The sequence below is a fragment of the Fibrobacter sp. UWT2 genome, from assembly GCF_900142545.1.
Taxonomy (GTDB): Bacteria; Fibrobacterota; Fibrobacteria; order Fibrobacterales; family Fibrobacteraceae; genus Fibrobacter.
Genome location: NZ_FRBF01000017.1, coordinates 1 through 57,671, shown reverse-complemented (window position 1 = coordinate 57,671; position 57,671 = coordinate 1). Strand labels below are relative to the sequence as shown.

General features: G+C 48.8%; 43 protein-coding genes (1 of these 43 running past the window's edge). 17 read left to right on the top strand and 26 right to left on the bottom strand.

Translation table 11 applies throughout. The annotated features are described in order from the left end of the window. Both BUA40_RS11450 and BUA40_RS11445 read right to left on the bottom strand, forming a co-directional pair. On the bottom strand, positions 1 to 5,848 hold the 5' portion of the coding sequence (locus tag BUA40_RS11450; RefSeq protein WP_072800992.1) for a glycoside hydrolase family 9 protein. It extends 605 nt beyond the left edge of the window; the window shows 5,848 of its 6,453 coding nt (coding positions 1-5,848); the start codon lies at positions 5,846 to 5,848; its stop codon lies off the left edge, out of view. A gap of 290 nt (positions 5,849 to 6,138) precedes the next feature. Then, positions 6,139 to 6,819 carry a hypothetical protein gene (locus tag BUA40_RS11445; protein ID WP_072800991.1) on the bottom strand — a complete coding sequence of 227 codons (681 nt, stop codon included), beginning with the start codon at positions 6,817 to 6,819 and terminating at the stop codon, positions 6,139 to 6,141. A 293-nt stretch (positions 6,820 to 7,112) separates the two neighbouring features. On the opposite strand from BUA40_RS11445, the gene BUA40_RS11440 reads away from it, so the two are divergent. Next, positions 7,113 to 8,750 carry a fumarate hydratase gene (locus BUA40_RS11440; RefSeq protein WP_072800990.1) on the top strand — a complete coding sequence of 546 codons (1,638 nt, stop codon included), beginning with the start codon at positions 7,113 to 7,115 and terminating at the stop codon, positions 8,748 to 8,750. 221 nt (positions 8,751 to 8,971) lie between these two features. Here the strand turns inward: BUA40_RS11440 and BUA40_RS11435 are convergent, their stop codons facing one another. Then, positions 8,972 to 10,702, bottom strand: a complete 1,731-nt coding sequence (locus tag BUA40_RS11435; RefSeq protein WP_072800989.1) for an arabinofuranosidase catalytic domain-containing protein — start codon at positions 10,700 to 10,702, stop codon at positions 8,972 to 8,974. Between the two features lie 149 nt (positions 10,703 to 10,851). Here BUA40_RS11435 and BUA40_RS11430 point away from each other — a divergent pair, with 149 nt between their 5' ends. After that, complete coding sequence (locus BUA40_RS11430) at positions 10,852 to 11,697, top strand: DUF4423 domain-containing protein (RefSeq protein ID WP_072801002.1); 846 nt, start codon at positions 10,852 to 10,854, stop codon at positions 11,695 to 11,697. 3 nt (positions 11,698 to 11,700) lie between these two features. Then, positions 11,701 to 12,912: a hypothetical protein gene (locus BUA40_RS11425; protein WP_072800988.1), complete on the top strand. Its 1,212-nt coding sequence runs from the start codon at positions 11,701 to 11,703 to the stop codon at positions 12,910 to 12,912. Between the two features lie 49 nt (positions 12,913 to 12,961). Here the strand turns inward: BUA40_RS11425 and rnc are convergent, their stop codons facing one another. The 8 genes from rnc to BUA40_RS11385 all read right to left on the bottom strand — a co-directional run bounded on the left by rnc (position 12,962) and on the right by BUA40_RS11385 (position 19,272). Next, a complete protein-coding gene (rnc, locus tag BUA40_RS11420) occupies positions 12,962 to 13,780 on the bottom strand; it encodes a ribonuclease III (protein WP_072800987.1) in 819 nt (272 codons plus the stop codon). Positions 13,781 to 13,960: 180 nt separating this feature from the next. Then, complete coding sequence (acpP, locus tag BUA40_RS11415; protein WP_072800986.1) at positions 13,961 to 14,200, bottom strand: acyl carrier protein; 240 nt, start codon at positions 14,198 to 14,200, stop codon at positions 13,961 to 13,963. Positions 14,201 to 14,251: 51 nt separating this feature from the next. Then, positions 14,252 to 14,992: a 3-oxoacyl-[acyl-carrier-protein] reductase gene (gene fabG / locus BUA40_RS11410; RefSeq protein ID WP_072800985.1), complete on the bottom strand. Its 741-nt coding sequence runs from the start codon at positions 14,990 to 14,992 to the stop codon at positions 14,252 to 14,254. Positions 14,993 to 15,020: 28 nt separating this feature from the next. After that, positions 15,021 to 15,941, bottom strand: a complete 921-nt coding sequence (fabD, locus tag BUA40_RS11405) for an ACP S-malonyltransferase (protein WP_072800984.1) — start codon at positions 15,939 to 15,941, stop codon at positions 15,021 to 15,023. A 272-nt stretch (positions 15,942 to 16,213) separates the two neighbouring features. Then, positions 16,214 to 17,197 carry a phosphate acyltransferase PlsX gene (gene plsX / locus BUA40_RS11400; protein WP_072800983.1) on the bottom strand — a complete coding sequence of 328 codons (984 nt, stop codon included), beginning with the start codon at positions 17,195 to 17,197 and terminating at the stop codon, positions 16,214 to 16,216. A gap of 31 nt (positions 17,198 to 17,228) precedes the next feature. Further along, complete coding sequence (gene rpmF / locus BUA40_RS11395) at positions 17,229 to 17,417, bottom strand: 50S ribosomal protein L32 (RefSeq protein ID WP_072800982.1); 189 nt, start codon at positions 17,415 to 17,417, stop codon at positions 17,229 to 17,231. A gap of 2 nt (positions 17,418 to 17,419) precedes the next feature. Next, entirely contained in the window at positions 17,420 to 17,935 is a 516-nt protein-coding gene (locus BUA40_RS11390; RefSeq protein ID WP_072800981.1) for a YceD family protein, read from the bottom strand. A 41-nt stretch (positions 17,936 to 17,976) separates the two neighbouring features. Then, on the bottom strand, positions 17,977 to 19,272 hold the full coding sequence (locus BUA40_RS11385) for an efflux RND transporter periplasmic adaptor subunit (RefSeq protein WP_072800980.1): 1,296 nt from the start codon (positions 19,270 to 19,272) through the stop codon (positions 17,977 to 17,979). 182 nt (positions 19,273 to 19,454) lie between these two features. On the opposite strand from BUA40_RS11385, the gene BUA40_RS11380 reads away from it, so the two are divergent. Further along, positions 19,455 to 20,354 carry a cation diffusion facilitator family transporter gene (locus tag BUA40_RS11380; RefSeq protein WP_072800979.1) on the top strand — a complete coding sequence of 300 codons (900 nt, stop codon included), beginning with the start codon at positions 19,455 to 19,457 and terminating at the stop codon, positions 20,352 to 20,354. Between the two features lie 52 nt (positions 20,355 to 20,406). Here BUA40_RS11380 and BUA40_RS11375 read toward each other — a convergent pair whose 3' ends face one another. From BUA40_RS11375 to pelA, 4 genes are all read right to left on the bottom strand, one after another. After that, on the bottom strand, positions 20,407 to 21,870 hold the full coding sequence (locus BUA40_RS11375) for a M16 family metallopeptidase (RefSeq protein WP_072800978.1): 1,464 nt from the start codon (positions 21,868 to 21,870) through the stop codon (positions 20,407 to 20,409). Then, on the bottom strand, positions 21,870 to 22,805 hold the full coding sequence (locus BUA40_RS11370) for a hypothetical protein (protein ID WP_072801001.1): 936 nt from the start codon (positions 22,803 to 22,805) through the stop codon (positions 21,870 to 21,872). Before BUA40_RS11370 ends, BUA40_RS11375 begins: the two co-directional genes overlap by 1 nt. 148 nt (positions 22,806 to 22,953) lie before the next feature. Continuing rightward, entirely contained in the window at positions 22,954 to 25,074 is a 2,121-nt protein-coding gene (locus BUA40_RS11365; protein WP_072800977.1) for a pectinesterase family protein, read from the bottom strand. Position 25,075: 1 nt separating this feature from the next. Next, complete coding sequence (pelA, locus tag BUA40_RS11360) at positions 25,076 to 26,806, bottom strand: pectate lyase (RefSeq protein ID WP_083585382.1); 1,731 nt, start codon at positions 26,804 to 26,806, stop codon at positions 25,076 to 25,078. 282 nt (positions 26,807 to 27,088) lie between these two features. Here pelA and BUA40_RS11355 point away from each other — a divergent pair, with 282 nt between their 5' ends. Together BUA40_RS11355 and BUA40_RS11350 are read left to right on the top strand one after the other, a co-directional pair. After that, a complete protein-coding gene (locus tag BUA40_RS11355; protein ID WP_072800976.1) occupies positions 27,089 to 29,281 on the top strand; it encodes an NADP-dependent isocitrate dehydrogenase in 2,193 nt (730 codons plus the stop codon). Between the two features lie 133 nt (positions 29,282 to 29,414). Further along, a complete protein-coding gene (locus BUA40_RS11350; RefSeq protein WP_072800975.1) occupies positions 29,415 to 31,442 on the top strand; it encodes a glycoside hydrolase family 3 N-terminal domain-containing protein in 2,028 nt (675 codons plus the stop codon). Positions 31,443 to 31,461: 19 nt separating this feature from the next. On the opposite strand, the gene rffA is transcribed toward BUA40_RS11350, so the two are convergent. Beyond that, positions 31,462 to 32,598, bottom strand: a complete 1,137-nt coding sequence (gene rffA / locus BUA40_RS11345) for a dTDP-4-amino-4,6-dideoxygalactose transaminase (protein WP_072800974.1) — start codon at positions 32,596 to 32,598, stop codon at positions 31,462 to 31,464. An 86-nt stretch (positions 32,599 to 32,684) separates the two neighbouring features. Next, complete coding sequence (locus BUA40_RS11340; RefSeq protein ID WP_072800973.1) at positions 32,685 to 33,233, bottom strand: DUF4143 domain-containing protein; 549 nt, start codon at positions 33,231 to 33,233, stop codon at positions 32,685 to 32,687. A 290-nt stretch (positions 33,234 to 33,523) separates the two neighbouring features. On the opposite strand from BUA40_RS11340, the gene BUA40_RS14810 reads away from it, so the two are divergent. The 5 genes from BUA40_RS14810 to BUA40_RS11310 all read left to right on the top strand — a co-directional run bounded on the left by BUA40_RS14810 (position 33,524) and on the right by BUA40_RS11310 (position 40,306). Next, positions 33,524 to 35,191: a fibrobacter succinogenes major paralogous domain-containing protein gene (locus BUA40_RS14810; protein ID WP_072800972.1), complete on the top strand. Its 1,668-nt coding sequence runs from the start codon at positions 33,524 to 33,526 to the stop codon at positions 35,189 to 35,191. After that, a complete protein-coding gene (locus tag BUA40_RS11325) occupies positions 35,191 to 36,813 on the top strand; it encodes a fibrobacter succinogenes major paralogous domain-containing protein (RefSeq protein WP_083585381.1) in 1,623 nt (540 codons plus the stop codon). Before BUA40_RS14810 ends, BUA40_RS11325 begins: the two co-directional genes overlap by 1 nt. A gap of 161 nt (positions 36,814 to 36,974) precedes the next feature. Further along, a complete protein-coding gene (locus BUA40_RS11320) occupies positions 36,975 to 38,198 on the top strand; it encodes an ATP-grasp domain-containing protein (protein WP_072800969.1) in 1,224 nt (407 codons plus the stop codon). 20 nt (positions 38,199 to 38,218) lie between these two features. Then, on the top strand, positions 38,219 to 39,358 hold the full coding sequence (locus tag BUA40_RS11315; RefSeq protein ID WP_143149789.1) for a Gfo/Idh/MocA family protein: 1,140 nt from the start codon (positions 38,219 to 38,221) through the stop codon (positions 39,356 to 39,358). Next, positions 39,359 to 40,306 (top strand): glycosyltransferase family 2 protein, encoded by a 948-nt coding sequence (locus BUA40_RS11310; protein WP_072800967.1) that lies wholly within the window; start codon positions 39,359 to 39,361, stop codon positions 40,304 to 40,306. It begins immediately after the preceding gene. A 1-nt stretch (position 40,307) separates the two neighbouring features. On the opposite strand, the gene BUA40_RS11305 is transcribed toward BUA40_RS11310, so the two are convergent. From BUA40_RS11305 to BUA40_RS11295, 3 genes are all read right to left on the bottom strand, one after another. Continuing rightward, positions 40,308 to 41,432 carry an AAA family ATPase gene (locus tag BUA40_RS11305; RefSeq protein ID WP_072800966.1) on the bottom strand — a complete coding sequence of 375 codons (1,125 nt, stop codon included), beginning with the start codon at positions 41,430 to 41,432 and terminating at the stop codon, positions 40,308 to 40,310. Positions 41,433 to 41,510: 78 nt separating this feature from the next. Next, positions 41,511 to 42,728, bottom strand: a complete 1,218-nt coding sequence (locus BUA40_RS11300) for an alkaline phosphatase family protein (protein ID WP_255369295.1) — start codon at positions 42,726 to 42,728, stop codon at positions 41,511 to 41,513. Beyond that, positions 42,728 to 44,425 carry a hypothetical protein gene (locus BUA40_RS11295; protein WP_072800964.1) on the bottom strand — a complete coding sequence of 566 codons (1,698 nt, stop codon included), beginning with the start codon at positions 44,423 to 44,425 and terminating at the stop codon, positions 42,728 to 42,730. Before BUA40_RS11295 ends, BUA40_RS11300 begins: the two co-directional genes overlap by 1 nt. Before the next feature lie 25 nt (positions 44,426 to 44,450). On the opposite strand from BUA40_RS11295, the gene BUA40_RS11290 reads away from it, so the two are divergent. The 3 genes from BUA40_RS11290 to BUA40_RS11280 are packed head-to-tail and all read left to right on the top strand — an operon-like array spanning position 44,451 to position 48,326. Then, positions 44,451 to 45,299: an ABC transporter permease gene (locus BUA40_RS11290; protein ID WP_072800963.1), complete on the top strand. Its 849-nt coding sequence runs from the start codon at positions 44,451 to 44,453 to the stop codon at positions 45,297 to 45,299. Positions 45,300 to 45,354: 55 nt separating this feature from the next. Beyond that, the gene (locus BUA40_RS11285) at positions 45,355 to 47,013 is read left to right on the top strand and encodes an LTA synthase family protein (protein WP_083585380.1); all 1,659 of its coding nucleotides are present in this window, start codon (positions 45,355 to 45,357) and stop codon (positions 47,011 to 47,013) included. Between the two features lie 32 nt (positions 47,014 to 47,045). Then, positions 47,046 to 48,326: an ABC transporter ATP-binding protein gene (locus BUA40_RS11280; RefSeq protein WP_072800961.1), complete on the top strand. Its 1,281-nt coding sequence runs from the start codon at positions 47,046 to 47,048 to the stop codon at positions 48,324 to 48,326. On the opposite strand, the gene BUA40_RS11275 is transcribed toward BUA40_RS11280, so the two are convergent. After that, positions 48,310 to 49,464, bottom strand: a complete 1,155-nt coding sequence (locus BUA40_RS11275; RefSeq protein ID WP_072800959.1) for a glycosyltransferase family 2 protein — start codon at positions 49,462 to 49,464, stop codon at positions 48,310 to 48,312. The genes BUA40_RS11280 and BUA40_RS11275 overlap by 17 nt on opposite strands. Before the next feature lie 223 nt (positions 49,465 to 49,687). Between BUA40_RS11275 and BUA40_RS11270 the strand changes: the two genes are divergently transcribed. Continuing rightward, positions 49,688 to 50,449, top strand: coding sequence for an ATP-grasp fold amidoligase family protein (locus BUA40_RS11270; RefSeq protein ID WP_218588194.1), 762 nt, complete (start codon positions 49,688 to 49,690; stop codon positions 50,447 to 50,449). Here the strand turns inward: BUA40_RS11270 and BUA40_RS11265 are convergent. Next, positions 50,430 to 51,341, bottom strand: a complete 912-nt coding sequence (locus tag BUA40_RS11265) for a glycosyltransferase family protein (protein WP_072800957.1) — start codon at positions 51,339 to 51,341, stop codon at positions 50,430 to 50,432. The two genes, BUA40_RS11270 and BUA40_RS11265, sit on opposite strands and share 20 nt — an antisense overlap. 219 nt (positions 51,342 to 51,560) lie before the next feature. Between BUA40_RS11265 and BUA40_RS11260 the strand changes: the two genes are divergently transcribed. Further along, complete coding sequence (locus BUA40_RS11260; RefSeq protein WP_072800955.1) at positions 51,561 to 52,712, top strand: glycosyltransferase family 4 protein; 1,152 nt, start codon at positions 51,561 to 51,563, stop codon at positions 52,710 to 52,712. A 15-nt stretch (positions 52,713 to 52,727) separates the two neighbouring features. Then, the gene (locus BUA40_RS11255; RefSeq protein ID WP_072800952.1) at positions 52,728 to 53,591 is read left to right on the top strand and encodes a glycosyltransferase family 2 protein; all 864 of its coding nucleotides are present in this window, start codon (positions 52,728 to 52,730) and stop codon (positions 53,589 to 53,591) included. A 23-nt stretch (positions 53,592 to 53,614) separates the two neighbouring features. Here BUA40_RS11255 and BUA40_RS11250 read toward each other — a convergent pair whose 3' ends face one another. From BUA40_RS11250 to BUA40_RS11235, 4 genes are all read right to left on the bottom strand, one after another. After that, positions 53,615 to 54,751, bottom strand: a complete 1,137-nt coding sequence (locus BUA40_RS11250) for a glycosyltransferase family 4 protein (protein ID WP_072800950.1) — start codon at positions 54,749 to 54,751, stop codon at positions 53,615 to 53,617. Beyond that, positions 54,748 to 55,590: a glycosyltransferase family 2 protein gene (locus BUA40_RS11245; protein ID WP_178299627.1), complete on the bottom strand. Its 843-nt coding sequence runs from the start codon at positions 55,588 to 55,590 to the stop codon at positions 54,748 to 54,750. The genes BUA40_RS11250 and BUA40_RS11245 overlap by 4 nt, the downstream gene beginning before the upstream one ends. Positions 55,591 to 55,625: 35 nt before the next feature. Continuing rightward, the gene (locus BUA40_RS11240; RefSeq protein WP_178299625.1) at positions 55,626 to 56,657 is read right to left on the bottom strand and encodes a glycosyltransferase; all 1,032 of its coding nucleotides are present in this window, start codon (positions 56,655 to 56,657) and stop codon (positions 55,626 to 55,628) included. 153 nt (positions 56,658 to 56,810) lie between these two features. Further along, positions 56,811 to 57,335 (bottom strand): type IV pilin protein, encoded by a 525-nt coding sequence (locus BUA40_RS11235; protein ID WP_072800944.1) that lies wholly within the window; start codon positions 57,333 to 57,335, stop codon positions 56,811 to 56,813. Positions 57,336 to 57,671: the final 336 nt, after the last annotated feature.

Here is a 57,671-nt window from a genome sequence, read left to right as displayed (position 1 = left end):
TCTTGGACACAGAACCGGTCACAGGCACCCACGGAGTAGCGTAGCCGGCGTACTGGCCAAACAGATCCTTGAAGTAGCTTGCTTCCGGATCAGAAACCAGGCGCACGGAGTCCGCAATCCAAATGGCTTCGTTATACTTGTGCTTGTAGCCAAGCTTTGCCGAAGTGGAGTGCGTCATGTAAGTCAGCGAAAGACTGGGGTTCTGCTTGGGGCTAAAGAACACGCCTGCATTGGCTTCGCGCTTGCGTTCCACCACATAGGCGCCGGTAGGCACAGTATCGAGCGGTTCAGACAGCGTAAGGGTCACGTAGTCCTGAGAACCGTAAGAATCGTCGCCCACATCGAAGCCCTGCCACACCGCGGTCAAAATCACCGGCGGGCACTTGTCCACAATCGGGTAATACTTGTCAAAGAAGCCACCTTCGGGGCCAAGGCGCGGAGTCACGCGGCCGTAACCGTCGTAAGCACCGGTGGTCGAACCGTAGGCAAACGTATTTGCAGGAGTCAGCTTAATGGTAATCACCGAGAACGTATCGGCAATCGTCACAGTCGCAAGAGACGAATCGGCAGCCATCTTGGTTTCTTCGTGGGTACCATATTCAAACGTATGTTCCCATTCGGGCAACATGCTGCGGACTTCGCCCTTCAGGCCCCATTCCACCACAAAGCTGTCGAGCATGTCCTTGTCGCGGAGCTTCTTGGCAAACTTCATGTAGAGTTCGTCGGGGTAGCCGTCGCCTTCGTGGTCACGCATTTCGGCAAGAGTAACAGGTACCGGCCTCGGGGTTTCCGCCACCTTGACCGTCTTACAAATCAGAGTCGGGTCAAGCACGTTCAAGGCCTTGTCGGCCACCTGGTTGCCCTTCACCATGACCGTAGCACCTTCCTTCACGAAAGCGCCATCGGTGTTGCCGGTAATGGCAAACATCCAGCTCTTGCCGTCGTTAGTCGTAGTCGCCTTGCCCACCACGCTAATGGCGGCACCGGTGACGCCGACAATATCCAACGGCCAAGTGCTTGCGGAATTGAGAATCACCGGTTCGGTAAAGGCGATCATCACGGTATCTTCCGGATATTCGCGATTCGGATTTTCAAGAATCGTCACGCTCATTAGCTGCGGCAGAATGCCATCGGAAATTGCCATGCGACTTGCGTTGGTAGCGCCTTCGGCCTTCATGTACACCGTAGACATGCCCGCAGGAGCGGCATTTTCTTCGATACCGAGCGTTGCAGGCAAATCCACCACCACGTCGCTCTGGTCCAGTGCCGAGGCGGGATCCACCTTAAGCGTCACCGTATCGGCCATGCCGGGCAGGTACACGCGAATGCTGTCGAAGCTGTAGTCGCTTGTCAGTGCATTGCTGAATGTCACCACCAGCTTGTCGGCAATGTTGTCGCAGTCGCTATCCTGAGCCAAGACCTTCGTGGGTTCGGGGTACTTGGATTCGGCAAAGAAGCTCTGCTTAGAAACGTCTTCTTCGTCATCGGGGTCAATGTAAATCACCTGGATCGTGTCACCGGCGAAGAACGAAATCTGGGTGTTATTTCTTGCTTCCGGAGCAATGGAGGTTGCCGTAATGGCGTTCGCGCTCTTGAAGCTACCCGGATTAGAAGCGTCTTCCACCATCTTGACCTTCAAGGTATCGCTCTTCTTGTTGTTGATTACCAAGACTTCGATCGGGGCAGAAGTACCAGCCTTATCCTTGTCGTTCAGGTAAACATAGAAGCGGGTATTCGACGGATCGGCCGGAGATGCCACCGGGTTGCCAGCTTCGTCCTTAATGGTAAGGCTAGAGGCCGTGAGGTTGCCGCGAGTGAACTGCACATAGTAGGTACGGTTAATGAATGCGCAACCACCGTTTTCGGCACATTCTTCACATTCGGGGTTAGCACCGGCGAAAAGCGTCAAGTCAATCTTGTTGCTACCAATCTTCATCTTCACCGGGATATTGAGCGTCCAGAGACCGGTCGAGTCAATGGTGCCGTTGCCACTCGTCACGTTGTAGTGAGCGATGATTTCGTGGTTTTCATAATCCAGCAAGAAGATTTCGTCACCGATTCGATCGATAACCGTCTTGATTTCCTGACCATTCGCCCAAATGCGGGTAATGTAGCCCTGTTCAGAAACCTGAGCATAACCCTTTACGTACACCGTACTGCTGGTCTGGTCAATCTGCACGTAAGAATTGTTAGACACATTGAACGGAGCATCAAAGTTCACATCCATCTTGTAATGGGCACGCTTGGTCGACATTTCCTGCGCCGAGGGGCTATAACCCCAAATGAATTCATCTTTACGATAAACCACAATATAAGGATTGACAGGAATTTCACCATCGATATCGCCATAGTCCTTGTCTTCATACGGCATACCATCGTAATCGGCACCATCGTCCAGGAACTTATGCGGAGCCCAGGACCAGTCGGTCTTCTTGTCCATGTGCTTCTTAGCTGCAGAACGCAACGTTTCGCAAGTCTGGTAATTGTCATTAGAAATACCCGAAGAATAGGTCAAGTCAACACGCAAGCGTGACTGGGACTTGATAATAGACGATCCCAAAGGAACCGGGAAGTAATAGGAATACTTTCCTGTTGTTGCATCGTAAGTGTCATCCAAACGCACAGGCAATGCAGCACGCATCAAGTCGCGGAGTTCGCGGTCATTTTCGCAGGGTTTGTTGAAGCCAGCTTCATCGTAGGCCTGGCAAATATCGGAGTCAATCAAGGTGGCGCATTTTTCAACTTCTTCGGGGAGAGCCGTAAAGTACATTCGAAGCGTCAAACTATCGAATGGACGCGCCTCGTTGTTATAGATGTTCAGGTTCAGGAATTCAGTGCCACCGAAGTCATACTGATAAGCACGGACACTAAAGTCGTACCAACCCACCGGAGTCGTAAACTTGAGCATTTCTCCCGTCTTTTCGTCAACATTGGTGAACTGACCGTTACTTTCGACCATGTAGTAGTATGTCGTCTTTTCTTTAAGGCCGCCAATCTTTACGTAGTGGAACTTGGTCGGAATGCCCGACACGTCGGCATTGCTTGCCCCACTATTAAAGGCGTATTCAGAAGCGGTAGCATGCGGGACTGTATCCCAATAAATCTTGGATTCGTATTCGCCATTCGGAGTGTACCACATGATTTCGGCACTGTCTCCAAACATATTACAGACAGTCACATTCGTAATCTGGGCGCTTTCCACCGTATTGAGAGTGGTAAAGCTGAACGGAGTCTTGGTAGAATCCACCATGTACTTGATGGTCAGGTTTTCCGGCACATAGGCATTTTGGCCCACGGCGTAGAAATGGTAGGCAGTACCGGGCTGCAAGCCACGCAAGATAATTTCGTGCTGCACGCCGGCCGCATTGTCGTCCGGAACGGCAGTTTCGGTCATCGAAGCTTCGTCGATACCGTAGTAAAGGCTTGCCGTACCACGAGTCGAAAGTTTGACCACCACAATGGCAGAGTCCATGCTCACGTGACGGATTTCCACGCTCACGCCCGGGGCAATCGTGCGATCGAACTTGGCGGCAGCAAGCATACCAGAGCTCACAAGAGTAGCCGCAGCATCGATACAAGTTTCAGACTTATGGTAGTCTTCCCAGCTCTTGTTGTCGGGAACCATGGAGTTTGTAGCCCCCGGAGTCACGCCACCATAAAGGGCGCCAACAGGCGGGCGGTACTTGTAACCGGCACCCGGCTGGTTCTTGCCTTCGGGGTTAGCGGCACGATGGTGCGGGTGAGCATCGTTCTTGTCGCCAACGCCCAAAATGTAGGACACATCCCACGGGTTCACACCGAGCAAGTAGTTCAACTGATTAATACCCAGCTGGTGCATTTCATCGGATTTCCAGTCGGGGGTGCCCAAGTTCGGGAGAGCCAAATTCTGTTTTTCAATATCCTTGGCGACGTCGGCATATGCCAAAACTTCAAAGATGTTACCGGCCTGATAACGGTTGTAAATCCAGGTCTGGTCCGTCTGCATCGAGAACCAAATCGGGTCATACTTGACTTCGTTACCCTTCCAGCCGATATCCTGGATCATGTAGTTAGAAGGATCCTTGCGAGGCAAAACAATCGTCGCCGTACCGGCGCTCACGTCAGCCAGGTTGTGGATCATGCTCATGATACAGTCTTCGATGGCATTCAGGCGTTCTTCCTTTGTCAAGCCAAATTCATTAATGGCCTTGTTTTCGTCAGCAAGAATCAACTTATAAAGAGCATAGGTCGCATAGGCGTAGGCATTTGCCCAGCTGGTATTCTTGACATTCTTAAGGAAGCCCTTGTTATCTGTCACGAACCAACCACCGTCGAAGCAACCCACGCAGTTTTCCATGAACGACTGCGGAACCGTCGTGCCAAGCGTTTTGGAACGGATAGCGTCGTCACCATACTTCGAATCACCTGTGGCATACCAAAGGGCAACAGAGGCGAGTGCCAAATCATCGAAATATTCGTTGTTGCCGTTGTAGGCCGGAGAAGACCAGCCGGCAGCTTCGGTATTATTCTTATAGGTCTTGCCCTGAGCCATCGATTTTGCAAATTCATACATTTCCTTTGCAACCTTCAAACAGCTGTCAGCAAAAGCCTCATACTTAGGATCCTTATAATCGGAATAAAGCTTACCCACAAGGGCAAGGCCCGCCGCCGTTTCACCACCGATATTTGCACCGATTTCGCCAAGGCGCACGGTACGAGACATAGGACCACCACGGTCCGTCGCTGCAGCAGAACCATCAACAGGAAGCAAGTCGCTATTTTCAGGACGGCCCCACCAACCGTGGTCAGAACCGAAGTTACCCACAGAAAGAGCCATATCGTCAATCACACCCTTGGCACGGACATAGGCACGCAACACATAATCAGCGCCATGCTTTGCTTCGCGCATCATATCCGGGACACCGTCCTTATTCACCGTTTCACCGTGGTTAAAGGCATAGTGGTCTTCGTCGGCATCAGCATTGGTAGCAGCAAGAACGGCGGCAACCATAAAGGCATACATCTGAGTCTGGGATTCCTTCAAATGGTCACCGCAGTCATAGTAACCACCTTGCAAAGTTCCCGCAAGAGCGGCATTATACTGGTCGCGTACATCAGCAGCACCCGTAACTACAGCACCAGCACCATCTTTCATGTGGCTTGCGGGGTGAAACCAGGAATCACCATCACCACTACGGTTAATGCCGTAGAACTTGAGGGCAGCATCCTTCACCATGGAATACACCTTGTCACTCACAATGAAGGTACTCGAAATATCATTTCCGACCTTGATGCGCAAACGGGTATCCGTCGGAACGTTACCAGGAATGTGACCCACCTGAATAATACCGGACTGTCCCGTAATATCCACCTGGTAACGCTTCTGGTCATTCGTAGCCGCATTAGTACCGGCAATGATAGTCCAATCCGAAGAGGTCTGGAAACCGCTACTGGCTAAAGAACCTGTCACCTTCGGGTTCAGGGAATTACCGTCAATATCGACCACTTCGAACGTCGTCGCCGTACCCACGTAGTAGAATTGCTTTTCAGGGTCGCTTTCCAAGTAACCGGCCTGGTTAATACGAATCGGCGACATACGGTAGTTAATCGCATCCAAATAAGCCTGGTTCAAGGTATCGGGAATCAAGGCGTTCGGTACGTAAGAGGCAGGAGTGCGGTTCTTGGGCACCATATTGTGCTTCTTGGTCACCGTCGTGTCGTAATGATCAAAGACGGTCGTATCCCACGTAAGCGGGTAGACCGGGCGAATCAGGTCGTAGGGCGTAGGCTGCTCTTGCTCGGCGGCAAAGGCAAACGAAACAAACGCAGCTATAGTAAGCGCGGCAAACAGATTCTTTTTAACGGGCACAAAAGCCTCCTTTATAATACAGCCAACACGGGTACTGCAGATACCCGTTCCATAAATCCCAAATACACGTTTTAAAAATAGATTTATAAACCTAAAAGCGGTCACTCAAAAACCAGAAAATGTTCCCTTTTTGCTCTCAAAAAGGGCGTTTTTTTATGATTTGGGACACGCTGTTTCGTATAAAAGATTTTAGTAAGAAATATATAGAACAAGGTTTAGTTTTGTTTACAAAAAAGGTCGGTGCCCGTAGGCATCGACCTCTAAAAATCTGTGGATTTTAAACCGCTAGATTAGTCCTTGCCGGTGAAGATGATCACGAGCACGGAGGCAACAAAGGCGGCAGACACGATCAGGAATTCCCACGGGTTTTCCATGATGGTGGACTTGGCAGAACCGGCAGAGCTGTTTTCGAGAGCAGCCTGTTCTTCGGCCTTGGCCTTAGCTTCAGCTTCGGCAGCCTTCTTTTCTTCTTCGGCCTTGGCGAGAGCGGCGCTGTCAACCGGAGCTTCTTCAGCCTTGGCTTCGAGCACTTCGGTCTTGGCGGTGTCAGCCGGAGCAGCTTCGGCAGCTACGGCTTCAGCAGGAGCGGCAGCAGAGTCAGCCGGGGCAGCGGCAGCTTCGGCAGCAGGAGCAGCTTCGGCAGCCTTAGCAGTATCAGCGGCAGGTGCAGCAGCCGGAGCAGCGGCGGCGGGGGCCGGTTCAGCCTTAGCAGCTTCAGCCTTCGGGGCTTCAGCCGGCTTAGCTTCGGCAGCGGGCTTGGCAGCTTCTGCCTTGGCAGGAGCGGCAGCCGGAGCAGCGGCGGGGGCTGCGGCAGGTGCAGCAGCTTCGGCCGGCTTGGCGGCTTCAGCAGCCGGAGCAGCGGCAGCGGGCTTGGCGGCCGGTGCGGCAGCCTTAGCGTCCTTGGCAGCCGGGGCTGCAAAAACAACAGCAGAGGCAAGCATAGTTGCCAACATGAGAGTCTTGATCTTCATAGTTTCCTCTTCAGTTTAAACTTTTAACGATGTAAAAAATAGTACAAATTTCGGTTGTCTGCCAACTTTTTTATAAAAAAAGTACAAATTGTCGCCATTTTCCGTCCATTCATCGCCATTTTGAGATATTCCTCACACTGCCACGGGTAAAACCGCTCCATTCGGGCGGGATATTTAGACCAAAAGCGTCAGAAATTTTAAATTACACGCATAAAATGTCTTCCCCGCCCTCACCTCCGTGAGGCCAGACACCGGGGACGACTGCAATGACACAATCAACCCCAGATTCTACTATGGCATTCAAATACGAAGCTACCGTCCAGCACGGTGAAGATACTACCGAATACGTGAACCTCGGCAAGGAAGGCGTTTCCGTCGCCGAATTCGAAGGCAAGAAGATTCTCAAGGTTTCCAAGGAAGCCCTGACGAAGATCGCCCAGGCCGCTTTCGAAGAAGTTGAATTCTGCCTCCGTCCGGCCCACACGGCCAAGGTCGCGAAGATTCTCCAGGATCCGGAAGCTTCGGACAACGACAAGTTTGTCGCCCTCACCATGCTCAAGAACGCCTGCGTTGCCGCCAAGGGCATCCTCCCGTTCTGCCAGGACACCGGTACGGCTATTTGCGTTGCCCACAAGGGCCAGCAGGTCTGGACGGGTTTCGACGATGCCGAAGCGATTTCTGAAGGTGTCTACAACGCTTACACCACCAAGAACCTTCGCTACAGCCAGATTGCTCCCTTGACGATGTACGAAGAAAAGAACACCGGTTGCAACCTCCCGGCTCAGATTGATATCCACGCTGAAGAAGGTGCCGAAATGAAGTTCTTGTTCGTCGCTAAGGGCGGTGGCTCTGCTAACAAGACTTACTACTGGCCGATGACCAAGGCGCTCCTCAACCCGAAGTCCTTGGAAAAGTTCCTTGCTGAAAAGGTGAAAACTCTCGGTACAGCCGCTTGCCCTCCGTACCATCTCGCCATCGTGATTGGTGGTACCTCTGCCGAAATGAACACCCACATGGTGAAGCTCGCTAGCTGCGGCTACCTCGACGATATTCCGACGAGCGGTTCTGAAGGCGGCCGTATTTTCCGCGACCTTGAAATGGAAGAAAAGGTTCTCCACATTTGCCAGAAGACGGGCATTGGCGCCCAGTTCGGCGGCAAGTACCTGGTGCACGATGTTCGCGTGATCCGCGCTCCGCGTCATGCAGCAAGCTGCCCAGTTTCTATCGGCGTCAGCTGCTCTGCTGACCGTAACATCAAGGCAAAGATTGACGAAAACGGCCTCTGGCTCGAAAAGATGGAACACCATCCGGAAAACTACATCCCGGCTGGCAACGCCGTGAACCTCGCTCCGGCTGTTGAAATTGACCTCGACCGTCCGATGAAGGAAGTGCTCGCCGACCTCACCAAGTATCCGGTGAAGACTCGCCTTAGCCTCAAGGGCACGATGATTGTGGCCCGCGACATGGCACACGCGAAGATTGCCGAAATCTTCGACAAGCAGGAACGCGGCGAAGAACTCACGGACGAAGAAAAGACCGTATTGAAGGTTGTTTCTGACCACCCGATTTACTACGCCGGCCCGGCCAAGACTCCGGCAGGCATGCCCACGGGTAGCTTCGGCCCGACGACGGCTAACCGCATGGACCCGTACGTGATGCGCTTCCAGAGCAAGGGTGCTTCGATGATCATGGTCGCCAAGGGCAACCGCTCTCAGGACGTGACCGACGCCTGCAAGAAGTACGGTGGATTCTTCCTCGGCTCTATCGGCGGTCCGGCAGCCATCCTCGCTGAACAGAACATTCTGAGCAACGACATCGTGGCTTTCCCGGAACTCGGCATGGAAGCCATCCGCAAGATTACCATCAAGGACTTCCCCGCATTCATCCTCGTGGATGACAAGGGCAACAACTTCTTTGAAGGACTGATTTAAAAGATGTTGCCCTTGCGCCAAGCGGATGCGGCTCGTATTAACGAGCCGTAGAAGCGCGGAGTATTTGGCGTCGTAAGTTCTTTAATGCGATAGCCAAATACGGAGTCTCATTGGGGTAACAACTTCTTCGAAGGTCTCATTTAGTCAGATATCCACCCTTTCAATAGAAACGCCCCGCAAGCTAGAGCCTGCGGGGTGTTTTTGGGGTGTGTGGAGGTGTCTTATTTTGTCTTTACTGCTCGGACAATTTTATTGTTCGTTTTGATGACATAAATTCCGTTGGGAAGATTCATACGAACTTTATCCCATGCTCTATATATCGTCTTTTCATCTGCACGGAAAGTGATAACGCGATTTCCGAGAACGTCATATACGGTAGCCGTTTGTGGTGTTGAAGTGAAGTTGCTTTTGAATCTCGGCATTTGGGTGGTGGATTTTGCGATTGTAAATTCAATCCAGTCGAGATTGAAGTACGGCTTGTCAATCTTTATTTTTAGCACATGCGCACCTTCTGCAATTGCGGGCACGGAAACCGCAACCGTTTCAAACGTCTTCCAGTCGCCGGTATTCGGGACCATCACGGTGACGACTTTTTTCTCGTCAACGAGTACGGAGAAGAATGTGCTATCGCTTGGGGAGGCGACGCGCGCCGTGAGCGTGAGCGAGTCGTTCTTGGACGCTTTTACCGTGTAACGTAACCAGTCATCGGCATAACCCCAGCCGTAAATGATGGCGCCTTCTGCGCTGTCGAGGCCTGCGTTGTCATCGCGGTAGAGGCTGTTTTCGTTTTCGATATCGCTGTCCAGGAATCCGCGGCCGTTGCCGCCTTTATCATAGTTCTCGACTTCGATTTTTCCGGGGATGGTAAGTGTATCTTTGAACGGTTCAATTTCGACTTTTTTGAAAATGTCAATTTTGCTTCCGTAACCGGCGGCAACGATGTTTGCCTGTACCAAATCGTCAACGGAATCGGGCGGGTTTCCGATGGTCATCACACCTTCGAAGAACGTTCCTGCACCGCCGTCGCTGCCGTCACCGCCATTGCCGAGCACGATGGCGCCTTGCAGCTTGCGTGGGCTGTAGCCTCTTTTGCGCGGTCCGTCCCACATGGTGTTGAGGGTTCCTTTTTGAGCGCTGCCGCCCTTGAGCTTGAACGTTCCGTCATTCGGTCCTTTGAGCATGGCGGTCACATAGTCTGCTTCAATAGAAAGTGCGTCTGGCCACGGTGTTGTATGGGTCTTGCCCCATTGCCAACCAGCATCGTTTCCCTTGAATACGCCGTCTTCCAAGTCGGCGGCAACCCACGGACCGTTTCCTTGTCCTGGACCGCCCCAGTCCTTGTCGCTTCCGAAGTAGATGCATTCCATGGTTCCAGGGCCGTCATCGTTACCGGTTGTTTCTGCATTTCCGTAGTTGAAACAGCACAAGTCGTTGTAATGTCTGCCGTCAACGACCATGTACATGGATTCTTCTTCGTCGCCGGTGGCTACACCTTTGGTATTGTTATTGCGGTAACCGGTGGCAGACCAGGCGTCGCGATAAAAGCCATAAGCCTTGCGCCCGTTAATGTAAATGGGAGCCTTGTCCGCAATCGCCTCTTTACCGCCTTCTTTAAGCCAGTATACCACGGGCGATTTTTTCAGGTCGTTCTTGTATTCCGACTGGTCGTAAATGATCGAGATGGTACACCTGGAACCTTTGCAGAATTCGTCTTGCACCGAGGAATTGACATACCCGCCCTTTTCTTCGAGCGGAATATCTTTAGTGGCTCCATCGGCTCGACGAACCTGGTACAGGTTGCCATTATACTCCCCGAAAAGCGCGCGCGTCAAACTATGCGCCGCCACGCACGGGGTGTTTGCCTTTGCGTAAATGTCACAGGGGCCTTCTTTGGCCAAGACCATGGTGGGCGCCACAAGCGCCAGCACTGTCAAAAATGAATTGTATTTCATCCCAACATCCCTCTTTTTTACCAACCAATATCAAATTACTTCTAAAACGGGCCAAAATCACGCCTTTGGAGATTCTTCTATTGCATTTTTGTCAAAAACGATTCGCTCTTTTTTTGCTTTTCGGCCCGAGAAAAGGTTATTTTATGGGTATGCTCAACATTGACGAAATAAGCGATTACAGGGACTTGCTCAAGAATTACTATACCCAGCGCAAGCTGGATATGCCGCTGTATTCCTATAAAATGATGGGCCAAAAGCTCGGGCTCGACACGAGTCAGGTTTTCCGCGTGCTGAACAAGGAACTGCACCTGCCGAACCGCAGCATTCCCTTGGCAAAAGACTTGCTCGACCTGAAGGGCCGCAAGGGCGAACTTTTCGAAATCCTGGTGGCCGCCTCCAAGACCAAGTCCCCCGCCAAAAAGGACAAGCTTTATAAAATGGCGCTCGCCTTGCAAGATGTGGACTTGCGCAAGCTGAGTGCAAGCGAATACCTGTTCCTAAGCAAGTGGTGGATTCCCGTGGTGCGCGCCCTGATTGAAATGAACGGCGGGCATGCCGAAGTTTCGCACCTGGTCAAGCAGATTTCTCCGACGGTTTCCGAAGACCAAGTCCGCGAAGCCATAACCGTTTTGAAGGATTTAAAGCTCATTACGCCGCTTGCCTCGGAACGCTACGCCGCAACAACTGCTAACTTTACATCGGCAGGGTCAGCCACAAAGACCGCCGCCATCCGCAGCTACCAGAATCAACTTTTGGCGCTCGCGCAGAACTCCCTGATTGCAGTGGAACCTGCCCAGCGCAATATTTCTTCGCTGCTGGTGGGAGTCGATGAGGACTGCTTTGCCGACTTGAACGAAATGACTCTGGAGTTCAGGCGCCAGGTACAACGCAGAGTGGCCGAGGTCAACAAGCCTAACCGCGCTATGCAGTTTGTATTTGCGCTTTACCCGGTGGCCGACATTTCTAACGATCCACGAACCAAGAAAGAGGGGTAAAACATGAAACGACTGTTTTTGCTACTCGCGTGTTTAGCGCCCCTGGCCTTTTGGGCTTGCTCCGACAAAGAAGTCGCGGGCATTAGTACCGTTGAAACCGAAAACGCGTTCTTGATTCAGATTGTCCGTGAAGATTCTAAACCGGCGGTGGGCGTTGTCGCCCGCATGCGTTCCGTGGACTTTGTCCGCGACATCGAAGACGATTCTTCCAAAGCTATTTTCTTCGAGGAATTCACGACCGATTCCTTGGGCCAAATTCACATCGACAGCCTTAGCGTAAATGAGGCAATGATTGAAATTGTCGACGCCGGCGAAGGCCTGTTCACCAAGATTTCGGCCAAAGACATTCAAGAAGGCGATTCCGTACAGTACGCCCTCGAAAAAACGGGCAGCCTGCGCGGCAAGGTTTACTTGCCCGACAGCGTCGACTACGCCTGGGTGCAAGTGTACGGCACCGATCGCCTGGTTAAAACCGACAGCGAAGGCTTTTACGAAATGGATTCGCTGCCGCCGTACGAATACGACATGCGCGTGATCATTGGCGACAGCGTTGTCGAACAGTCCACCAAAATCGATGCCGGCGAAGATGTTTCTGCAAACGTGCGCACCTTCGAGCCCGACTCGGTCAAGGTGCTGGATTTTGAATCGGCAAGTGCCCAATTCACAATCAAGGAACTCGGCATCAGCGAAACGGGCTACATGTCTTCTACCGACACAAGCGTCAAGACGACTCCCGAAGTCGAAATCATTCCCGAAACCCGCAAAGACCTCTCGGAATTCATTGTCGAAGCGGGCGCAGATCGCGAAGGGAACGCTATTTATTGGGAAACTTCGGCAGCCATGCGTGGTTCCTGGTCGTTCTACGGAATCTGGATTTGCAAGGAAGAATCGCCCTGCGACTTGTCCGCGACCGATTCTATCGTTTACTACGCTCGCGGCACAGGCGTCATCTCGATTATCCTGGAAACCTTGGGCGAATCAAACACCGAAGGCAAGACACTCGCCTACGACACGCTCAAGACTAGCGACGAGTGGACGCGACGAGTTATAAAGCCCGAAAACTTCAAGCCGCGCGACGACAAGTACGGAAACCTCGGCTGGGAAGTCATCAGCAAGTCGGTGACGACGATTTCGATCGCCGCCTACGACAGCACGGAATTCTGGATTGACGATGTCGTGTTCTACGGCGTCAAGCCCAGCGACTTTTTACGCTAAAATGTCATCCCGGCCTTGAGCCGGGATCTCCTTTTACGGCTTTCTAAGATTACGGCAGCCCAACGTGGCGCTGCTTTTGTTTCTTGGGCTTGGATTCTTCCGGGCCCTTTTCTGCTTCGGCCTTGGCGGCTTCGGCTAGCAGCATTTCGAGCGACACGCGAGAGGCCTCCTGTTCGGCCTTCTTCTTGTTGCCACCCTGTCCGCGACCGTACACGCGGCCGTCCACATGGACTTCGACCGTGAACACCTTCTGGTGTTCCGGGCCCGATTCATCGACCACCACGTATTCCGGAACCGTGCGGAGCTTGCCCTGCAGGTATTCCAGCAGTTCGCTCTTGTGGTTGATAAAGTCTTCGGCAGAGATAATCTCTTGCACACGCGGAAAGTGGAACTTGTTCAGAATCACGCGGACTTCGTCGAGGCCGCCATCCAAATACACGGCGCCAAGAACCGCTTCGTAGGCGTCGGCCAGAATGCTTTCCTTGCCGCGGCCGCCGAGTTTTTCTTCGGCCTTGCCCACCTTCACGTATTCGCTCAGGCTCCATTCCTTGGACGACTGGGCGCAAGCATGTCCCGAGACGATGGCGCTCTTGCGCTTGGAAAGTTCACCTTCCGGGTCGTCGGGGTAAGTCTTGTAAAGGTATTCGGTGGTGAGCATGTTCAGCACGGAATCGCCCAGGAATTCCAGACGTTCGTTGTTGCTCACGTAAGGCAGGTCAGTACCTGTCAAGAATGAACGGTGCACCAGGGCGTGCGCCAAAAGTTCAGGATCCTTGAACCGGTACCCGAGCTTCGCCTCAAGCCCGCCATCGGACTTCTGGCGAAACCAGAGTTTAAGCACTTTGTGGAGTAGAGTGTTCTTTTCCATGTATAATATAGCTGTGAGCTATGAGGTCGGCGCTACGCGCCTCTGAGGTAAGAGGATATCTACAAACCCCAAAGCGAAGCGACCTCAAAGCGAGTTTACGAGCGGCCTCATCGCTCAAAAAGAAAGGGCAACCCATTCCGGGCCACCCAGTCTAGTTTCTTATCGAGAGAGGCTAATAAATTAAGCCTTCTTAGCTTCGATGAAGGCAACCACGTCGGCAACCTTGGCAAACTTTTCGGCGTCGGAGTCGAGGATTTCGACTTCGAATTCGTCTTCGAGGGCCATCACGAGTTCCACACGGTCGAGGGAGTCGGCACCGAGGTCGTTACCGAATTCGGATTCCGGCTTCACATCTTCAGCCTTAACGCCGAGCTTGTCAACGATAACAGCGGTGACCTTCTTGAAAATTTCTTCGTTCATTGTAATCTCCATTTGGATTGATTGTTTGAGTTCAAATTTAGTAAAAAATGCCTAGGCGTTCAACCCACCATCGACGCCAAGAATCTGGCCGGTGATGTAGCAGGCGTCGTCCGATGCCAAAAATGCGGCAGCGTTGGCAATATCTTCGGGTTTTCCGATGCGGCCGAGCGGAATCTGGGCGGCATACTTTTCCTTGGTAGCCTCATCCATGGCGGCGGTCATGTCGGTACCGATAAAACCGGGGGCAATCGCGTTCACGGTAATACCGCGAGAGGCAAATTCCATGGCGTTAGAGCGGGTCATACCGATAATGCCAGCCTTGGCAGCGGCGTAGTTGGCCTGACCGGCCTGACCGTGCAGGGCGTTAATGCTCGAAATGTTGATAATGCGGCCAGTACGCTTGCCCATCATGGTGCGGGCGACAGCGCGGGTGCAAAGGAACACGGAACGCAGGTTCGTGGCGATCACGGCGTCGAAGTCTTCGTCCTTCATGCGCATCAGCAGGCCATCGCGGGTAATACCGGCGTTGTTCACCAGAATGTCAACCGTGCCCATGTCAGCAATGATCTGCTTGAACACGTTCTGCACCGTTTCGGAGTCGGCCACATTGCAAGCATAGCTCTTGACCTGCACCCCAAGTTCGGCGGAAAGTTTGGCGGCCAATTCTTCCTTGACCGAGGTGGAAAGGATGGCGACGTCAGCACCTTCGCTGGCGAGCTTGGTTGCAATGGCAAGACCGATACCGCGAGAAGCGCCGGTCACGATTGCCTTTTTACCAGTAAGTTTACCCATAGTAGTTACCTGTGGTTTGTAGTTAAAATTATCCCTTGAGAGCCTGGAAAGCTTCGATCGTTTCGACCGGAGTGACCTTCACGTCGCGGCTGATCTTGCGCATGAGGCCCATGAGCACCTTGCCGGAGCCCACTTCGACACCCTGGGTCACGCCCAGAGACATAGCCTTGTTCATGCAGTCGTTCCAGCGAACCGGAGACACCAGCTGGCGCACCAGGAGGTCAGCGATTTCAGAGCCCTTCGTGACCGGTTCGGCAATCACGTTGGCGATGACCGGCTTTTCGACATCGTTAAACTTGGTCTTGGCAATCGCTTCGGCAAGGCCTGCCTGAGCGAACTGCATGAGCGGGCTGTGGAAGGCGCCAGACACGGCAAGCGGAATGGCCTTGATACCGGCAGCAGCGCAGTTTTCGACGAGCTTGTTCACGCCAGCGACCGCACCGGACACGACAATCTGACCCGGGCAGTTGATGTTTGCCGGAACCACGGTACCAGCATCCTTTACGGCTTCGCAAAGTTCAAGAATCTTGGCTTCGTCCTGGCCCATGATAGCAGCCATGGCACCCGGGTTCTTGGAACCGGCGCTAGCCATGAGTTCGCCACGGGTACGCACCAAGCGGAGGCCTTCTTCGAAGCTGAAACCGCCGGCGGCGTAAATGGCAGAGTATTCACCGAGGGAGTGACCAGCCACATAGTCAAAGGCAAAGCCTTCGGACTTGAGGAGTTCCATGACCATAGCGGACACCGTAAACAGAGCCGGCTGCGTGTTGTCGGTGCTCTTCAGAACATCTTCGGGGCCTTCGGCCATGAGCTTGGAGAGCGAGAAACCGAGAATTTCGTCGGCCTGCTGCATGAGTTTCTTGGCCGGTTCAAAAGTAGAAGCGAGCGTCTGGCCCATGCCTACATACTGGGCACCCTGGCCAGGGAAAAGAAGAATCGTCTTAGACATTATAAATAAACCTCTGCGGCTAGACCGCATTTTATTGTTTCGCGCTACAATTTAGAAAATAAGGACAGGCGGAAACGAACCGTCAGCCCCTGTATACAAGAAATTGTAAATATAAGGTTTTTAGCACATTTCCATAACAAGCGAGTTTATGAAAATTCTGTCTAAAAAGCTGATGCCGCATCAAGTGCGGCATGACAATTCAGTCTAAAAAAAAGAACCCCGATTTTTTCGGGGTTCCTGAAACCTGGTTTCAAATAAGCTAATTAGAAAGCTTACTTTGCTTCGGAGGAATCATCCTTGATAGCGAGCAGGCGTTCGTTGACGTTCTTGGACACGCCCTTTTCGGCGTACTTGGCAGCCACTTCCACAGCCTTTTCGATAGCGAGAGCATCGGAACGGCCGTGAGCAATGATGCCGGTACCGTTCAGGCCGAGCAGCAAGGCGCCACCCGTCATACGGTAGTCCCACATTTCGTCGAAACGACGACCATTCGGGGTATCGATGACACCGAACATCTTCTTGTGAAGTTCGTAGAAGCCTTCGAGCATCTTCAAAACAACGTTACCCGTAAAGCCGGAGGTCACCACCACATCGGCCACGCCTTCGATAAGCGTTTCGCCTTCGATGTTACCGATAAAGTTCACCGGAGCAGCCTTCAGCAACTGGTGAGCTTCCTGCAACACAGCCGGGCCCTTGTGTTCTTCTTCGCCCATATTGAGGAGGCCAACCTTTGGCTTTTCGTAACCGAAGTAGGTCTCGGCGAAAGCGGAACCTGCAATGGCAAAATCCACCAAGGTAGCAGCGCGTTCATCGACGTTTGCACCGGCATCGACCAAGATGATCGGACGGTCAGCGGTCGGAATCACGCAGCCGATAGGCGGACGGCTGAATTTGTCTGTAGTACGGCCAAGAAGCATAAGGCAGCTAGCCATCATGGCACCAGAGTTACCGGCACTCACGGAGGCATCTACCATGCCCTTCTTCTGCAAGGCGACGCAAGTCACCAAGCCGGAATGGGGCTTCTTCTTGAGGACTTCGACAGGATGTTCGTCCATGGCCACGGGATCCGGTGCATCGACCACAGAAATGCCTTTGCCAGCATAGCCAAGCTTTTCGAGCTTAGCCTTGACCTCGGCCTCCGGTCCGCACAGAACCACATGCAGGTTTTCGTTCTTGTTGACGGCGTTAACCGCACCTTCAATCACTACGTCCGGGGCGAAATCGCCACCGAGAGCATCAAGAGCAACTTTTACCATGGACATCTCCTTACAACAGTAGAACCGTTAATTAGGCTTCGGCATCCTTCATGTTGATCACTTCGACACCATTGTAGTAGCCGCAAACCGGGCACACGCGGTGCGGGCGCTTCACGGAACCGCAATGATCGCAGGTAGCCATAGCGGGCACTTCCATCTTCCAGTGGGTGCGGCGCTTGTCACGACGGGCGGTCGAGGTTTTTCTTTTAGGTACTGCCATTTTTAACTCCTATTTTCCATTTTGCTCTTAAGAGCCTTGAGTTTGTCCCAACGAGGGTCGCTTTGAGGTTCCTCGTCGGCGGGTTTGTTTGTTACAAAGATAAAATCTTCGTCAGGATTTTTCACGGGTGCTTGCGGTTCTTGTAGAATAACCAGCTGTCGGATGCACTCGGAAAGGTCCACGAAGTTCTGCCCCTGAGGAATTCGGTAGGCAAAGACGTCTACATCGTCTTCATCGAGTTCCTGTTGCGAAACCCCGGTGCGCGTTATTTCAGCCACGATTTCAGTCGAAAAGGGGCGGTCGAACGGCTCCAAGGTACGGGAGCAGGTCAGAGTTTGCACTCCGGAGATTGTACCGGTCACAAGACACTTGCTTTCGCCTTCGGGGCTTACCAGCACCTCGGCTACCAGGTCGCCCTTGAGGTGCAGTTCGTCGAAGATTTCGGGGGCATCGGAGCGGGACCAGACCACCCGGCGGTCTTCGGAATCAACAAGTTTTTGTGCGATATCTAATCTCAAAGTAGCCCAAATTTAGTAAAAACCGGGATACAAGTCAATGTTTACTTCTTCTTTTTGCCGGGGGGTCCGGGCATGAACGGGCTGCTGGCGGCGGACTTTTCCTTGGTAGCGCCGAGGGTTTCTTGGCTTACGACCACGGAATCGCCCACGGAAAGCCCCTTGAGAATCTGGATGTTCACGCCGTCGCTGATGCCTGTCTTGACACGGCGAGGCGCCGCCTTGCCGTCGATGTTGACCCACACGAGGTTGCCGCTAGGCTTTTTGCCGTCGGGGCGTTTTTTGAAGGACTTGGGCGGCATGGGTGGAAAATCACCCTTCTTAAAGTCGCCTTTCGGGAAGTCGCTGGCGGTAGAATCGCCGGATTCGGGGTGCGGCGGGCGCATGCCCTTGGGCGGTTCAGCCATCGGGGTACCGTCAGCAGGAGTAAACTTGAGAGCCTTCACCGGGATCGCGATGGCGTCGGTGATTTCCTGGGTCACGATGGTGCAGGTCGCCGTCATGCCGGGTAGCAGTTTCTGTTCCGGGTTCTCGGCGGTAATCACGACGGTGTAAGTCACCACGTTGCTCGTGGTCGTCGGATTCAGGCGGACTTCTTGCACCGAGCCGTTGAAAGTTTCGTTCTGAAAAGCGTCTACGGTGAAGGTAACACGCTGGCCTTGCTTCACCTGACCGATGTCCGCTTCATCTACGGCGGCCATCACCTTCATTTGGCTCAAGTCCTTGGCGATTACGAACAAAGTAGGAGTACTCATGGAGGCGGCCACCGTCTGGCCGACTTCAACGGCGCGCTTCAGGACTACGCCATCAATGGGGCTCTTGATGGTTGCATAGCTCAAGTTAAGTCGAGCCTGGTTGACTTCGTTCTGGCTGCGTTCAACGGAGAGCTTTGCCGAATTCATGTTGTATTCGGCAGTTTCCAGTTCCACAGCGCTTGCGGAATGGCTTTCGGAAAGTTTCTTGACGCGGTTGTAGGTCGATTCCTTATACTTATAGTCGGTTTCGGCGCTACGGAAGGCAATTTCAGCCTGCGTGAGCGTGGCCTTGAGCTTGGATTTGTCCAGTTCGGCGATAATCTGGCCTTTTTTGACCTTGGAATTAAAGTCGACGTTGATTTTGGCGATGTCGCCCGACACCTGCGTACCGACTTCCACCTGGTCGACAGGTTCCAACGTACCAGTTGCCGAAATGGTGGTCGAGATTGTGGTCTGCACCACCTTGGTGCTTACGAGCGGGCCTGCGGCAGCGCTCGCCTTCTCGGAAAAAAAGAACATCTTGACGCCATAAGCGATAGCGCCAAGAATCACGAGGAGGATGAGAATTTTCAAAAGCTTTTTCATAGATGCGACCTAAAAATAGAAAGTCTTACCCGTTTTTCGAATAATTAGATGCGTATGCACCGCAAAAGGTTGCCTATTTACAAGAGTTTATCCCCATTTTTTTATATTATGCTCAAGATCCTTCGACTACGCCCTACAGGCTACGCTCAGGATGACACATCCGCCATTCTTTCGTCTAGATTATGACTCGCATTGCAAAAAAAGATGACAGTTCCGAGGTTCGCCGCGTCACGTGGGTGGGGCTCGGCTGGAACGTCGCCTTGTCGGTTGGCAAGTTTTTTGCGGGTTATTTTGGCGGGTCTCAAGCACTTATTGCCGACGCCATTCACAGTGCGTCTGATTTTACCACGGACATCGCGATTATCGTCGGGTCACGTTTTTGGAATTCGCCGCCCGATGCGGAGCACCCGTATGGGCACAGGCGATTCGAGACACTGATTTCGGTCGGAATCGGGCTTGCGGTTTGCGCCGTGGGCATTGGCCTCGGTTACAATGCAGTCGTGGCACTTAAAAACGGCGAGCAGTCGCACCCCGAATGGATTGCGGCGATTATGGCGGCGGTTTCGATTATCGTGAAAGAGGCGCTTTTCCGCTACACGCGGGCGAAGGGTCGCGCGATTCGCAGCGAAGCCGTCGAGGCAAACGCTTGGCACCATAGGAGTGACGCCTATAGTTCTATTCCGGTCTTGGTCGCGGTCCTGTTCGGCATTCTTTGTCCGACGCTCTGGTTTGCAGACTCCGTAGGTGCGATTATCGTTTCCGTTTTCATTCTACATTCGGGCTTTGAGATTGCTTGGCCGGGAATCCACCGCGTGGCCGACGAAGGCGCAAGCGCCGAAGTGGCCCAAAAGTTGCGCGAAATCGCACTCGCCTGCCCAAATGTGATTAGCATTCACGGGTTCCGCACGCGTTACGTGGGCAGCGATTTGCATGTGGATTTGCATGTGGTCGTTCCCGCCGACATGACACTTTTGGCAGCGCATGATTTGGCCGAAGAGGTGGAACGCCGTATTATTGATGCGGGTGAAAATGTAGTCGATGCGCTCGTGCACATCGACCCGTACGATCCTAAGAAAGTATAAAAGCTGATGCCGGGTCAAGCCCGGCATGACGATTCAAGCCGGCATGACAATGCTACTTCTTCAGTAGGAAGCCGGCGACGCTCTTTTCGCGGACGAAGGTCTTCTGAGCGGCAGCCTGCACGTCAGCGGCGGTCACCTTATTGAGTTCATCTGCCCAGTTGAGGAAGATGCGGTAATCGCCGTACATTTCGTACCAGGCAAGCATGGTCGCAACATTTTCCATATCGGTCAAGCTGCGTACCAAGCCAGCGTAGGCGTGATTCTTCACCTTCTGGAAGTCGCGTTCGCTCACGGTTTCAGTCTTCAAGCGTTCCAATTCTTCCCACACGATTTTTTCGACTTTCGCAGGGTCGGCATCCGGACGCAGGTTCACCGTCACGCCGAATTCAGAAACATACTTGTTCGGCGAATTCGAAGCCTTCACACTCACGGCGAGCTTTTCTTCTTGAATCAGGCGCTTGTAAAGTCTGCCGGAGCGGCCATTCAAAACACCTTCGGCAATGTCCAGCGGGTAAAGAATCTGGTTACCCACTTCAGGAGTCGTAAACACTAGAGTATAAAGGTTCGGAGCATCCGGGCGCTTTACGGTCAGGCGCTTTTCGCCGGCCTGTTCGGGGTCACGAATCGTAAGCGGCGGGAAAGCCTCGCCCGTCGGAATCGGGCCAAAGTACTTCTTCACCATTTCCATCGTGGAGGTCGTATCAATGTCACCTGCCAGCACGAGAATCGCATTGCGCGGCTTGTAATACTTGCGGTAATGTTCGTCGGCCATTTCTCGAGTCAAGTTCATAATGTCGCTCGGCCAACCAATGGTCGGCACACGATACGGGAAGGCTTCGTAAATCATGGAATTCAGCGTTTCGTAGAAACGACCCGTGGGCTTGTCATCGTAGCGCATGCGGCGTTCTTCGCGCACCACCATACGTTCGGAATAGAATTCGCGCAGCACGGCGTTCTGCATACGATCGGATTCCAGCCACATGAACAGTTCAATTTTATTCTTCGGGAGCGTCACGATGTAGGCGGTCATGAGGTCGCTGGTGAAAGCGTTCAAGCCCGTGCCGCCTGCGGCCTGGTAAGCGCCCCAGAGTTCGTCCTTCACAAAAATCTTGCGGTGTTCGTTCACCACGGAATCGTGCTCGGCGGTGAGCTTTTTCACCTTCGCGGTATCGCCCGCCAAAATCGCCGGACGGATGAGTGCCTGCAGGCTATCTTGTGTGGCCATGAACTTGGCGTCGGCAATGCTGTCGGTAATGCCCACCTTCTTGGTTCCCTTAAAGAGTTCATGTTCAAGAATATGCGCAAGGCCGGACTTCCCCGGAACTTCGTGCACGGAACCCGTCACATAGAACAGGCGGCAGCTCACCGTAGGTGCCTGCTTGTTCGGGTGCAAAAGCACCGTGAGCCCGTTCGGCAAAACTTCTTTGTGAACCACCAAGTTCACCTGGGCAAAAGACTGCGTAAACAAGGCGGCGACCAGCGCCACACCCCACGAAATTTTATTGAGCCAATTCATTACGACTGCTCCCCGCTACTTTTATCTTTAGCGAACTTGATAATTTCCTGTGCGATTTCGTTTGCCTTCTGCGTATCTTCGTTGTAGATGGCATCGATTTTTTGGCAACCCAGTTCCAGAATGCGGCGCGCCAGCGCAGAATCCTTTTGACTGCGCAAGTCGCGAATGGCCAAGTCAATCAGCTTGATATCGGCCTTTGCCGGGTAGCCCTTCATAAAGTCATAAAACAGCTTGATTTGTTCATCGTACTGGGCGTCGGTTTCGAGCGCAAGCAAGAACGGAATCACGCGCACGTTCAAAAGCTTGCCCAAGTCGCCCACGAAGGTATTCAGCGTGAGCCCCTTCGGGAACAACTCTTCGGTATCGTTCTGCAGGTCGTCGGTATCCATAAATTCGCCGGATTCAATCTGCGTGAGCGCCTCGTTCAAAAAGTCCATCTCTTTTTTGCGGGCCTGTTCGCGGAACCTTGCCTGGTAATAAATCGGGAGCGTCGTGAGGCAAAAGTGAGCCTGCCCCGCGCCAATGAATTCACCGATGTAATAAATGTCGGCGTCTTCGGCGAGAATGTCCTCTTCGCGGTTAAAGTTACCGATCTTTGCCGGAATCGGAATGACTTCCATGCTCGAAAGTTCGTGCAGGCGTTCGCGCATCTGCTCTACATCCATATCGGGCGGGAGTTCCACGCCTTCGGCCTGCATCGATTCCAGCATGTCGTTCAGCTTGTCATCGACAGCACGGTCAATCGCCTTCTTGCTAGGTACGCGCGGCGAGAACATGCGGAAATCGCCTTCGAGCGCCAAGAGCCCGTTCTTGATCATGTCATCGAACGGTGTGCCGCTATCGCGTTCGTCGGGGTTCGGCAAAATCTTGGCATAGGCAATCATGCGCCCGCACAGGTTGTCGTCATTTCCTTTTTTCTGCTCAATACCTAACATACAGGGAGCAATATAGTAAAAGCTGACAATAAGAAGTGACACGAACGTGTCATTCTGAGCGAAGCAACGTAGTTGCGTAGTCGAAGAATCTAAACGCAACAGAGATCCTTCGACAAGCTCAGGATGACAAAAAAGCTAACGCCTTTTGTCACTTCACGCGGATGATTTGCTGGCGGAGTAGGGAGCCGTCGCCACGCTGCAGCAGGTACATGCCCGGTGCCAGATTTTCGGTGCTTACGCTTGAGCCTACGGATTCGCGAATCAGTTGTCCCGTCAAGGTAAACAGGCGAACGCGAGTTGTCGGGACCAACTGCTGGCCCGGCGTTGCAAGCCCGCGAATCACAGTCGTTCCATCGGCCTTCACCAACTTGAGTTCCACCTGGTCCAGGTTCGGGCCATCGTTACCGCCCACAGTCGCAAACGTCATGTAGCCCGCGCCCTCGGCGAGTTTCGCCTTGAACGAAAGCGTTTCCCAAGTCGTCCAATTCGTGGTCGCCGCAAAGGAAAGCGACTCGGCACTCTTACAACCGTCAATGCCGGCAGAGCACACGCCCGGGGCCGCGGCCGCCAGGCTGCGTGCATTGCCGCTACCGTTCGCATAGCGCACCACAACTTCATACTCGCCCGCGACTTCAGCATATACGGGCACTTGAATCATGCTCAAGTCGCCGGCTGCAAAGTTCACGAAGGCGGTTCCATTAAAGCCCGCATTGTTGCTTTCGGCAGCGGCATTCGTAATGATACCGTCTTCCGCCTGAAACACGTTAGAGCCATCGCCCACGAATTTCGCCGTAAGTTCAATATCGCCTGTAGCCTTAATGGTCACCGGAGATTTTTCGGCATCGATTCCGGCAGCACTCTTGCCGCTCCAGCCCGCGAATTTCCAGCCCGCGTTGGCTGCAGCCGTGAATACAGCCTCTTTGCCTTCCATGACTTTATCGCCATTGAGGTTTGTCGTAATTTTACCGCCAAAGGTTTCACCGAGCGTTACTTTGTAATAAGTCGCATTCGCATCGACTGTTGCGACTTCGTTGGAACTTGCGCCGAGACCGCCCCTGCTGTTAGCCGCACGCACCGTAATCTTGGAGCCCGTGGCAACGCCATCAAGCGAGAAACTAGGTGCCGTCACATTCGTTTTGTACTTGCCGTTTACAAACACCACCCAGGCACGAGCATTATTGTCGTCGGCCCATACGATTTCGGCACCTTGCTGCTCAATTTTCGGAGTATTTGCCTGCGCCGTCAACTTGGTCGGATCCCAGTTGTCGCTACCCTTGAGCACGTTCTGGAGTGTGTACTTGGCGGCATCGTTTGCGTCCCATACCGTCTTGAGCGTCGCGGTAGAGCCATCTTTGCTGCCGTCAAAGTAGGTTCGACGTTTGCTCGTGTTCACCGCGTTCCCGTTGCCGTCTTTGCTGTTGTATTCGCCAAAGACCTTGGGCGCCGAATTCATGTTCTTTTGCCAGCCTTCGGCTGTGGGCTGCGCAATCATCTTGGTGTTCAAGAAAACTGTTCTTGCAGTTCCCCACGAACGCCCCAAGTAGAACGTGCCGTTAAAGCTGCTGTTCGTCACGGTGATTGTCGTGTTGTTGAACACGTAACCCCAATCGGTATTGTTCTGCGAGGCGGTAATGTAGCCGCCGCTACGGCGCATCACTAGGTTCGTTCCTTCAAAGAACACATCGCCGTCACCGCAAATAAAGTCGACCGTACCTTCGATCTGTCCGTTTTCCCAATAGCTGCGGCCCTTCTTGTTGTTGTTCAGCTTGGTGTAATAGGTATCCTGCGTACTCAGGAGCTTTACGTTCTTGTATACAAGCTTGTCGCCCACAGTCATGAGCGCGTCGTGGCGGCAGGCGCTGCCGCAGTTGGCTTCATTCCCGTAGTTTGCCTTGTTGTAAAGCGTAATGTCTTGCATGTACACGCTGTTTGCGCTCACCTTGAGAGTCGCGGTCACGCTAATGCCTTCGTTAATGGACTTGTTGTAAAGAACCGTCTTGTCGGCACTTTGCCCCACGAGCGAAGTATTCGACGCCGTGAAAGTCGTCATCTGGTTGCTGTCGCCGGTAAGGCTTCCGATGTTGTATTCGCCATCGGGGAAGAAGATAACGAAATGGTTCGATTCGCTCGCGCCCGAAGACGCAGCCTTGCTCATGGCCGCCTTAAAGTCGCCATCGACACCGACCACGAAATCGATTTTCTTTTTTTCGACTGCGGAGGCAGAAACTGCGAAGCCTAAAGCCGCACAAACAAAAATCTTATTCAACATATCACCTCGCTCCGTTGATGCGGAAGATTTTGCCGTTTGCTTTCTTCAGGTAAACGCCAGTAGCGTTATCGCGGCTACCGAAGTCTACGTAGTAGCGGGCGGCAGCATTTGCCGGAACCGCCTGCACAGCGCGTGTCCCGATCACGGTCGTTCCACCGATATCCTTTTCGCCGGCGTACAGGTCAGCGCTCATCCAGCCAACGTAATCGATGTTTGCCATGCCGTCTTTCGAGGTGCTCACAAACTTGAGTTCGCTGTAGCCCTTTTCGAGCGGCACCTTAATGGTTTGTGCCTCCCAAGTGGTCCAGCCACCAGTAGAACCCATGCTCACGCCTTGAACAACAAGCACATCGCCCACGTATATGTCGTAGTCGCGAGCGCTAGAGCCACCATTTGCAAAGCGAATTGTCAAATCGTATTCGCCCGCCTTCGCAGCGGTCACGCCGTAAGTTACGTAGCTACCCGTTTCGTTGTCTACATTGGCGTAGCCCTCGCCCACAAAGCCCGTGTTGGTCGCTTCTTTAGCGCCCTTGATGTCTACAAAGTTCACGCCATCGATGAATGTCTTGCAGGTATCGCTCCCGCAAAGTACTGCCGGCGGCGGAGGCGGAACGTAGGTGCCAGACATCTTTTCAAGCGCTTCCAAATATGCGGATTCTGTCGAAAGGATTGCGCTGCCGTAGTCGCCTGCCCACTGGTAACCCGTGCGGCGTTCCTCGCTAATCTTCATAAAGTCCTGCGTCTTGGTGCTGGCCCCGTCGCGGTCGCAGAAAAAGTAGTCGTCGCTATTCACCTCGTAAAAGCGGAACCACAACGAAGAGCCCGCCTTGTCGACTACACCGGCAGTCTTGCTAAAGGCTTTGTCTTTCAGCTTGTTTTTCTTGTACCAGGAAATGGCCCCTTTGACCGCTTTCTGGATTGCCTCGGTCTGTTCCGGCCAGTTCATCAGGAACCACACCACGCCCATCGATTCGTTGCCAGACTTACTCGGAAGTTCGTAAGCGCGGGCTCCCACCGGAGCGAGACTGTTCGTGTCATGCTGGGCACACCACACCGTCAAATTTCCGTTATTCACAATCTGCGCCTTGAGCAAGTAGTCAATTGCCTTGTCCATCGCCCCTTGCATCTTGGCGCGAGTCGCATCATCAATGATATCGGAATCAAACGGCGAAGTCTTGTTTGCAATGTCCATCATCGTGACCATTGCGCGAATCATGGCGTTGTCGTTCAGCGTAATTTGGTCCGAATAGTTTCCGCGCTTGGGCCACACCTGCGGAAGCCCGCCCTTGGAACGCTGCATAGTCAGCAAAAAGTTCACGGCCTTGTTAAAACTCGTCTTGAAAGCCGCCTTGTAATTGCCGTTGGTCGTCTCCTTGTAACGCACCGCCAGCAAGCGCATTTCTTGAATGGTCGCATTGTTGTCGATGGTGCCGAGGTCGCCGCCATCCTTGGCGCGCCATTCCGACTTTTGTCCACCGGAATAGGCACTCTTGTACTTGTCGGCCATCGCCTTGTAAAAACCGCCGTTGCCAATCTGCCACGTGGTCATGTTGTAGGCATATTGGTCAATGTCCATGCCAGACGCGGCCGAAGTCAACTCCGAATAGCCGCGGTAGCTGTTAACCTTCGAAACCGCCGTTGCAGGGGGAACATAATCCGCCGCATACGACGACACCGCAAACATCAAACCGAACGCGCCCATGACCGGCGCAGGCAACTTCCAAACACTCATAGCATCCTCATTTTGCGGGCATACCCGCACATTCGTTTTAAATCTACCTTATTTATAGAGGTTGCGGTCAAACAAAAGCACTTTTTTCGTAGTCCACGGACAACTTTTGCGCGTATTTTAGTCCACATTTGCGTAAAAACAAAGGTTTTTGAGTAAAATAATGATAAAAATTTACAGAAATTACAGTCCACAATTAGGCAAACAACAAATTTTTTTATTAGCGAGTACAGCCCGCCTCGGTGAACCGTGGAACGCCCTGAAATTTCTATCTTTACCCCCCGTATGAATACCAAGATTTACTATACTCTGACTGACGAGTCGCCGTTCCTGGCGACTCAATCCCTGCTCCCCATCGTGCGCGGTTTTGCAAAGGCCGCCGATATCGATGTAGAAACCAAGAACATCTCGCTGCCGGGCCGCATTCTGGCCGCCTTCGGCAAGGCGAGCGACGACCTGGATTTCCTCGGCAAGCTTACGCTTGAACCGGACGCAAACATCATCAAGCTCCCGAACATTTCGGCTTCTGTACCGCAGCTCAAAGCCGCCATCGCCGAACTCCAGAAGAATGGCTTTGACGTGCCCGATTACCCGGACGCTCCGGCGAACGACGAAGAAAAGGCAATCCGCGCCAAGTACGACAAGGTGAAGGGTTCTGCCGTGAACCCGGTACTTCGCCAAGGCAACTCCGACCGTCGCGCCCCTAAGGCAGTGAAGAACTTTGCCCGTAACAACCCGCACAGTAACGGCAACTGGAACACCTCCGTGAAGACTCACGTGGCGAGCATGGATGCGGACGACTTTTACGGCAACGAAAAGTCCATCACCATGGCCGACGCCGACACGTTCAAGATTGAATTTGTCAATGAAGCAGGCGAAGTTACGGAACTCCGCGCCGCCAAGCCGCTTCTGAAGGGCGAAATCATCGATGCCACCGTGATGCGCATGGCATCGCTTGAAAAGTTTATCGCCAATGCGATGGCCGAAGCCAAGGCGAAGGGCCTGCTGTTCTCGGTGCATCTGAAGGCCACCATGATGAAGGTCTCTGACCCGGTGCTGTTCGGTGCATTCGTGCGCGTGTTCTTCAAGGATGTGTTTACGAAGTACGCTGACCTGTTCAAGGAACTGGGCATCGATGCCAACAACGGTCTGGGTGATTTGTACAAGCGCCTCGAAGGCAATGCTCACGAGGCTGAAGTTAAGGCAGCCATTGACGCCGCTCTTGCTGCGGGTCCGGACCTCGCAATGGTCGATTCCGCGAAGGGCGTTACGAATCTGCATGTGCCGAGCGACGTGATTATCGACGCCTCGATGCCTGCGATGATCCGCAATTCTGGCTGCATGTGGAACAAGGAAGGCAAGCTGCAAGAGACGATTGCCTGCATTCCGGACCGCTGCTACGCCGGCATTTACGACGAGACGATTGAATTCTGCAAACAGAACGGCGCATTCGATCCGAAGACGATGGGCACTGTGCCGAACGTGGGTCTCATGGCCCAGGGCGCCGAAGAATACGGCAGCCACGACAAGACTTTCGTTGCAAAGGGCAAGGGCGTCATTCGCGCCGTGAACAGCAAGGGCGAAGTTCTTTTGCAGCAGAATGTTGAAGCAGGTGACATTTTCCGCATGTGCCAGGCCAAGGACGCTCCGGTGCGCGACTGGGTGAAACTCGCTGTGACACGCGCCCGCCTCAGCAACACGCCTGCGATTTTCTGGCTTGACCCGGAACGCGCTCACGACCGCGAAATCCAGAAGAAGGTGGAAGCCTACTTGCCGGAACACGACTTGAACGGCCTTGACATCAAGATTATGAGCCCGCGCAAGGCGATTGTCGAAACCATGAAGCGCGCGAAAGCCGGTCTCGATACCATCGGCGTCACCGGCAACGTGATGCGCGACTACCTCACCGACCTTTTCCCGATTCTCGAAGTCGGAACTTCTGCCAAGATGCTCAGCATCGTGCCCTTGATGGCTGGCGGTGGCCTCTACGAAACAGGTGCAGGCGGTTCTGCCCCCAAGCAGGTGCAGCAGTTCCTCGCCGAGAACTACCTCCGCTGGGATTCCCTCGGTGAATACTTCGCGCTGGTACCCGCCTTCGAACAGGTCGCGCTGAAGGACGGCAACAAGAAGGCGAAAGTCTTGGCCGACACGCTCGACGAAGCCAACGGCAAGATTCTCGAATTCAACCGCACGCCTGCCCGCAAAATCGGCGAACTCGACAACCGCGGTTCACACTTCTACCTGGCCCTCTACTGGTCCGAGGCCCTTGCCGCCCAGAAGGACGACGCAGAACTTGCCGCCAAGTTCGCCCCGGTCGCCAAGGCCCTCGCTGAAAACGAGCAGAAGATTGTCGCCGCGTTTGCCGCCGAGCAGGGCAAACCCGCTGATATCGGCGGCTATTACCTGCCGAAGGCTGATCTCTTAAAGAAGTGGATGCGCCCGGTAGCGGAATTCAACGCTGTGATTGACGCGCTGTAATCGGCGTGCAGCAAACGAGATTCGGTCTTATTTCCTCGTGAAATAAGGCCGTTTTCTTATGTACACGCGAAATCGCAGATTCATTTTCTCTTTAAGACCTTTTGTATGTAAATTTACCTTGAAAGGTATTATTATGAATTTCTCTAAAATCGCTCTTTTCGCTGTTGCCGCCTACGGTTTTTCGCAGGCAGCCATTACGGGCAACGTCGTCGATGAATCGGGCGCACCCGTTCACAACGCCGCCGTCACCGTCAGGACTCTCCCGAACCTACTCGCAAACGCCCGGACACTCACGAACGACAAGGGAGCCTTCAAGCTTGGCAACGCCAGGAAAGACCAAAGCATCATCGTGCGCAAGGCGGGGTTCCTCCCCGAAACGCTCAGCGTAGTCGCAGGCCAAAAGAAATACGATAACATTACCTTAAAGCGCGACCCCATCGAAAATAAAATCGACGAAATCATGGCGGGCATGACCATTGACGACATGATCGCCCAGATGACGCAAGCGAAAGTTCCCAAGCTCAACTGCGGCGAAGGCGTTTGCGGTTCCGCCCTCGAAGGCGGCGGTGCCTACACCGCCGATTTCTACAAGAGCGCCTGGAGTCAAAAAATCCCTGCCACCTACGGCAAAGACAACGTGCATGGCGTCGCCGACGTAAAAGGGGCAACCATTTTTCCGCACAACATCGGCCTCGGTGCCACCCGCGACTCAGCGCTTGTACGCAGAATCGGGCAAGCCGTCGCCGAAGAAATGTGGGCCGCCCACATTGACTTGAATTTCGCGCCCGCCATTACCGTACCGCAAGATGAACGCTGGGGCCGCGTCTACGAAGGCTTTGGCGAAGACCCCGAACTCGCCGTGAGCCTGGGGGCCGCATTCGTGCGCGGACAACAAGGCGACCACAACGACGCTGAATGGCGCGTGATTACCACCATCAAGCACTTTATCGGCGATGGAGCCACCAAAAAAGGATACGACCGCGGCAACGCCATTATCTCTAAAAAGGATCTCTACAAAAAATACCTGCCACCCTACGAAGCCGCCATCGAACAAGGCGCTTTGAGCGTCATGGCAAGCTTTAACCAAGTGAACGGCGTTCATCAGCATATCGATTCTGCCCTGCTCACAGGCGTTCTCAAGACGGAACTCGCCTTTGACGGCTACGTGATTGCTGACTGGGAAGGCATCGAACATTCCACGACGCCAGGCGCTGCAGGCAACTACTTCGCCGGCGAAGTCACCGACATGTCTTCGAAAGACGCCATCCGCGCTTCCATTAACGCGGGCCTCGACATGGCCATGGTTCCGCAATCGGTACACAACTTTGTCAAGACCATGAAGGTGCTACTTGCCGAAGGAAATATCAGCGAAGACCGCATCAAGGACGCCTGCCGCAGAATATTGCGCGCCAAAATCCGCGCCGGCCGAATCGACAACCCCAAGGGTCCCGCCGCCTACGTAGGCGTTACCAAGAACATCGGCAGCAACGAACACCGTCAAATCGCCCGCGAAGCCGTTCAAAAAAGTCTCGTCATCCTCAAGAACAACAAGGTTCTTCCGCTGGATACCAACGGCAAAGTCTTCGTGACCGGCAGTCACGCGAACAACACCGGCCTACAATGCGGCGCCTGGACGCTCGGCTGGCAAGGCACCCTCGACGAAGTCCCCGGAGCCACATCGATTCAAGCAGGGTTCGACGAAGTCGCAAAAGGCACGCGTGTGAATACCGCTGAAGAAGCCGGCACCATCGTGTACGTTGTCGGCGAAGTCCCCTACGCCGAATGGTTCGGCGACTACCGCGGCGACGATTTCAACAACAAAATCATTTTCAAAGAAGACCGCACCGACATGTCCTTCAACAGCACCGACGAATACATCGCACAGATTAAGGCTTGGCAAAAAGCCGGCCACAAAGTCGCCGTCGTGCTCATCACCGGCCGCCCGCTCCCCATCACCTCGTTCATCAAGGCTGCCGATGCATTTGTCGTAGCATGGCTCCCCGGTAGCGAAGGCGCAGGCGTTGCAGACGTTCTCTATGGCAAGGTAAAGCCCACCGGCAAACTCCCCCACACCTGGCCCAAAGACGCCAAGCAAATCCCGATTAACGTCGGTGACGGCAAAAAGGGATTATACCCATACGGCTACGGGCTGACGTACTAAAAAGCTGAATACACCTAATTTAAACACCGAAGAATTCGTTCACTTTGCTGCAGACAAAGTCAATTTCTTCAGTTTTCAGGCCAAAGAACATCGGCAGGCGCAGCAAGCGATTGCTTTCGTTGGTGGTGTACTTATCTTCGCCGTTAAAGCGGCCATAGCACAGGCCCGCAGGCGACGAATGCAACGGCACGTAATGGAACACCGCTAGAATTCCGTTGTACACCAAGTGCTTGAGAAGCGCCGTACGCGTCTGCAAGTCTTCGACCTTCAGGTAGAACATGTGAGCATTGTGCGTACAATGCTCCGGAATAACCGGCAACTCAACCAAGCCCTTGTCGGCTAGCGGCTGCAAGCGTTCACGGTAAGCGTTCCAACTAGCCATGCGGTTGTCATAAATTTCATCGGCGCATTCCAATTCCGCATAAAGGTAAGCGGCGTTGAGTTCGCTCGGCAAGTAGCTGGAGCCGAGCTCTACCCATGTGTACTTGTCGACTTCGCCGCGGTGGAACTGGCAGCGATTCGTGCCCTTTTCGCGAATGATTTCGGCGCGGTCGCAATACTTTTTATCATTGATGAGCAGCGCACCGCCCTCACCCATGCTGTAATTCTTGGTTTCGTGATAGCTGTAGCAGCCAAAGTCACCAAGCGTTCCGAGCGCCTTGCCCTTGTAAGTTGCCATCATGCCTTGAGCGGCATCTTCCACCACGAAAAGATTGTGGCGTTTTGCAATCTCGTTGATTTTGTCCATTTCGCAAGCCACGCCCGCGTAGTGCACCGGCACAATCGCTTTCGTCTTTTCGGTAATGGCCGCTTCAATCAAATTTTCGTCCAGATTCATGGTATCGGGGCGAATGTCCACAAACACGCACTTAGCTCCCTGCGACACAAACGCATCTGCCGTACTCACGAACGTAAACGACGGCATAATCACCTCGTCGCCGGGCTGAATGTCGCAAAGGCGGGCCGACATTTCAAGCGCATGCGTGCAACTGGTGGTCAACAGCGCCTTTGCCGTACCGGTATGCTTTTCAAGCCAATCGTGGCACATCAAGTTGTAAGTGCCATCACCACAAATACGGCCACTTTCGACGGCCTGTTTTACGTAATCAAGTTCAAGTCCTACAAAAGGCGGTTTGTTGAATGGAATCTTAGTCATAGGAATTTTCTCCGACCTAAATATACATCATTTAGCCCTCTTTTTAAGAGAAAAAATGCAAACCCCTCGATTTCGAGGGGATTTAATCACACCGCATAAAGCGGGATATTGGTAAGGAAATTTTGTTCCTTATAGGGGCGCAGCGAATAACGGATAGCCCTAAGCCCAGGTGTTTTTTGCAATAACATCGAAAGTGAGTTTGAACGCACAGATTCACCCGATTTTACTTCAATGGGTAAAAGGTGACCCTCCGACTGTATTAAGAAATCCAATTCCAACCGAGAATCATCTGTTGAGTGATAGTAAATCGGATCTATTTGCTTACTTTTCATTTGCTGCAGAATAAATTGTTCGGCAAGTCCACCATTGAAATCAGCAATCAAGTCGCTTTTAATTAGAATTTGCGAGGAGTCTGTATTCGCCATCGCACCTAGCAGTCCCACGTCAAGCGTATACAGCTTGAAAATGTTTAGTTCTTCGTATATGCTTAACGGCAAAGCGGGCCTGGACACACGCGATACCTTGTATAACAGGCCAGAATCAACCAGCCATTCGATGGCTTCTTCGTATTGTGTCGCACGAGCCCCTTTACGGAGAGCTCCGTAAATAAATTTCTTGTATACATTTTTCCGCATACAAAATCAGCAGAAAACAACATTTTTCGACATATAATGTACAAAAAGCGCAAACAATGCGCATTTTTCGTAAAAACGGGCCCTTCCGGCACAAAAATCCGAATTCTGCTTAACATGATAAGCAATTTTTGCCACTTTTTGCTTAATCTATTATGCAACTAACATTCGTGAATGATACAATATGCACTAAACTAGCCTTTTTCCCGTTTTCGCGTGTTCCGACAGGGCGATTTGTATATATATTACTAATTGTAAAAAAACTTTTAAAATGATCCGGGGAGGTGTTTTGTATGCGTAAAGCGTTACGTGTAATTTTGGGAATAGCAGCCCTGTTCGTCGGTGGTTGTTCGCACACCGTATCCCTGGATGATGAAGATAATGAAGAAGTTGGTGAAGATATTGGTGAAGATGTAGATGAAGATGTAGATGATAAAGTCTCATCTTCTGATACTCAGAAATCTTCTTCAAGTTCGCAAAAGGAACTTAAGGATGCTTGGAGCTGGGATGTGTCGAGGGCGTCTCTCTTGAATCCGAAAATTACCTATGGCACCATGACCGATTCCCGCGATGGGAAAAAATACAAGACTATAAAAATAGGCTCCCAGACCTGGATGGCAGAAAATTTGAATTTCGCCGACAGTGCAGCGAATCCTAGCCTTAAGGGTAGGAGCTGGTGTTATGACGACAAGGCTGAAAACTGCGCGGTGACAGGTCGCCTTTACACCTGGGCTGCGGCTATTGATTCCGTGAAACTTGCAACCGATGCTGACAATCCGCAGGATTGTGGTTATGGTAAGACTTGTACCCTTCCGGCAAGCGTTCAGGGAATTTGTCCGAAGGGCTGGCACCTACCGAAAGAGGCTGATTGGAACACCCTATTCAGCGCTGTGGGCGGAAAGTCTGCTGCTGGCTCTGCTCTCAAGTCCCAGACGGGTTGGTATGGCAGTGGTGACGGCGCTGATGGTTACGGCTTTTCGGCATTGCCGGCGGGTCTCAGAGATCTTAATGGCAACTTCTACGATGTTGGAAACTCTGCCTACGTCTGGAGCGCTTCTTGGTTTGGCAGCCACGAGGCCGCTTACATGAATTTGTATTACGGCCGTAAATCTGCACTTCAAGACTACGACTACAGTTATGTCGGTTTTTCTGTCCGTTGTCTTCAGAACTCTGACGATACTGCAAAATCCAGTTCCTCCAGTTCTCTCAATGGGGATGAGTCTAGTAGTAGTTCCGTAAAGTCCAGTTCTTCTGTGGGCCCGAGTTGGGATTTGCCGAAAGAAGCATACTTGAATTCTGAAATCAATTATGAAACCATTACCGATGACCGCGATGGTAAAACTTACAAGGTTGTTAAAATCGGAAAACAATGGTGGATGGCGGAGAACCTCAATTACGCCGATAGCGTAGCGACACCCAGCCTCAAGGGCGGGAGTTGGTGTTACAATGATTTGGAAGAAAACTGTGAGGTGGCAGGTAGGCTTTACACATGGACTGCTGCGATTGATTCGGTGAAATTGGCGACCGATGCCGATAATCCGCGGGATTGCGGCCGATATCACGATTGTGGCTATTTAGGTCGTATTCAGGGCATTTGCCCCGATGGTTGGTATTTACCTCGTGATGGGGATTGGGAAACCTTGTTCGAAGCAGTGGGCGGCAAGTTAGAGATGACTGGTAATTACGCTAATGCTGGTAAAGCGCTCAAGTCTCAGCTTGGGTGGAGCAATAAAGGTGGCGGCACCGATGCCTATGGTTTCGCTGCGCTGCCTACCGGCCGGCGTAATGGTTCTGGTTTTGAAAGTATAGGCTCTCGCGCGAGCTATTGGACTGCTACCCAATCTAGCACCGTTCAGGCGGATTACGAAGGTCTGGTCTCTGCCAGTAACGATGCATTTTCATTTTACTCAGAATTTATAGAAGTTGCTTTTTCAGTTCGTTGCTTTAAGGATGCGGATTAATGAATAATAAATCTCTCGCTCTTTTCGCCATGGTGCTTGTTCTGGCCTTTTTTGCTTGCGATGATTCTTCGTCAGCAAGTTCCGAGGAACCGAGCTCCGAGAGTAGCTCGTCTTCTGCTACTTCTAGTTCGTCGGCCTCAAAAATTTCAAGTTCGTCGTCTTCAAAAATTTCGAGTTCGTCAAGTTTGGAAAAAAGAGCATATGACTGCCAAAAATACAAATGTATTACGACGGAATACCTAAATCAGGATCTTCTAAAGGCAGGGAAGTATGGCGAACTCCTTGACGAAAGGGACCAACGGGTGTATAGGACGATTCAAATTGGTGAACAGACCTGGATGGCGCAGGGCTTGAACTTTGTAGACCCCGCCCACAAATCATGGTGCGAAAGTTCCGCAATGGACGATTGCAACGTAAAGGGACGCCTTTACACGTGGGGTGCTGCTATGGATTCCGTTAATACCGGTTGTGGTTACGGCTCGAAATGCTCGCCGACTCTGCCTGTACAGGGAATTTGCCCTAAGGGTTGGCACTTGCCCGATCAAGAAGACTGGGAGGAACTGTTCATTGCGGTTGGTGGCAAATCTATAGCAGGAAAAAAGCTCAAATCTACGGTTGGTTGGAAAAGTAGTGGTGACGACTACAGTGTTGATGGAAACGGTGATGATGCTTTTGGCTTTTCCGCCTTACCCACTGGAGGCTATGAAAACAAAACCTTTTGGAGTCAAGGTGAAGTGGCGTTCTTCTGGAGCACAACCACGGGAGTCCCTGATAGCTTGCAGGCGTGCTATATGGCTCTGAGCAAATCACAGAATGGTGTAGAACGAAAGTGCAATAAAAAAGAATACGGTTATTCCGTTCGTTGTCTCAAGGATTCTCCTAATCGGCCATCGCTCAATGAATCAAGTTCGTCTGCGGAGGCCTCTAGCAGTTCTGTGTTTGAATGGGAGTATCCTAAGGAATCGTTCTTCAATTCTAAAATCGAGTACGAGTCCATAACCGACGATCGGGATGGTCAGGTTTACAAGATTATTAAGATAGGTGAGCTATGGTGGATGGCTGAAAATCTGAACTTTGATACGGATAGTGAGGACACTCCTGTTAAATTGAGGCGTAGTTGGTGCTATGATAATGTGGCGGATAATTGCAATGTGGCGGGTCGCCTTTACACCTGGGGAGGGGCTATTGATTCTGTCAATACCGGCTGCGGCTTTGGTTCTGTATGTTCGCCGACTCAGCCTGTACGGGGAGTATGCCCCAAGGGTTGGCACCTGCCTAGTCGGGAAGAATGGGATGCTCTTCTTTTTATCGCAGGAGGTGATGATGATGCTGGCCAAATTCTCAAATCCCATACTGGATGGAGTCGCGAAAACGGCGATGATACGTTTGGTTTTTCTGTGATGCCTGCGGGCCGTGGAGAATATACTATGGGGAATGGGCGTTACGTTTATGAAGCGATGGTTTTTGGGGCAGCCAAAAACTCCGCAGAATTCTGGAGCTCCTCAGAAAAAGATGAATACGTGGTATGGGATGTGATTTTTGTTACCCAAAATGAGCAGACATTTAGTTTTGGGGCGAATAAACGAGACGCACTCTCTATTCGTTGTGTGCAGGATTATTAGGCCTCTGAACTATATAGGGCAATTAGTACAAAAAGCCGCTTTCGACGGCCTGCTTCACATAATCGAGTTCGAGCCCCACGAACGGCGGCTTGTTGAATGGAATCTTCATAACGCAGAAAATATATATTTTTCAGGCATAAAAAAGATATATTGTTTACATCATGAGTTTTAAAAAGAAAATGTTGCTTCTCGGTGGTAGCCACGCCGAAATTCCGCTGATCCAGGCCGCGCAAAGTTTGGGCTGGTATGTGATTACCACGGGTAACGCTCGCGAAGGCTTGGGCCACCCTTACGCCGACAAGAACGTTTTTGCAGACTTTAGCGACAAAGACGCCATGCTGGAACTCGCCAAGAGCGAGGGTGTACAAGCGGTCTGCTCCGGCTGCAATGACTTCGCCTTGCTCAGCACCGTGTACGTTTGCGAAAAACTTGGACTCCCCGGCCACGACAGCTACGCGGCCAGCCTCGAGATTCATCACAAGGATAAGTACCGCGCACTCGCAACTAAACTCGGCATTCCGACGCCGCGGGCCATTACCGTTAAAGTCGCTGACACGGATTCTGCCGAAGGGCGCGCAGACTTCGAAGCCGCCATTGCGCAACTTACCTTTCCGATTATCGTGAAGCCCGTCGACTTGACCGGCGGCAAGGGCATTCATCGCGCCGCAAACGCCGACGAAGCCCGGATCGCTTACAAAGACGCCTGCAGCCGCACACGGCAAGATCATGTCGTTGTCGAAGAATTTGTACAGGGCACAAACCACGGGTTCTCCGCCATGCTCGTAAAAGGCAAAGTCGCATTTGCCTTTGCAGACAACGAACAATACTTCGTCAACAAATACTTGGTGAGCGGCGCAAACACGCCAAGCACCACGGCAGTTACAGGCCTCGCCAAACTCCGCGAATACAGCGAACGCATCGCGCAAGAATTACACTTGGTCGACGGCATTCTGCACATCCAGTACATCGAACGGGCCGACGGCACACCCGTCATCATCGAAATCTGTCGCCGCCCGCCGGGAGATTTATACATCAAGTTCGTGAAGTATGCGACAGGCATCGACTACCCGAAATTCATCGTGCTGGCTGAAATCGGCGAAGACATTTCCGGCATCGCCGACGTGCCCACGCAAGGGTTCTGGCTGCGTCACTGCATCATGGCCGGGCCCGAAATCGAAAACGGAAGCACCGTCCGCGATGTGACATTCGCACCCGAAATTCAAGGCAATATCGTCGAAAAATTCCTGTGGTACAAACCCGGCGAAGTTATTACAGATAAACTCACCTACAAAGCCGGAATCGTATTCTTCAAGTTCGACACCCTCGCCGAGATGCAAGACAAAACCGCCCGCATGACCGAACTCGCGAAAATAGTGGCAGAATAAAGTTTACTATATTCCAAGGTATGAAGAAGGAACCTTATCAGATTGCGTTTATCGGGGGCGGAATCAATTCGGCCATCGGCGAAGTCCACAAGGCCGCAAGCCAGATGGACGGGCATTTTGAACTTGTGGCGGGCGCATTCAGCACTCACACCGAAACCAACCAAAAAACCGCCCGCACCTGGGGCGTCGCAGACGAACGCACCTACGCCGACTACCACGAACTTTTGAAAGCCGAAAAAGGCAAGCTCGACGCCGTCGTGGTGCTCGCGCCGACCGATTACCACAAAGACATCGTGATTGACGCACTGAACGCCGGGTTCCCCGTGATTTGCGAAAAATCGCTCGCCACCAGCGTAGCCGAAGGCGAAGCCATCGCAAAAGTCGTTGCCGACACCAAAGGATTTTTCTGCACCACTTACAACTACACCGGCTACCCCATGGTACGCGAACTCAAGCAGTTCATCGCCGACGGCAAGCTCGGTAAAATTCAGCAAGTGCAAGTCGAAATGCCGCAAGAAGGCTTTATGCGCCTGGGCACCAACAACGAACCGCCCAAACCACAAAGCTGGCGACTCAAGGACACCGTGATTCCAAAAATCTCGCTGGACCTTGGCAGCCACCTGCACAACATGATTTACTTTTTGACCGGCGAACGCCCCGAACACATCGTGGCCGACCAGACCACCTTCGGGCTTTTCCCGCAGATTGTCGATAACGTGGGCGCCCTCGTGCAATACACCAACAACGTTCGCGCGCAAATTTGGTTCAGCAAAACCGCACTCGGCAACCGCAACGGCCTGCGCATCCGCGTATACGGCAGTGAAGGCAGCGCCGAATGGTTCCAGCTGGAACCCGAAACGCTCAAGACCTGCGACCTGCGCGGCAACGTAAGCCTGCGCGACCGCACCGGCGACGTCAAAATCGCAAACCAGCAACGCTACAACCGCTTTAAAGCTGGTCACCCCGCTGGATTCATCGAAGCATTCGCGAACTACTACAAAGACATCGCCGACTGCCTCGGCCAATATTTCGCGACCGGAAGCTTTACAAGCCAGTACGTATGCGGCATTCACACCTCGCTGGAAGGCCTCGCCATGATGCAGGCCGCCGCGAAGTCCGCACAAAGTAACAAGTGGGAATCCGTTCAGCAAAGGTTTTAAATGAAACTCTCTTTTGTCATTCCCTGTTACCGCAGCGAAAACACCATCGAAACCGTGGTGCAAGAAATCCGCGACACCGTGGCCGCGCGCAACGCAGCAGGCAACGGCTCCGACGGCAAGTCCTTCGACTACGAAATCGTCCTGATAAACGACTGCAGCCCCGATGGCGTATGGCAAGTCATCAAGAAACTCGCCGCCGCCGACAACAAGATTAAAGGAATCTGCCTCGCCAAGAATTTCGGGCAACACAGTGCCCTAATGGCAGGCTACGGCCAGGCCACCGGCGACTACATCATCAGCCTCGATGACGACGGCCAAACCCCCGCCAGCGAAAGTTTCAAGCTTGTAGACAAACTAGAAGAAGGCTACGACGTCGTTTACGGCTACTACGAACACTCGGCGCAGCACCTGTTCCGCCGTTTTGGCACCTGGGTCAACAAGAAAATGGCCGAAGCGATTATTGGCCAGCCCAAGACGCTTCGCACAACGAGTTTCTTTATTATGCGCAAGTTCATCGTCGATGAAATCGTGCGCTACCCCAACCCGTTTGCCTACATTAGCGGGCTCGTTTTCCGCGCCACAAAAAATCTGGGCAACGTCGAAGTGCAACACCGCCGCCGCCTCGAAGGCCGCTCCGGCTACACTATCGCAGGCCTTATCGGGCTCTGGATCAACGGCTTTACCGCATTCTCCGTCAAGCCGCTCCGCGCCGCGACTTTTATTGGCGTTATCTGCGCCCTCGTAGGATTTCTCGCGGGCCTCTACGTCGTCTACCAGAAATTTCTCAATCCCGAAATTCCCGTGGGCTACACCAGCATGCTCGCCACACTCCTGTTCGTGGGCGGTATGATTATGCTCTTGCTCGGACTCATCGGCGAATACGTGGGCCGCATCTACATCAGCATCAACCAGTCGCCGCAATACGTGGTGCGTGAACGAACTTTCTAATTTACAGTCTTTCTAACCAGCGGCTCATAAAAACATTGTAAACAGAATAGCTTTTTCCTTCGAGCGAAAGTTCTTCCAGCAAAAGTTCCTTATCGACAAGGGACTCAACAATTCTCTTTACTGCTGCAGAGGTTCCCAGCTTGTATTTAGATATAAATGCGCCAGAAGTCGGTTGCGACACACAACCTTCTTTCGCAACGGCTTTCAAAAAAAGCCATTGTTTATCCGTAATCAAATTACGCCGTTCCAAGAATCCAGGAATTCCTTCATCCAAAAGCTGTGCACAAGCTTTTTTTACCGTCTCTAAACCAATGGCTCCTGTTGAAATTTTGAAAATTCGATGGCACAGACTCTGCGTATAAAAAGTATGTCCCCGAGTCCATTCCATAATAAAATCCAAACTTTCGTCATCTATTGTAAATTTGCCCATTACAAATAATTTTTTAATAAAACGAACATACTTATCGTGCTCAATTTTGCCTAAATAAATACAATGGGTACTTTCATAAAAAGGACTTTTGGCGTTTGTAAACATGTCTGTCATCACATGTTTTTTACTTCCGCAAAAAATAAAACGCACGTTTTTCAAAGGTTGAATGTAGGTACGGAGTAGAGCTTCCATATTAACATCCTTGAAATTGCGGATTTCTTGAAATTCGTCTATTGCAACGACTATTTTCTTTTTTTGCTTTCCTAAAAAATCAAAGATTTCTTTTATCGAGGTTTCTTTCTGTTTATCATTCTGATAAGTAATTGTAACTTGCGGAGTCCCTGAAATAGAGTCGTATGACAATAACGGTCGTACACCGCCAAACGCCGAAAAGAATTTTTTTAAAATTGATTTATCTTGAACATTTTTCACAACGGCTTCGGCCAAAAGTTTGATAAAATCTTCAACGTTACTTGCGGAATAAATATCGCAATAGCATTTAATAACAGAAGGTTCCTTCTTAGCCAATTCATCGAACACCCTGTATATCAATCCTGTCTTGCCCAATCTTCGTGGAGAAATCAGTGTGACATTAACCCCATTTAGCAAATCGTCAAGAATATTTTCCGTTTCTGTTTCACGATCGCAAAACAGGAATTTATTCTCATACGGAACCAAAATAAACGGATTTTTCATACAATTGTCCTCACTTAACAAAATGTAATATACAAAATGTTAACCCTAAAGTCAATAGCGTTGAGAAACAAAAGCCTTCTAATTCAGCACCACGAACGGGACCCAGCGTTTGTAGAATTTCTCTTGGAATTTTAACGGAGAAAGTATGGGGTTATGGTCGCCTTGTACAATAAAGCGAACATTCGGGTGCTTTTTCGCAAGGTTAGCAATCAGTTGCAGTGTACCTGCAAGGCGTTCGGTATAAGCAGAATCCACAGCAGCAGCATCAATCCTGTAAGGATCCTTGAAACCCTGCAGCGGGAACTTGGTGTCTAGCGTAGTCCAGGCGATAAAACGCAAGGTGGGATCCTGTACATTCAGCAAGCTATCAAGCAACGCAACTGACTCATGATCTGCGCGAGGCTCAGCGCCCGAACTACCCGAAGCGCCGTAGAAGACCTCGTCAAAGCCAACATTACGAATGTACTTGTTGCGCATTTGCACTAGGCTATCGCCGCCATAAATAAACTGCGTCTTTACGCCTTGCGCCCGCAGCACCTGCGGTAAGAACACCGTATCGCGGCGGCCCGTTGAATCGCGCGTGACGCTATAAATCAAGTCTTCACGTTCGGCGGTCCTTGTGCGGCTATACATGCGGTGGTGCGCCCCCACCTGCATCGAGATTCCTTCAAAAATTCGCAACTGCTTTGCAAAGCGATTCGTATCTAACGGGATTCCCCAGCTTTCAACAAGTACCAGCACATTCGTCTTAGTCGAATCGACAAAGCCTCGCGTAATTGTTGCCGAATCGGTCGTAAAATATTTCGCCTTGAACGATTCCGGCAAGCTGTCGCGAGCAATCGGCTTGGGTGCCGTACGACTCGCATAGTCCACCACCGGGAACTGCGCTAAAGGCTGCGCCGCATAATGGTTATAGGCAAACAAGTGCGCCATCAACGCCACAAAGAGGATGAACGAAATGGCACTCGCGCTGAAAGGTTTCACTTTCCACATCATGGCTACGGCAAGGCCGCAAGTCACAAAAGGCAACACGCCGTACCAGCCCGTAGACCAGCCCTTGATGGCGAGCAAGTTTTGCAAATCCAGCCAAGCGACAACCACCATCGCCGCGCCAATCACCGGCAGCAGCACCCACCGCAACCTTCTAAAACTTTTCGCTAGAACAAAAAGCATCAGCAAGCAGAATTCTTCAAAGCCGAAGAGTCCACGAACAATGTCTTGCCCCTTTTCAAAAGTCAGCAAGAAGGGCACAATGGTAATAAGGGCGCTTGCAATCAACGGGTAAAGGAGTTTCATTATTCAGTCTCCTTTGCCGCAGAGTCAGCCTCAACCAAGCGGTACTTGAAGAATTCCATTTCACCGATAACCCTGAGAGTATCCACCGCAACGCTATCATAGTAATGCCGCTGCAAAAATTTCGCCAAATTACCTTCATTAATCACAATCACGTTGTCATGCACCACATCTTTAATAGGGTTCGTGATACCGAACTCCGCAAGCGCTTGAGTAATCTCCGGCAGGTAAGGTGTCCAGTAACCAAAAGACACCGTGCGGCGGTAGCTGCCAATGGGCTCCGCCAAATAAGGCGGATTTTTGTGGTGGCTAAAACGCATATAAGCGTTCATGCTCAACAAAAACATCTTGTCCGGCTGGCTATCGATATAGGCAAATACTTGGTCGTAGTCCGTAGAATCTTCAATAGCCAAGGTACGGAGTTCGCCCGAACTCGGACCGCGCACCAACTCTCCACTAGTTGCATAGGTATACACATTCGCAAGAGCAATCACAGACAACGCAACAACCACCAACTTGCGCGGCAACTCATAGCGGAATCGCCCCCACAACGGCACCGCAAGTACCGCCGCGTAAAGCCAGAAGCCGCTTTCTACACGGTACACCAGGCGGTTCATAGCAAGCAACATAGACATCAAGTACAAAATCACCGCAAAATTCGCCCACAAATACAGAAACTTTTGACGATTGGTCGCACATATCAGCAAGCAGAAAATGAACCATGTCCAAAACAGCGGCGAATGTAGTGAATGACCCAACGCACTCAGCAATCGCTGCGGGATACCGCCCCGTTCTATTTTATCACGATAATTACCGACTACATCGATAATGGCACGCATACTGTCAACAGCGAACGTTTCTGTATCATAAAACATCCATTCGGTAAGCATGTGGTAATCAACACCGGACTTACCCATCTCTTCAAGATCTTCATACACGGCATTCTGATTATAATTGGATGCTTCACCTAAAGCAGCGCGCGGCCCCTGAATATCTACATAAGGTGCGTACTCCGCATTTCTATACAGCGAAGCATCAAAATGGTGCATGGCGTACGCCCCCGCAAACATCACTGTAAGGCCTGTCACCGTCACCCACTTAAACTTCCAACACAGTTTCAGGTTAAACAGCAACCCCACGCAAAAGAACGGCGTTCCCATCAAAAAGACCTGCCAGCGCATCACGGAGCCCCAAAGCAACAGCAAAACACCCAGCACTACAACGACAATGTCATGCCGAGCCACTTTAGGGGCGCGGCAATCTACCAAGCCATGTGCAAACAACAGCATTCCCGCCGCACTCAAAATAGAAGCGCACTGCGTAAACTGAATAACCAAATAAAAATCGCTAGCGAACATGGCTGTAAAAAGCATCGCCAGCAAAAGCCCCCAACGTTCGCCACACCGCCGCAACAGCACATAGCCGACAGCCGTAAAAGACGCGAACACCGCAAACATTTCGCCAATGTAATACCACCCCACCTTGGGGAACAAGTGGTACAGCGGCAACAAGGCGTAGCCATAAACAGCGTTCACAAAAAGCAGATGCGGGTTATAATCGGTGCCATGGGCACCGGTCAGTACCGCCGCCATAAAATAGTCGTCTACAGCCCCGAACTTGATGTCGCCAAAAACAAGGCAAAGCACCAAAAAGAACAGATTGATTGCGACCGAATATAAAAATGCACGTTTAAAAGGCATACGAGAAATATATATTTTATCACGTATGGATACACAATGGACCACCGTCATTAAACCCAAAGCAAGCCTACTCTCGGTAAACTTCGATGAACTTTGGCAGTACCGCGATTTGTACCGTATGTTCGTGAAGCGCGACATTGTCACCTGGTACAAGCAGACCATTCTCGGTCCGCTGTGGTTCTTTATCCAGCCCATCATGACCACCATCATGTTCATGGTCGTATTCGGCGGCATCGCCAAAATCAGTACCGACGGACTCCCGCAACCGCTCTTTTACCTCGCGGGCATTTGCCTGTGGACCTATTTTTCGGAATGCCTGAACCAGACCAGTAAAACGTTCATCGAAAACGCGAACATGTTCGGCAAGGTGTACTTTCCGCGACTCGTCGTGCCCCTCGCAACCGTCACAAGCAACCTGGTGCGACTCAGCATCCAGATGGGACTATTCCTGATTGTATTTGCGTACTACCTGATTTTTACTGACGCCCCGGTGCACCCGAATATTTACCTGCTACTCACGCCAATCCTTATTGTGCTAATCGCGGCACTCGCACTCGGATTCGGCGTGCTGTTCAGCAGCCTCACCACCAAATACCGCGATCTGACTTTCTTACTTACGTTTATCGTGCAACTCTGGATGTATGCAACGCCAGTGATTTACCCACTCAGCACCATCGAAGACCCGCGCCTGAAAATGATGATGCAGGCGAACCCACTCACCAGCATCATGGAAACATTCAAGTTCGGTATGCTTGGCGTAGGAGAATTCAGCTGGGCCGCCCTCGGCTACACCGCCGGCTTCGCCGCCTTCATCTTAGCACTCGGCGTAATCGTCTTCAACAAGATCCAGCGCACCTTCATGGATACAGTGTAATTACACCGCAACTTTGAACACATTATTAGCCATTTTTTAATCTTTATTACATAACATGCAAAAAAGCAAGATGAAGAACATAATCATTCTGCCGGCAAAAATAGTCACAATAGTAGTGAGCCTCTTTTTTATTGCAGAACACTATTTTTTTGAGATAGAGCCATTAGCCATTTCGCCAACATTCATACTATCCTTTTTTGTCCTTATTGCTTTAAATTGGTACACCCAAACATATAAGAAAGAAAACTATTTTAAACCATCCCACATTCTACTCATAACCGTTCTACTTTTTTTAGCAGTTCATCTAAGAGCTGGAATTTATTGGGCGTTAAACACTTTTCCTCTTAGGGATGCAAACACTGTTTTCCTTACCCTGCAGGAGCCATTTGACGACTTCGCCTACGGCATGGTCAAATTGTACCTGACCACGACTATCCCTCAGGCACTAATCATAACGGCAATCCTAACCATTTTCTTATATACAGTTTTAAACCGCACAAAGACAAGGCTGTTCGTCATAGGAACATACTTTGCAGCCACTATAGTTCTCTTTATCAGCGTCATTCCAACATCCGATTACATACACATCATAAACAATGAACCCGAAAAAAACGCAATCTACTCAAAGTTCTTTGCAGAAAACTATGTCAACCCCGACTCCGTCAAAATTACAGCACCCGAACAGAAAAAAAACTTAATTCTAATATATTTAGAATCTCTCGAGACAACATTCTCTGACAAAGAACACGGTGGCAACCAAGACATCAATCTTATTCCTGAAATTACAGAATTAGCGCAACAAAATCTAAGCTTTGGTAGAATCAAAAAAAACATCGGTGGCGGGTTCGACGCAATCGGTTCTAGCTCTACATTTGGGGCAATGATTACGCGTTCTTTAGGAATTCCCGATATCGCCAACTATAAAAAGACCCCCATATTACACCATTACAAAAGCCTTTATAAAATTCTTAACAATAATGGCTACAAGCAGATATTCATTCAAGGGAATTCTGGTTTTTACAATGGCTTTCGAAATTTTATGACAGATCAAAAAATAAATGAAGTTTACGGTCCCGACGATTTAATACAAAGGCTAAACTTAGATACAACAAATCTTACAAAAAGCAAATTGTTTAAATCTGTTCATGATAAAGACGTTTTTAAGGCAGCCAATCAAATTCTTGATACGATATCAGAACCTTTCACACTAACATTTTTCACTATAGACACCCATTCGCCCCACGGATTTTATGACCCCAACTGTATAAAAAGTCTCGACGAAAAGAACGAAGATGAGCTCCTTAAAGCATCCGTACGTTGCGCATCAAGAGAACTCAGCAAATTTCTGGTTTCAATAAAGGCTAAACCTTTTTATGAAAATACATCTATCATAATCTTTGGAGACCACCTTTTCATGGGAACCCGTTTAGTAAAAGGATTCAAAAACAGAAAATGGATCAATATTTTTATAAATTCTCCAAAGGCTCCTACCTCAAATGAAGTACGACTCTTTTCTGACATAGATATGTTTCCAACTATCCTCAGCACAATGGATTTCAATATCAATGGGGACAGACTCGGATTCGGCACAGACCTTTTTAGCAGTCAAAAAACACTTGTCGAAAGCATTGGGCTTGATTCTCTGAACAAAGAAATAAATAAAATGTCCAGTCATCTGATATACGAGAGCATTTTACTTCAAAAAAAGAAATAAACAGCACCTGCTTTTTTATTATATTCCTTTATATGACCGCGATCGAGTTTGAAAACATCAGCAAGCAGTACCGTTTGGGGCTAGTGAGCACCGGGACGCTCAGCCACGACCTGAACAGGTTCTGGCAGACCAAGGTGCTGCGCCGCGAGGACCCCTATCTCAAGGTGGGCGAAGTCAACGATCGCGCACACAAGGGCGACAGCGAATACGTGTGGGCCCTGAAAGACATCAATTTTAAAGTGGAACAGGGCGACGTCGTGGGAATCATCGGCAGGAACGGAGCCGGTAAGAGTACGCTTCTCAAGCTACTGAGCCGCGTGACTGCCCCCACCACCGGCACCATCCGCGCACGGGGCCGCATCGCGAGCCTCCTCGAAGTGGGCACAGGATTCCACCCGGAAATGACCGGTCGCGAGAACATCTACATGAACGGCGCCATCATGGGCATGAGCCGCGCCGAGATTACCCGCAAACTCGACGAAATCGTGGACTTCAGCGGATGCGAACGCTACCTGGACACCCCCGTGAAACGCTACAGCAGCGGCATGACCGTGCGCCTCGGGTTCGCCATCGCAGCTCACCTGGAACCCGAAATCCTCGTGGTGGACGAAGTGCTTGCCGTGGGCGACGCCGAATTCCAGAAGAAGGCCATCGGCAAGATACAGGACGTAAGCCGCGGCGAAGGCAGAACGGTGCTGTTCGTGAGCCACAATATGGACAGCATTCAACGTCTATGCACAAAAGGGATTGCATTGGATTCAGGGCAAATAAAATATCAAGGGAACACAAATCAAGCTATAGAACTTTACCTAAGTCAAAATAATTATTGTTCCGAATTTAACGGAACTGACGGGGACCCCAAAGTCTTATATTTAAATAAAGCATGCATTCGAAATAAAAATCACAATCAAAATTTTTTTGTAGATTCAATAATAATAATTGAAGCAGATTTTACCATAAAAAGAAACATCGGATCCCTTGTTGCCGGCTTTAACATTTGCAACAATTTTGGGACGCCAATTGCTAGATGTGATTACAACGAAGATTCTCAAGAAAGCTCTCTTAAGCCAGGAAGCTACCACATTGAATTTGAAATTCCCGCATTCACCTTGGCCGCAGGCGATTATAAAATTAAATTTGATATTGCTGAAAGAAATGTCAAGTGTTACACAACCGATCTAAGTGAGTTAGATTTCACCATACACCAAGGATCTAATCATTTTGGAAATCCTTTTGACGAAGAAGGATCAATAAAAAGATCACTTTTTCACTGCAAATGGTTAAAACTATGTCAACTTATCTCAAAATATTAAAAGGAATCAATACAATCCGAACGATCGTATTGCATATACTAAATAACCAACGGCCTCGGCTTGAAGCATAAAGATTCCAAAAAAAACTACATAACGGACTTTCCCAGAAATCACTTCCGTTTGACGACAATATCATTTCTTTTTTACCAGGGATATAACGAGCCCAATTCATCCCACACAACACCTTAAATAGCGGATATACTTTTCTAAAACTAAACAACAATATTTTTTCAGCCATTGTCAGCGGAAGAGGGTATTTACTTATATAATCACACTTTCTAACAGCCTTGAATTCTCGTTGATATCTAAAACAGCTACGATAATGCAATGCGTACAAATGAGATGCCAAAACGTGCCCTCCATTCACTTGATGACAATTTCCGTATTTGATTGCAAAATTATACTCATAATCAAAAAGGATAAGATCTTCTTGAATAGTTTTGTTGATTTCTTTATCAAATGTTTTACTAGATGAATTTAGTCGACTATAATGTTTGTAGAAAGTAGATTCATTAAAAACAAAATTTCCCTTTAAGTGATTAATCGTACATAAATTAAAAACCTGATCTTCGTGACCATGCCTAAATCTTACATCGAATTTTAAATTTTCAATTACATCTCTACGATATAAATGGTTCCATACGTAGCCAAACAAAGTGTTATTATTGTACTTTAAATCTATAACGAGTTCTGAACGAGAGTTTAGACCGTAAACCTTGGTTGGCTGAGATAAAGTATGAATGAAAGTTCCCTCGTCTCGAGGATAAAATATTTTTACAGAACAGCACACGACATCTGCTTTATATTCTTCAGCTATTTCATAATTTGATTTTAGCATTTCTGGAGAGAATTCATCGTCATGATCACAAAAGGCAACATATTTTCCTTTCGCCATTTTCAACCCAACATTTCGAGCAAACGATGTCCCCATGTTTTTTTGATGCACAAGAATGATACGGGAATCTCGCTTGGCGAAATCATCGCAAATAGACGCACTACCATCAAAAGAGCCGTCATCAATCAAAATTAATTCAAAATTTTCAAGACTTTGAGATAAAATACTTTCAATCGCACTTTCAAGAAACCGTTTTGCGTTATAAACAGGCATTATTATTGAAATCAATGGATTATCAAGCATTATTTTTCCTCTTTATTTTCTATAATCCAATATATATTTTTTTCAGAGCAATACTAAAATGACAAATTTCAAAGCGACATTTTTCTTGTACATAAACCAATTGCGTCTTTATATCAAGCGCCCCCTAAATATCTTCGACACTTGGGCATGGAAGGGTCGATTAAAGTGGATGCCGGACAAATGGTACCTTTCATTAATGTTCCGAAGTAAAATGGGTTATTGGATGAACTGGGCAAATCCTCAAACATTTAATGAAAAACTTCAATGGCTAAAAATTTACGACCGAAACCCTCTATATACAAAACTTGTTGACAAATACGAAGCCCGAAAATACATAGCTGAAACGATAGGTGAAGATTATCTAATCCCACTACTCGGAGTATGGGACAAAGTCGATGACATTGATTTAGAAAAGTTGCCCCAGCAATTTGTATTGAAATGTACACATGATTCAGGAAGCGTCATTATATGTAAGGACAAAACAACATTCGACTTTACTTCTGCGAAAAAGAAACTTTATAAACATTTATCCATTAACTACTATTATCCATCTAGAGAATGGCCCTATAAAAATGTTAAGCCACGAATCATTGCCGAAAAATATTTAGAATCAACAAATTTGAATGATTACAAATTTCAAATATTCAATGGCAAAGTAAAGAATTGCTTTGTATGCAGCAAGCGTTTTTCAAAAGAAGGGCTGCACGTCACATTCTTTGACCGAAAATGGCACCCATTAAATTTTACAAAACTATATCCAAAAGAAACGAACGCTTTGGCAAAACCCGTTTTTTTTGAAAAAATGATTGAAATTAGTGAAACAGTTGCACATCAATTTCAATTTCTTCGAGTAGATTTTTATGAATTTAACAATAAAATCTATGTAGGCGAGCTAACTTTTTACCCGGGTGCAGGCTTTGAAAAATTCAACCCACCAGAATGGGACAAAAAATTCGGAGATCTAATCACCCTCCATCGAAGATAGCACTCAATTTTCCGACAATTTTTTCAACTAAATCAAAACGACTTCTCTTTCCATAAATTTTGCGTTCAAACATATCCCGAAGTAAACCATAAGTAGCAGTCTTTCGCAACTCAAGATCCACTCCATCGCAAATTTCTATTGGAATTGCAAATGCACTTAAAGGATTCTTCAACATATCTACAACAGAATCATCTAAGCCATTTGTTCGAACAAATTCCCAAAACGCTTTTCGTTGAAAAGCGTATGCTTTATCTCCACATTCAGTCATCCACCCTGTAAAGAAATGGATCAATTTCGCTTTTACAAAATATTTCCAAGATCGGCTAATTTGACAATTATATACACCTGGAAGCAGAGGAACATCATTTCCATACACCTCTTTAAAAGCAACATTCAGCGAAGGCATATCAATAAAGCATCCCGTTTCCGACGTCTGCAGCCATTTTTTATGCCATAAGTCAAAAAAAGCTCTCGAAATACTAGAATCTTTTGAAAAAAGAACACCCCCATTCACATATCGTTCTACACCAGGATCGCAATTCACCCTCTTGAAATCTGCTTCTATTTCCTTTTTTAAGGGATGCGTCGCTAACAAGCAGTGCCCGTCTAAGACACCCATTACATCATGCGTAAAATCAGACTCACTAACAGGAGTATTCCAAACCGTATCAGCATCTATGTATAAAAAATCGCCTTTTACATATTTTCTCATAGACGTCTTTATGTAACGAGATTTGGCTATAGGAGGAACACAATCCTCTACGGGAACAATGATATATTCATTTACATACTTTTTTATCCGTTCTAAATCCGATAGGAAATCTTTATCCGTTTGACAATCAACCAACAATGTCACAAAGGCATCCGGCTGGACATTTTTCAATGAAGCCATAGACACCAATGTCTGCTCACAATAAAACCCTTTTTTTGAGCCAACTAGGACATATAAATACTTCATTTTTCCTCTACACATTGTATATTTATAAATAATAATAATTATTATGGATAAAGACGGCTATGGTACAAAAAGTAGGGATTATTGCTAAAAGAATATTTTTCCCTGTATAGTAGCATAGCTTAGAAAAACTTATTGTATGATGTAACGGCAAATATGCGGAAAAAAATCCTTTATATTGTTGAAGCTGATTTAACATCTGGCTCCGGGAAATGCGCCATAGAGTTAATTCAAGAGCTTAAAAAGAATAGCAAATTTGAACCCATTGTAATAACTCCGTCCCACAGCAGCTTAAATAAAGAATGTGACAGTATATCCGTTGAAAATTATGCGGTACATTACGCTAGAACGTGCAGTTTCGGTATGGGCATTATCGGATGGATTATTGCTATTCTTTGCCGTCCGTTTTTAAATTTTTATGCATACAAAAAAATGGCGAAAAAAATTGATTTTAAATCATTAAATTTGATCCATTCAAATTCGTCTACTATAGATTTTGGAGCCTATTTATACAAAAAACTTCATATTCCCCATATTTGGCATATTCGGGATTTTCTGGCGTTTAATCAACTGCAAAAACCAATTATTATCAATCTTCCAAAATATATTGCACAGAATTCTTCTCAAATTATAACCGTATCTAATCAATTAAATGCTTTTTTAAAAAGTAAAACCAAATGTGGCAAAATAAAAACAATTTATGATGGGGTATATAGATCGAGTATAGATAAAATTGGAGCCACTCAATTTAATGATTCTAAAGAATTACGGTTAGTTTGTGTTGGCAATTATTCCCGCATAAAAGGCCAAGACGTTCTACTTGAAGCCATCGCTTTGTTACCTGCACAAGTAAAAAAAAGTATTTTTATTGATTTTTATGGGGCAAATGCCGATGGATTTTTACAAGAATTAAAAGCTATAGCTTGTAAAAAATCAATTAATCATATAGTTTCTTTTAAGGACTTTTGTTGCAATGTTTTCAAAACACTTCCCAATTATGACATAGGCGTCCAGCCGTCACACACCGAAGGTTTTTCTCGTGTTACTGTAGAATATATGCTTTCTGGCTTATGCGTTATCGGAAACGGAGATACCGCTATACAGGAACTTATTGAAAACGGGAAAACAGGCTTACTTTACAAAGATTTTGACATTCAATCATTAGCTGACAAAATTTCATACTGTTTTTACAACAGGATTGAAATGTCGCAAATGGGCCAAAGTGCACAAAGCATTGCATTAGAAAAATATTGCATTGAAAAAAATATTCGCTATATTGTTGATGAATACAACAGAATTGTTCTTTAAATTCTACGGCAAATTATGAAAGATAAGGCTCTTGTCATCGTTGTAACATATAACGCCATGCAGTGGATTGATCAATGCATTCAAAGTGTATACAGCTCCAAACACCCTTTAGATTTATTCATTATTGACAACGCATCGTCCGACAAAACTGTAGAACACATAAAAGAGAATTATGCAGACCTTAAAATTATCCAAAACAAAAAAAATCTCGGATTCGGCGCAGCAAATAACATCGGCCTACAATACGCAATAGACCACAATTATTCATATGTATATCTTCTCAATCAAGACGCCTGGATCCAACCAAACACAGTACCCACACTTATCAACGAATGCGAGCGTCATCCTGAATTTGGAATTCTTTCACCAATGCAATTCCAGGCTAATTGCGCCCATTTAGATTCCGACTTTAATCTAATTTTTTCAAGATCCAATCACTCTGGCGAAATCATATCCGTTAATAATGTTATGGCAGCCCATTGGTTGATTAGCAGGAAATGTCTTCTTGAAGTCGGAGGATTTTCGCCAACTTTCCATCATTATGGCGAAGACGACAACTATTGCGATAGAGCAAGATTCAAAGAATTTAAAATAGGGATTGTTCCTAGTGCAATAGCAATACACGACCGGGAGAACCGAATTGATCCTCCTGAAAAGAAATTGTATCTATCATTCGTTAGAACTCTTGTATTTCTAAGCGACTTTGAAAGATCTGATTTATTTGCCGTTTATGGCTTTGCATGCGATTGTGTAAAATATCTATTTAGGGAGAGGTCTTTTTCATTTGTCAAATACATTAAAGATCTTCTACTTAAATACAAGCAAATAAAAACAAACAAGACTATTTCTAAGTCACGAACGGCTTTTTTAAACAACTAGTTTTCAAATACGACAGCAAGACCTTACAGCATGTATTTTTCATAAAACAGATAGGCCTGTTCGGCATTCTTTGAAATAGAAAATAAGTCTTCTGAATAGCCCTGAGAAAGCGCTGCTTTCGTTTTGAGTTCGTCTCGAGACAAGCAGTAATTGGTAATTGCTTGAGCCAATTGTTCCGGATTATTTGGGGGTATGAGAATTCCATATTTACCATTTTGTAACAATTCTGGAGTTCCCCCGGAATTTGTCCCAATAACAAAAAGAGCATGATTCATATATTCTACGGTCGTGCGTCCAAAAGCTTCAGCTTTACTTAGATTTAGACCAATTTCATAGTTGTCTAATTCAACCTCAAGATTAGAAGAAAAACCTTTAAAAGAAACGAATCTTTCTAGATTTTTAATTTTCACCAATTTTCGCAAACCATTTTCAGATTCGCCATCTCCAAAAAAATCTAAATGAATTTGCTCCAAGACATTTTGGGGGAGACATAATAATGCTTGCAATGCTAAAAACTGTCCCTTAGCGGGACTCAGCCGCCCACACATTACAATTTTAACTATTGAATCTTTAGTAGAACTTGGTTGAGAATGATGCTTATCAACCACGCCATCATAGATTACTTCAATGCCCTTTACAATTCCACGTTCCATCCAATGTTGTGCAACGGCATTAGAAACGGCAATTATAGCATCGGAGTTTCCCTCAATATAATGCGGAAAATTTTTGATGTATGGCAGAATGTTGAAGTCTAAATCTCCGAATTCTCGCAAATACCATACATGCGGGATCTGCAGTTTTCGATGTAAATAGGCTCCAAAATCAATAACACTAGAATTAGAAACGATTAGGGATATTGACGAAAAATCAATTTTGTTTTTTAATAATTTATAGGCAATATGATTGTAGAACAGTCTATAATACGGCCTTTTAATCATGTGGAAAAAAGTATTTTGTGTCCATACAGATGTAAAATCATATTTCACCGCATAGCACTGAATTCCTTTTTCCGTCAAACAAGAGGTCAACGAATTATTTTTCCATGTAACAACAATTGGATCAATGTTTCTAGAATTTCTTAGGTATTCTATTTGCGAAAGTAAACTTTTGGCAGACCCACCAGCCATGTCATCATGAGTAATAAAAAGAACTTTTTTCATATTTTAAACCTCATGATTTTATAGATGTCATATATCCAAAATTCCAATTTTGTATACGTGAACCACAGCTTTGCCAAAGCCATTTGCAACGCATTAGCCTTTTTGTATTTTCGCAAGAAGAGTTCTGCACTTTTCAACAGAATCGCATGTTGCATAGACCAACGATTATATGTTTTAGAAATACTGACGTGATGATTGTGAATGTACGAACAATCACGTCTCAAAATGGTCTTCAATCCGGCATTCGCAAACTTATGCGCCAGAACAAATTCTTCGTAGTAGAGAAAGAAATCTTCATCATACATACCGTATTCAAGCATTTTCTTCAAGTCAACCATCAACAAGGATCCTGGGACTGCAAATACAGGAACTGAGGTTTTCTCTTTAAAATACTCTGCAGAATAAGAACGTATTTTAAGCAAAAGCTCAAAGAATAAACTTGTCGCAAGCACATGTCGTATTATACCGCAATTTTTCCAAGCACAATCTGCTGAATTAGATTGCTTAGCAGAAACGACTGCAACGGAAGAATCGTTTTGAAAAGTCTGGAGAAATTTGCGAATACAATCTTCACTAAAAAGCACATCAGGATTTGCAATAATTGAATAATCGGCTTTTAAAACCTCCGACGAATAGTGCAATCCTAAGTTGTTCCCAGCACCATAGCCGCCATTTCTAGGCGATTTAACAACATGAAGTTTATCACTTTTACAATTCTGCAACAGATTCCAAGAATCATCGGTTGAACAATTGTCGACAACTACAATAAAATCTAAAAGAGTATACGCCTTTATATGCTCCACCAATTTCATTGTTGTGGACGCATCATTGTAATTCAATATGACACAAGATGTTATAGGCATTAGTTTGTATACTATCTCAAATAGACCTGCAAAAGAACTATTATTAACTTATATAATTTCATTTTCATTAGCAACATCAATATTTTTTCGGACGTAGAAAAATAATCCTTATTGACGTTTTGCAACAATGTTTGGAAGTTTTCTTTTTTCAATAACTTTTCTAAAGCTTCGCAACGTTGCGTAAGAGTATATCCGTTATCCCTGTGAACTAAATCTTCTTTTAGAATCCCGAACAGATAATGGACAAATAAACAATTTGCCGCATCAACAAAGCGTCTGTTTTTTTTTGTTTGCTCTAGCCACTGCCGAATTTGGGTAATGACAAAATCAAAATATTTTTCACTATCTGGCCTATAACGGCTTTGCGCGGAATTAGTTTGTTGTTCATAATGATAAAAACAATTTCTTGAATAGCCAATTCGATCAAAATGATCCAACGCTAGTGTATTAAACAAAACATCTTCACTGATAATCGTTTCTGAGGAAAAGTGGAGGTCGTGCTTTATTAAAACATCCTTCTTATAAATTTTTCCCCACGCACTTCCCAAAAACCGCGTATTAGTCTTGTAATTAAAACAAGGAGCTTCAGGAGCAAAGACTTTTATTTGTAATTCTTCTTTTTGGTTTTCGGATAATAATTGAACATTCTGCGCAAATAAAAAAGATTTTAACGAACTATTTTCTTTGTGATATTGTGCGGAAAAGCAAAAAAGATCATAATTATGAAGTCGATTTTCATTGACAAATAATTCGCAAACATTGTTGTCTACCCAATCATCGGCATCCACAAACATCACATAATCACCGATTGATTCCTGAATTCCTCGATTACGCGCCGAAGAAACTCCTTTTTCAGAAAGGCCTATTGCTTTAACACGGGAATCTTTAGAAGCTAGTTCCAAGCACGCCGACCAACTGTCATCCGTGGAACCGTTATTAATTAACAAGACCTCTATATTCTTAAATGTCTGCGAAGTCAGGCTGTTCACGCATTTAGTAAGCGTCAACGCAGCATTATGAATCGGAACGATTATAGAAATCAAGGGGGGAAACATTTTAAAGGACTCTCTCAACAATTATTCTTGGATTTGGCTTGAATATACATATTTTCATTCCTAACTAGGCATAATTTTGAGAGTTATACAAAAAAGACTTGCCCAAAGGCAAGTCTTTTTTTTTCATTAAAAATGAATTAATTAGGAACCAGACTGAGTGCGGAAGTTGACGAACTGCGGGGTCAGCACAGAGCAGGCATCATCCATATCAAGCACAGCAGCTTCACCAGAGGTTGCGTCCTTGACACCAGCACCCCAAGTAAGGCCATTTCCATTAGCACCAGTACTCAGGTAAAGAACCCATGTGGAGCCTTTATCGCATTCGTTCAAGCCCACCTTAGCAGTAGCTTTCCATGCCTTGCCAGCAGTGGTGGGGATGTCGGTAGACACCTTATTCTGAGGAACAGAAAGCACGTCTTCATATTTGAAGGCCGGCGTTTCACCGTTCATCGTATAACCGATAGTGCTCCACGTACCGACGTACAATCCAGTTTCAGACACGTATGCGTCCTGGAGCTTGATGTATTCGCCAGCAGCCGGGCCGATTTCGGAAGCCTTGGACTTAGCGATCATGCCGAACAGTTTCGGCACTGCGACGGCGGCCAAGATGCCCATGATCACGATCACGACCATCAATTCAATGAGTGTAAAACCTTGCTTTTTCATAGTGTACTCCTTGTTGTTTGTTACACACTTGTTTGGTCTCTGGCCCGTTGGTGGGCGTTCAACCGGTTTATGTCCCTAATATACAACTATTTTTTTCGAAAAGCAATAGGTTTGTCAAATTTTTTTGCATTTTTGTCAAACTTTTTTCTCAGTTTTGTCTCATTTTTGTCACAAAAAATTACTTTGTTCCAAAAACAAGCTTTTTAGAAAAACTGCTTTTTTAGTCAAATTTCGCCGTATTTAGTCGTCCCTTAAAATCCCGCCCAGCCCGCATAACTATTGGGAAAAACTGATTTCTACCCTGTGAAAATATTGCAAGGTTTTCTAAAATATGAC

What these genes read in the sequence shown, in the direction of transcription:
- BUA40_RS11445 (WP_072800991.1), bottom strand. Translation starts at nt 6,819, where the DNA reads ATGAAGATCAAGACTCTCATGTTGGCAACTATGCTTGCCTCTGCTGTT.
- BUA40_RS11440 (WP_072800990.1), top strand. Translation starts at nt 7,113, where the DNA reads ATGGCATTCAAATACGAAGCTACCGTCCAGCACGGTGAAGATACTACC.
- BUA40_RS11435 (WP_072800989.1), bottom strand. Translation starts at nt 10,702, where the DNA reads ATGAAATACAATTCATTTTTGACAGTGCTGGCGCTTGTGGCGCCCACC.
- BUA40_RS11430 (WP_072801002.1), top strand. Translation starts at nt 10,852, where the DNA reads ATGCTCAACATTGACGAAATAAGCGATTACAGGGACTTGCTCAAGAAT.
- BUA40_RS11425 (WP_072800988.1), top strand. Translation starts at nt 11,701, where the DNA reads ATGAAACGACTGTTTTTGCTACTCGCGTGTTTAGCGCCCCTGGCCTTT.
- rnc (WP_072800987.1), bottom strand. Translation starts at nt 13,780, where the DNA reads ATGGAAAAGAACACTCTACTCCACAAAGTGCTTAAACTCTGGTTTCGC.
- acpP (WP_072800986.1), bottom strand. Translation starts at nt 14,200, where the DNA reads ATGAACGAAGAAATTTTCAAGAAGGTCACCGCTGTTATCGTTGACAAG.
- fabG (WP_072800985.1), bottom strand. Translation starts at nt 14,992, where the DNA reads ATGGGTAAACTTACTGGTAAAAAGGCAATCGTGACCGGCGCTTCTCGC.
- fabD (WP_072800984.1), bottom strand. Translation starts at nt 15,941, where the DNA reads ATGTCTAAGACGATTCTTCTTTTCCCTGGCCAGGGTGCCCAGTATGTA.
- plsX (WP_072800983.1), bottom strand. Translation starts at nt 17,197, where the DNA reads ATGGTAAAAGTTGCTCTTGATGCTCTCGGTGGCGATTTCGCCCCGGAC.
- rpmF (WP_072800982.1), bottom strand. Translation starts at nt 17,417, where the DNA reads ATGGCAGTACCTAAAAGAAAAACCTCGACCGCCCGTCGTGACAAGCGC.
- BUA40_RS11385 (WP_072800980.1), bottom strand. Translation starts at nt 19,272, where the DNA reads ATGAAAAAGCTTTTGAAAATTCTCATCCTCCTCGTGATTCTTGGCGCT.
- BUA40_RS11380 (WP_072800979.1), top strand. Translation starts at nt 19,455, where the DNA reads ATGACTCGCATTGCAAAAAAAGATGACAGTTCCGAGGTTCGCCGCGTC.
- BUA40_RS11375 (WP_072800978.1), bottom strand. Translation starts at nt 21,870, where the DNA reads ATGAATTGGCTCAATAAAATTTCGTGGGGTGTGGCGCTGGTCGCCGCC.
- BUA40_RS11370 (WP_072801001.1), bottom strand. Translation starts at nt 22,805, where the DNA reads ATGTTAGGTATTGAGCAGAAAAAAGGAAATGACGACAACCTGTGCGGG.
- BUA40_RS11365 (WP_072800977.1), bottom strand. Translation starts at nt 25,074, where the DNA reads ATGTTGAATAAGATTTTTGTTTGTGCGGCTTTAGGCTTCGCAGTTTCT.
- pelA (WP_083585382.1), bottom strand. Translation starts at nt 26,806, where the DNA reads ATGAGTGTTTGGAAGTTGCCTGCGCCGGTCATGGGCGCGTTCGGTTTG.
- BUA40_RS11355 (WP_072800976.1), top strand. Translation starts at nt 27,089, where the DNA reads ATGAATACCAAGATTTACTATACTCTGACTGACGAGTCGCCGTTCCTG.
- BUA40_RS11350 (WP_072800975.1), top strand. Translation starts at nt 29,415, where the DNA reads ATGAATTTCTCTAAAATCGCTCTTTTCGCTGTTGCCGCCTACGGTTTT.
- rffA (WP_072800974.1), bottom strand. Translation starts at nt 32,598, where the DNA reads ATGACTAAGATTCCATTCAACAAACCGCCTTTTGTAGGACTTGAACTT.
- BUA40_RS11340 (WP_072800973.1), bottom strand. Translation starts at nt 33,233, where the DNA reads ATGCGGAAAAATGTATACAAGAAATTTATTTACGGAGCTCTCCGTAAA.
- BUA40_RS14810 (WP_072800972.1), top strand. Translation starts at nt 33,524, where the DNA reads ATGCGTAAAGCGTTACGTGTAATTTTGGGAATAGCAGCCCTGTTCGTC.
- BUA40_RS11325 (WP_083585381.1), top strand. Translation starts at nt 35,191, where the DNA reads ATGAATAATAAATCTCTCGCTCTTTTCGCCATGGTGCTTGTTCTGGCC.
- BUA40_RS11320 (WP_072800969.1), top strand. Translation starts at nt 36,975, where the DNA reads ATGAGTTTTAAAAAGAAAATGTTGCTTCTCGGTGGTAGCCACGCCGAA.
- BUA40_RS11315 (WP_143149789.1), top strand. Translation starts at nt 38,219, where the DNA reads ATGAAGAAGGAACCTTATCAGATTGCGTTTATCGGGGGCGGAATCAAT.
- BUA40_RS11310 (WP_072800967.1), top strand. Translation starts at nt 39,359, where the DNA reads ATGAAACTCTCTTTTGTCATTCCCTGTTACCGCAGCGAAAACACCATC.
- BUA40_RS11305 (WP_072800966.1), bottom strand. Translation starts at nt 41,432, where the DNA reads ATGAAAAATCCGTTTATTTTGGTTCCGTATGAGAATAAATTCCTGTTT.
- BUA40_RS11300 (WP_255369295.1), bottom strand. Translation starts at nt 42,728, where the DNA reads ATGAAACTCCTTTACCCGTTGATTGCAAGCGCCCTTATTACCATTGTG.
- BUA40_RS11295 (WP_072800964.1), bottom strand. Translation starts at nt 44,425, where the DNA reads ATGCCTTTTAAACGTGCATTTTTATATTCGGTCGCAATCAATCTGTTC.
- BUA40_RS11290 (WP_072800963.1), top strand. Translation starts at nt 44,451, where the DNA reads ATGGATACACAATGGACCACCGTCATTAAACCCAAAGCAAGCCTACTC.
- BUA40_RS11285 (WP_083585380.1), top strand. Translation starts at nt 45,355, where the DNA reads ATGCAAAAAAGCAAGATGAAGAACATAATCATTCTGCCGGCAAAAATA.
- BUA40_RS11280 (WP_072800961.1), top strand. Translation starts at nt 47,046, where the DNA reads ATGACCGCGATCGAGTTTGAAAACATCAGCAAGCAGTACCGTTTGGGG.
- BUA40_RS11275 (WP_072800959.1), bottom strand. Translation starts at nt 49,464, where the DNA reads ATGCTTGATAATCCATTGATTTCAATAATAATGCCTGTTTATAACGCA.
- BUA40_RS11270 (WP_218588194.1), top strand. Translation starts at nt 49,688, where the DNA reads ATGAACTGGGCAAATCCTCAAACATTTAATGAAAAACTTCAATGGCTA.
- BUA40_RS11265 (WP_072800957.1), bottom strand. Translation starts at nt 51,341, where the DNA reads ATGGCTTCATTGAAAAATGTCCAGCCGGATGCCTTTGTGACATTGTTG.
- BUA40_RS11260 (WP_072800955.1), top strand. Translation starts at nt 51,561, where the DNA reads ATGCGGAAAAAAATCCTTTATATTGTTGAAGCTGATTTAACATCTGGC.
- BUA40_RS11255 (WP_072800952.1), top strand. Translation starts at nt 52,728, where the DNA reads ATGAAAGATAAGGCTCTTGTCATCGTTGTAACATATAACGCCATGCAG.
- BUA40_RS11250 (WP_072800950.1), bottom strand. Translation starts at nt 54,751, where the DNA reads ATGAAAAAAGTTCTTTTTATTACTCATGATGACATGGCTGGTGGGTCT.
- BUA40_RS11235 (WP_072800944.1), bottom strand. Translation starts at nt 57,335, where the DNA reads ATGAAAAAGCAAGGTTTTACACTCATTGAATTGATGGTCGTGATCGTG.